General features: G+C 41.6%; 39 protein-coding genes, 4 tRNA genes and 2 pseudogenes. 26 read left to right on the top strand and 19 right to left on the bottom strand.

Going from position 1 to position 53,645, the window contains the following annotated elements; translation table 11 throughout:
* Window positions 1–145 precede the first annotated feature (145 nt).
* Window positions 146–631, top strand: coding sequence for a hypothetical protein (locus tag IEY40_RS19340; RefSeq protein ID WP_188959148.1), 486 nt, complete (start codon window positions 146–148; stop codon window positions 629–631).
* A gap of 511 nt (window positions 632–1,142) precedes the next feature.
* Window positions 1,143–1,625 (top strand): DUF7832 domain-containing protein, encoded by a 483-nt coding sequence (locus IEY40_RS19335; RefSeq protein WP_229777168.1) that lies wholly within the window; start codon window positions 1,143–1,145, stop codon window positions 1,623–1,625.
* 103 nt (window positions 1,626–1,728) lie between these two features.
* On the opposite strand, the pseudogene IEY40_RS19330 reads toward IEY40_RS19335, so the two are convergent.
* A pseudogene (locus IEY40_RS19330) lies at window positions 1,729–2,589 on the bottom strand (IS110-like element ISShfr7 family transposase); the annotation flags it as partial.
* Between the two features lie 309 nt (window positions 2,590–2,898).
* Window positions 2,899–3,081, bottom strand: a pseudogene (locus tag IEY40_RS19325) (IS110 family transposase); the annotation flags it as partial.
* Between the two features lie 171 nt (window positions 3,082–3,252).
* Here IEY40_RS19325 and IEY40_RS19320 point away from each other — a divergent pair.
* From IEY40_RS19320 to IEY40_RS19310, 3 genes are all read left to right on the top strand, one after another.
* Window positions 3,253–3,558, top strand: a complete 306-nt coding sequence (locus IEY40_RS19320) for a hypothetical protein (protein ID WP_188959146.1) — start codon at window positions 3,253–3,255, stop codon at window positions 3,556–3,558.
* Between the two features lie 350 nt (window positions 3,559–3,908).
* Window positions 3,909–4,151, top strand: a complete 243-nt coding sequence (locus IEY40_RS19315; RefSeq protein ID WP_188959144.1) for a hypothetical protein — start codon at window positions 3,909–3,911, stop codon at window positions 4,149–4,151.
* 957 nt (window positions 4,152–5,108) lie between these two features.
* Window positions 5,109–5,708 (top strand): pentapeptide repeat-containing protein, encoded by a 600-nt coding sequence (locus IEY40_RS19310; protein ID WP_188959142.1) that lies wholly within the window; start codon window positions 5,109–5,111, stop codon window positions 5,706–5,708.
* Window positions 5,709–6,276: 568 nt separating this feature from the next.
* Here the strand turns inward: IEY40_RS19310 and IEY40_RS19305 are convergent.
* Together IEY40_RS19305 and IEY40_RS19300 are read right to left on the bottom strand one after the other, a co-directional pair.
* Window positions 6,277–6,825, bottom strand: coding sequence for a YSC84-related protein (locus IEY40_RS19305; RefSeq protein ID WP_428848175.1), 549 nt, complete (start codon window positions 6,823–6,825; stop codon window positions 6,277–6,279).
* A 219-nt stretch (window positions 6,826–7,044) separates the two neighbouring features.
* Complete coding sequence (locus IEY40_RS19300; RefSeq protein ID WP_188959139.1) at window positions 7,045–7,437, bottom strand: nitrous oxide-stimulated promoter family protein; 393 nt, start codon at window positions 7,435–7,437, stop codon at window positions 7,045–7,047.
* Window positions 7,438–7,749: 312 nt separating this feature from the next.
* Between IEY40_RS19300 and IEY40_RS19295 the strand changes: the two genes are divergently transcribed.
* From IEY40_RS19295 to IEY40_RS19265, 7 genes are all read left to right on the top strand, one after another.
* Window positions 7,750–8,667, top strand: a complete 918-nt coding sequence (locus IEY40_RS19295) for a hypothetical protein (protein WP_188959137.1) — start codon at window positions 7,750–7,752, stop codon at window positions 8,665–8,667.
* Between the two features lie 144 nt (window positions 8,668–8,811).
* A complete protein-coding gene (locus IEY40_RS19290; RefSeq protein WP_188959135.1) occupies window positions 8,812–9,153 on the top strand; it encodes a hypothetical protein in 342 nt (113 codons plus the stop codon).
* The gene (locus IEY40_RS19285; protein WP_188959133.1) at window positions 9,143–10,603 is read left to right on the top strand and encodes a protein adenylyltransferase SelO; all 1,461 of its coding nucleotides are present in this window, start codon (window positions 9,143–9,145) and stop codon (window positions 10,601–10,603) included. The genes IEY40_RS19290 and IEY40_RS19285 overlap by 11 nt, the downstream gene beginning before the upstream one ends.
* 26 nt (window positions 10,604–10,629) lie before the next feature.
* On the top strand, window positions 10,630–10,950 hold the full coding sequence (locus IEY40_RS19280; protein ID WP_188959131.1) for a DUF3630 family protein: 321 nt from the start codon (window positions 10,630–10,632) through the stop codon (window positions 10,948–10,950).
* Complete coding sequence (locus tag IEY40_RS19275) at window positions 10,943–11,944, top strand: serine/threonine protein kinase (RefSeq protein ID WP_188959129.1); 1,002 nt, start codon at window positions 10,943–10,945, stop codon at window positions 11,942–11,944. The genes IEY40_RS19280 and IEY40_RS19275 overlap by 8 nt, the downstream gene beginning before the upstream one ends.
* A 141-nt stretch (window positions 11,945–12,085) precedes the next feature.
* Complete coding sequence (locus IEY40_RS19270; RefSeq protein ID WP_188959127.1) at window positions 12,086–12,703, top strand: thiol:disulfide interchange protein DsbA/DsbL; 618 nt, start codon at window positions 12,086–12,088, stop codon at window positions 12,701–12,703.
* A gap of 511 nt (window positions 12,704–13,214) precedes the next feature.
* Window positions 13,215–13,427: a DUF1107 family protein gene (locus tag IEY40_RS19265; protein ID WP_188959125.1), complete on the top strand. Its 213-nt coding sequence runs from the start codon at window positions 13,215–13,217 to the stop codon at window positions 13,425–13,427.
* Window positions 13,428–13,437: 10 nt separating this feature from the next.
* Here IEY40_RS19265 and IEY40_RS19260 read toward each other — a convergent pair whose 3' ends face one another.
* Window positions 13,438–13,659: a cell division protein ZapB gene (locus tag IEY40_RS19260; protein WP_188959122.1), complete on the bottom strand. Its 222-nt coding sequence runs from the start codon at window positions 13,657–13,659 to the stop codon at window positions 13,438–13,440.
* 172 nt (window positions 13,660–13,831) lie between these two features.
* Here IEY40_RS19260 and IEY40_RS19255 point away from each other — a divergent pair, with 172 nt between their 5' ends.
* Window positions 13,832–14,191, top strand: coding sequence for a RidA family protein (locus tag IEY40_RS19255; RefSeq protein WP_188959120.1), 360 nt, complete (start codon window positions 13,832–13,834; stop codon window positions 14,189–14,191).
* A 199-nt stretch (window positions 14,192–14,390) separates the two neighbouring features.
* Window positions 14,391–15,482 carry a branched-chain amino acid aminotransferase gene (locus tag IEY40_RS19250; RefSeq protein ID WP_188959118.1) on the top strand — a complete coding sequence of 364 codons (1,092 nt, stop codon included), beginning with the start codon at window positions 14,391–14,393 and terminating at the stop codon, window positions 15,480–15,482.
* 58 nt (window positions 15,483–15,540) lie between these two features.
* Here the strand turns inward: IEY40_RS19250 and IEY40_RS20280 are convergent, their stop codons facing one another.
* The 4 genes from IEY40_RS20280 to IEY40_RS19230 form a co-directional block, all read right to left on the bottom strand.
* Complete coding sequence (locus IEY40_RS20280; protein ID WP_188959152.1) at window positions 15,541–20,013, bottom strand: EAL domain-containing protein; 4,473 nt, start codon at window positions 20,011–20,013, stop codon at window positions 15,541–15,543.
* Window positions 20,014–20,253: 240 nt separating this feature from the next.
* Window positions 20,254–21,159 carry a 1-acylglycerol-3-phosphate O-acyltransferase, YihG family gene (gene yihG / locus IEY40_RS19240; RefSeq protein WP_188959116.1) on the bottom strand — a complete coding sequence of 302 codons (906 nt, stop codon included), beginning with the start codon at window positions 21,157–21,159 and terminating at the stop codon, window positions 20,254–20,256.
* A 6-nt stretch (window positions 21,160–21,165) separates the two neighbouring features.
* Window positions 21,166–22,062 carry a 1-acylglycerol-3-phosphate O-acyltransferase, YihG family gene (yihG, locus tag IEY40_RS19235; protein WP_188959114.1) on the bottom strand — a complete coding sequence of 299 codons (897 nt, stop codon included), beginning with the start codon at window positions 22,060–22,062 and terminating at the stop codon, window positions 21,166–21,168.
* An 80-nt stretch (window positions 22,063–22,142) separates the two neighbouring features.
* Window positions 22,143–23,666 (bottom strand): YifB family Mg chelatase-like AAA ATPase, encoded by a 1,524-nt coding sequence (locus IEY40_RS19230; RefSeq protein ID WP_188959112.1) that lies wholly within the window; start codon window positions 23,664–23,666, stop codon window positions 22,143–22,145.
* A gap of 467 nt (window positions 23,667–24,133) precedes the next feature.
* On the opposite strand from IEY40_RS19230, the gene paeA reads away from it, so the two are divergent.
* Window positions 24,134–25,441: a polyamine export protein PaeA gene (paeA, locus tag IEY40_RS19225; protein ID WP_188959110.1), complete on the top strand. Its 1,308-nt coding sequence runs from the start codon at window positions 24,134–24,136 to the stop codon at window positions 25,439–25,441.
* Between the two features lie 37 nt (window positions 25,442–25,478).
* Here the strand turns inward: paeA and ilvY are convergent, their stop codons facing one another.
* Window positions 25,479–26,351, bottom strand: coding sequence for an HTH-type transcriptional activator IlvY (gene ilvY, locus IEY40_RS19220; RefSeq protein WP_188959108.1), 873 nt, complete (start codon window positions 26,349–26,351; stop codon window positions 25,479–25,481).
* Between the two features lie 189 nt (window positions 26,352–26,540).
* Between ilvY and ilvC the strand changes: the two genes are divergently transcribed.
* The 6 genes from ilvC to IEY40_RS19190 all read left to right on the top strand — a co-directional run bounded on the left by ilvC (window position 26,541) and on the right by IEY40_RS19190 (window position 35,430).
* Window positions 26,541–28,022, top strand: a complete 1,482-nt coding sequence (gene ilvC / locus IEY40_RS19215) for a ketol-acid reductoisomerase (protein WP_188959106.1) — start codon at window positions 26,541–26,543, stop codon at window positions 28,020–28,022.
* 567 nt (window positions 28,023–28,589) lie between these two features.
* On the top strand, window positions 28,590–30,275 hold the full coding sequence (gene ilvG / locus IEY40_RS19210; protein ID WP_188959104.1) for an acetolactate synthase 2 catalytic subunit: 1,686 nt from the start codon (window positions 28,590–28,592) through the stop codon (window positions 30,273–30,275).
* Window positions 30,272–30,529, top strand: a complete 258-nt coding sequence (gene ilvM, locus IEY40_RS19205) for an acetolactate synthase 2 small subunit (RefSeq protein WP_188959102.1) — start codon at window positions 30,272–30,274, stop codon at window positions 30,527–30,529. The genes ilvG and ilvM overlap by 4 nt, the downstream gene beginning before the upstream one ends.
* An 80-nt stretch (window positions 30,530–30,609) precedes the next feature.
* Complete coding sequence (gene ilvD / locus IEY40_RS19200) at window positions 30,610–32,469, top strand: dihydroxy-acid dehydratase (RefSeq protein WP_188959100.1); 1,860 nt, start codon at window positions 30,610–30,612, stop codon at window positions 32,467–32,469.
* A 1-nt stretch (window position 32,470) separates the two neighbouring features.
* Window positions 32,471–34,036 (top strand): threonine ammonia-lyase, biosynthetic, encoded by a 1,566-nt coding sequence (ilvA, locus tag IEY40_RS19195; RefSeq protein WP_188959098.1) that lies wholly within the window; start codon window positions 32,471–32,473, stop codon window positions 34,034–34,036.
* A gap of 257 nt (window positions 34,037–34,293) precedes the next feature.
* Window positions 34,294–35,430, top strand: a complete 1,137-nt coding sequence (locus IEY40_RS19190; protein ID WP_188959096.1) for a pyridoxal-phosphate-dependent aminotransferase family protein — start codon at window positions 34,294–34,296, stop codon at window positions 35,428–35,430.
* Between the two features lie 87 nt (window positions 35,431–35,517).
* On the opposite strand, the gene ubiK is transcribed toward IEY40_RS19190, so the two are convergent.
* A complete protein-coding gene (ubiK, locus tag IEY40_RS19185) occupies window positions 35,518–35,766 on the bottom strand; it encodes a ubiquinone biosynthesis accessory factor UbiK (protein WP_188959150.1) in 249 nt (82 codons plus the stop codon).
* 140 nt (window positions 35,767–35,906) lie between these two features.
* On the opposite strand from ubiK, the gene rep reads away from it, so the two are divergent.
* Complete coding sequence (gene rep, locus IEY40_RS19180; RefSeq protein ID WP_188959094.1) at window positions 35,907–37,919, top strand: DNA helicase Rep; 2,013 nt, start codon at window positions 35,907–35,909, stop codon at window positions 37,917–37,919.
* A 61-nt stretch (window positions 37,920–37,980) separates the two neighbouring features.
* Here the strand turns inward: rep and IEY40_RS19175 are convergent, their stop codons facing one another.
* The gene (locus IEY40_RS19175) at window positions 37,981–40,605 is read right to left on the bottom strand and encodes a sensor domain-containing phosphodiesterase (protein WP_188959092.1); all 2,625 of its coding nucleotides are present in this window, start codon (window positions 40,603–40,605) and stop codon (window positions 37,981–37,983) included.
* 252 nt (window positions 40,606–40,857) lie between these two features.
* On the opposite strand from IEY40_RS19175, the gene IEY40_RS19170 reads away from it, so the two are divergent.
* From IEY40_RS19170 to IEY40_RS19155, 4 genes are all read left to right on the top strand, one after another.
* Window positions 40,858–40,934, top strand: a tRNA-Arg gene (locus IEY40_RS19170).
* Between the two features lie 50 nt (window positions 40,935–40,984).
* Window positions 40,985–41,060 (top strand) — tRNA-His (locus IEY40_RS19165).
* 26 nt (window positions 41,061–41,086) lie between these two features.
* Window positions 41,087–41,163, top strand: a tRNA-Pro gene (locus tag IEY40_RS19160).
* 59 nt (window positions 41,164–41,222) lie between these two features.
* A tRNA-Pro gene (locus IEY40_RS19155) sits at window positions 41,223–41,299 on the top strand.
* 263 nt (window positions 41,300–41,562) lie between these two features.
* On the opposite strand, the gene IEY40_RS19150 is transcribed toward IEY40_RS19155, so the two are convergent.
* From IEY40_RS19150 to IEY40_RS19120, 7 genes are all read right to left on the bottom strand, one after another.
* Window positions 41,563–43,485 (bottom strand): bifunctional diguanylate cyclase/phosphodiesterase, encoded by a 1,923-nt coding sequence (locus IEY40_RS19150; RefSeq protein WP_188959088.1) that lies wholly within the window; start codon window positions 43,483–43,485, stop codon window positions 41,563–41,565.
* Window positions 43,486–43,492: 7 nt separating this feature from the next.
* Window positions 43,493–44,143, bottom strand: coding sequence for a transglutaminase-like cysteine peptidase (locus IEY40_RS19145; protein ID WP_188959086.1), 651 nt, complete (start codon window positions 44,141–44,143; stop codon window positions 43,493–43,495).
* An 85-nt stretch (window positions 44,144–44,228) separates the two neighbouring features.
* Complete coding sequence (locus tag IEY40_RS19140) at window positions 44,229–44,834, bottom strand: OmpA family protein (protein WP_188959084.1); 606 nt, start codon at window positions 44,832–44,834, stop codon at window positions 44,229–44,231.
* On the bottom strand, window positions 44,834–46,243 hold the full coding sequence (locus IEY40_RS19135; RefSeq protein ID WP_188959082.1) for a TolC family outer membrane protein: 1,410 nt from the start codon (window positions 46,241–46,243) through the stop codon (window positions 44,834–44,836). The genes IEY40_RS19140 and IEY40_RS19135 overlap by 1 nt, the downstream gene beginning before the upstream one ends.
* A gap of 20 nt (window positions 46,244–46,263) precedes the next feature.
* Entirely contained in the window at window positions 46,264–47,646 is a 1,383-nt protein-coding gene (locus IEY40_RS19130) for an HlyD family type I secretion periplasmic adaptor subunit (protein ID WP_188959080.1), read from the bottom strand.
* Entirely contained in the window at window positions 47,643–49,820 is a 2,178-nt protein-coding gene (locus IEY40_RS19125) for a type I secretion system permease/ATPase (RefSeq protein WP_188959078.1), read from the bottom strand. Before IEY40_RS19125 ends, IEY40_RS19130 begins: the two co-directional genes overlap by 4 nt.
* Window positions 49,821–49,905: 85 nt before the next feature.
* A partial coding sequence (locus tag IEY40_RS19120; RefSeq protein WP_188959076.1) for a beta strand repeat-containing protein occupies window positions 49,906–53,645 on the bottom strand: 3,740 nt, incomplete at its 5' end.

Below are 53,645 nucleotides of genomic sequence, written 5' to 3'. Positions count from 1 at the left end.
AAGTGCAATTGTTGTCGTGTAGCGGCAACGTAATATAACAAGAACATTAAACGGAAAATTTACAGTTGGCTTTTTTCGTTCCTCAAAAATTTTAGCCAACTATAATTTTCCGCTTATGTAAGCGTTATATGGCTAGGGAAAGTTTGTGAAAACTGAGATTTTAGGGAATATTTTAGGACTTACTCTTGCTCACTCAGCATTTATTGGAAGTGGTCAAGACGGAGTAACATTAGCTCCATATGTTGTTTATCAGCAAGGTGAAAATAGGCAAGTCTTAAACTTCGAAGCAGATACTCAACAAGAAGCAATTGATAGCGCATATGCATCTATTAAAGAGTATCAACCTAGTGTTGATGCATGGGCAATTTCTCATGAAGGTCTTGTAACACTTGATAATGGTGAAAAACAGGATATCTATATTGTCAAAGCATGGATCAATGGTTTAGCTGAACCAATAATGATCTACCAAATGTTTAATCCTAAACCGTTTAAATTAATCGGTAATATAAAAGTTTTAAACTTTGAAGATACTGGCTTGGATACGGAGCAAGCTGAAATGCTTCATCAAGCACTCGATGCTGGGATTGAATCTCATAATAGTGCAAATAAAAAATGGGAAAGTTGGTTTTAATCGCCATATAACAAGGCATTGCAAAGGACTTTTAACAGTTGGCTCCTTCGCTTCGCTCGTATTATAAGCCAACAATTAAAAGCCTCTGAATGAGGCGTTAGCTGCTGGGAAGAGTATGCAGGAAATACCTTTAGGGACATTGAATTCTAAGCTCTACGAGAAAAACGGTGAGACTTACTACACAATCACGCCAATATTTGGTATGAGCACAAACTTCTATCTCAATGCACCATTATCGAAGATAGAGGTATTAAAGAATGAAGAAAATGAGCTTCTCATAAAGAAAGGCATATTAAAGTTGAGAATGTCTTTCAAGCCGTATACCCCAGGCTTATTCAAACTGAAGTTAAAGCCATATTACTTTGGTATACCTTTCGGAATCTACTGGTGCGAGATTTCAGCAACAAATAAAACTAAACTACAGGACGTGTTCGTTGTATACAGCTAACAAGGCCATGAAAAATCGGCCGCAAAAAACGCGGCCTACGACGCTCCTATCGTCGCGCGTTTTATGGCGGCGTTATGGGTCAGGGAGAGTTTGAGTTTGACGATAGATAGAATAGATTGGCACAGTGGCGCAGACGATTTTCCTAAGGAGCTAGCGCCTGAAGCCGGAGGCACTCATATCGGTATGTTTATCACGTGGGTTCTCAATAATAATCTTGAAGGCGAGCTGCACAAAACCGACTCAATTGAATCAGTTAGTAATGTTAAATCTCGTAAAATGACCGGAACTGAATTTCTAATCAAGGAATGTGATGAGAAATTCTGGGAAGATGATTTAAACCCAGAAGGGCTGGAGTTTGCGAAGTATTACTATGAATCAAATGTTTACTATGGAGATTATGAAAAGGCTCTAGTTACAACTGAACCTACGCTATATCACGTACAGGATATTTGGGAAAATTACGATAAGCTCTCAATTTACATTGATTTAGCTTTTAAAAAATGGCGAGAGAGTAAAAGTAAAAAATGGTGGCAGTTTTGGCTATAAATACCCATAACAAAGCCAGTCAATCTGACCTCCGTAAACTGTCTTCTTTTTTGCAAAAAAACGCAAAAAAGCAGCCAATTCACTCCGGCAGTTGCTGGCGNGAGAATGCCCATTTCAAATGAGCATTACCGATTTTATTGCCATTTGTGCCGTAGGTTTTACCGGCTGACTCCGCTTTGCATTTGACCAATCGAGAGTATGACGCAAACTTTTGTACTGATTCAAATCGACTGATATCACCGATTTCATAGAGGATTGTCAGCGATAAAATCTTACCAATGCCAGGTACTGTTTTAAGTAGTTCTAAATAGACGGGGTTATGGTTTTTGGCTTGTTTTTCGATGAACCATTCAACCTGTGCGAGTTCCTTTGCATAACAATCAAGTAGTGCCATGTCTAAATCAATGTTGCGCTGCACGATAGGGTCTTGATATTGCTCGCGAAGTTTTTGTCTTGCAGAGATGTTTTTAAGATTAAGTTCAGTTGCAGGTAAATTGTATTGGCTATTAGTGTTAACCACATGACCTTTAAGCATAGCGCCGTGACGGACAATCTTCATTCTACGACGTAGTAGGTCACGTGCTGCGCGCATTTCACTTGGATAATCATAAGCTATTGGAAAGTTACCACCACGCAGTAGTGTGGCAATTTTAAAGGAATCGACTTTATCATTTTTGGTTTTACCACCGTGAATCGCCTTCATATAAAGCGCATGACCTAAGATAAAATCAATCCCAAGTTCTGCACACCAGTCAGACACCCAATACCAGCAATGCATGCACTCAACCCCGACAATCACATTGCCGATATAGGGTTCTAGAATGAGTAATAAGTCATCTTTATCAGCACCAATCTTTTTATGGATGACAACTTCCCCTTTAGAATCAATGATACAAACGTAAAGTAAACGTGCATGTAAATCGATACCACAGTAGTATGGATGTGAGTTATTATAAAATCTCATTGAGCTTTCTCCTGTTGGTTTAGTCACCTTAAGCATACCGCTGATGCGGCTTGCTAGGGAGGGGGCTCAATGAGTATCAAGCGCATGTAGTCGGACTGGTTTTCCGCTGCGCTCCAAACCAGCCGCAAATGCGGGCGTTATACATCACGGACGGTATGAGAAAACTTGTAGATACTGCGTTTTATTTTGTATTTGGATTTACTGCTTTCAATTGGGCTGGTTGGCCGATTGAATTACGGTTTACTGAATCGCACCTCAATTACTACTTCATTACATTGCTTTGCATTCTTTTACCTATTTCACTATNCACTCAACCCCGACAATCACATTGCCGATATAGGGTTCTAGAATGAGTAATAAGTCATCTTTATCAGCACCAATCTTTTTATGGATGACAACTTCCCCTTTAGAATCAATGATACAAACGTAAAGTAAGCGTGCATGTAAATCGATACCACAGTAGTATGGATGTGAGTTATTATAAAATCTCATTGAGCTTTCTCCTGTTGGTTTAGTCACCTTAAGCATACCGCTGATGCGGCTTACTAGGGAGGGGGCTCAATGAGTATCAAGTTGCTTAAACGGACACAAACAGCTGGCTGTGCTCGTTCCTCGCCATTATAGCCAGCTATTTTTAGCCGCTTAGCAAAGCGTTAGGTGTCTATGAAAGTTGTCTACATTTACGGTTTTCAAGGGAAGTTTGTTGGAAACTCAGAATATGATTATGTTGAGCCTGAAATTGGTGATGTTCATAAATGTATGGTGTTTATAGCTCAAGATATTGATGAGTTAAATTTTGATCAGGCACTAATTGAAGTTAAAAAATATGGCTTCGATCAAGTGATAAATTTAACAGGTAATACCTTGAAGGTAGAGGTGCTCAATACCGACACGTATAAAGGTTTTACTGGTTTTTATACAGAAGCTCTTGAAGAAGGAAGTTCACTTGTTTATTACCCGAACACCTAACAAGCCGTTTAACGAAAACGCCAGCAAACAACGCTGGCACGGACTCGCAAACTGCGCTCGCCCGTTAACGGAGCGTTGAGGCTGTAGAATTTCTATTTTTATTGAAAAATAGCCATTTTTTAGGGTTCCAAATGCATTACCTCGTGTCTTAAAAGCGCTTAGGATTGATTTGAGGAGCTCTTTTTTTCATTGAATTAGACTGTTAGAGTTATTCTACAGTCTCGTTATGTTTTACAGGAGAGTCCGTGGCGAGCATTAAAGCAATAATTTATCCCGTCATAATAATTATATTGGCATTAATCATAAGATTTTTTTTATCTATCCCATTTATAGACGTAAATGGTGAGTTCATGTCAACTAACGAAATTATTTCTCATAGTGATGCAGGTACTAAAGCCGTAACAGAGTCTTTTTTGAGTAAATCCGAAAGCAGAGGAGATCTAGTACACATATTTAATGCTTATGAACAAACTAAGGCCGGAGATATAGAAGTATTCAAAGAGGCGTTTGATGTGGTTGCTAGCATTGCAGATTTGATAATAATAATTACATTGTTCTTTGTTTTACCTGTTTCACTTAAACGTAAAACATAACAAATAAGGATAGGCCGCGCGAAGCCGCGTCCTTATCCCAAGTGTTGAACAAGCCCGAATACGTGAGATGTGACTCTTTATTATGTAATTAACAGCTCGAGAAAACGCGCTGTTTGATGTGATTGTTAGCTAGCTACTTTTCAGTAGACAGCCAGTTCCCTTAGCCTCCTTGCTAATTAGTTAACTCGCTATATTTCAGTATCTTAAATTAACCCTCCATGGTATTCAGTTAAACCATTATCCTTATTATCATTTTCAACATGAATTTAGTGGGGTCAGAATTTAGTGGGGTCAGTGTAAACTTTATGTAATTGCACTAAACCCGAAGTTCTAACGCACTTTTGTCCAGAAATAATTTAGGCAGGCTCTAATGTAGTGGGCCAGTCTTCATTGACCACAGCGCTCTATATTGTAATAAAAGTACATGGAAAAGTTGTAGTTCTAGAGGCTTCCATAATTTGTCAGTTTATGGTTATATTTTATGTCAGGATATGGTTATAAATTTTAGCTAAGTAATTGAAAAGGCAGTTGCTTATGTCAGGTTATGCTTGCAGCGACAAGTAAACTGTCGCTGAACCCATATATTGCTTCCAGCGACATAAACTCCATTAGATACGTCTTCCCGGCAATGCTTATGGACTGCAGCCACTAACGCTTAAGATCGCAAGGTTCCACCCTGCTTGGGCCAAAAGGGGATCAACAGCAATCCTCTCTTGGATCACCAGTGCCGTTCCGGCAACAATTTCGCTTTTTAACCAAACAACAGCAACGAAAAAATTGCGACGGAAAATTATCGAGCTTTTAACCGCGTTTGTAGCCTGCTTCGGCCACCTTTTTACGAGTAAAGAATAAAAATACTAACGCTTCAGATGGGGTGTTCATTCCATCACATTGACTATCTTGTTTACTCGATCTACCTGATGTACTGTCTAGAAAAGTGTTGGTGGATTGGAAATCATGAAAGTGTTAGTTGATGGTGAGAGTTATCTAGATATTTTGTTTGAAAAACATGTTGGCTCGCATAAACACTTTAATCATATCGAATTTGAGGACTGTCAGTTTGTAGACTGTGATTTCTCCGAAACTCAGTTCAAAAATTGTAAATTCCTTAATTGTATATTTGAACGATGTAATTTCAGCTTGGTTGACCTTTCTAATTCAAAGCTATTTGAAGTTAGGTTTCAAGATAGCAAATTAATCGGTGTTGATTGGGCGAAAGCTGAATGGGCTATATACCACTTAGATTTTGAACTTAACTTTACGCGTTGTATTTTGAATGACTCATCATTTTTTGGGCTTAAATTGCACGAGTTAGTTTTGGATGAATGTAAGTTACATGATGTTGACTTTCGCGAGGGTGACTTTACACATTCATCAATGACTTATTGTAACTTTAGGCATAGTTTATTTATGAGAACAAATTTACAAGGGGTCGATTTCAGTGACTCAGAAGAATACGTTATTGACGTGTTTGAAAATAATGTGAAAAAGGCACGATTTTCAAGGAGCGAAGCACTGAGTCTATTGGAAAGTTTAGGTGTTGAACTCGTTGACTGAAAGTCTGACTGACGTTTAAGACGAGTTTCGAATGCTTAGTGGAATTAATATGTCCATCCAGTCCTACAAGGTTGAATAGTCAATACTTTACTAGGTGTACGCCTCTAGTATTAGAGGCGCTTCTTATTTTGAATCATGTTGTTTAAATCTTTATGAGATTTTACCTCCTGACACGCAAGAGGTTACATCGAAGAGAGATAATGACAGGTGTAGATGAGTCAGCGAGTGTCCAAAACAGGGATGTTTTGGTTAAGCCCACATGGATGTGCTTGCGGCGTCTCGCTTAATCATCTGCACGGAGCCTGCGGCAGGCAATAAGTATCAATGAATTTGGGGTTTTAAATAAGTAACCCAATACCAATCAGGTTAGAGTGATCTAGTATGTAAACTGTTTTTTTACAAACAAATTAGCAATATGAATCAACTCACCCAAAACAATTCAGGCTGCCAATGGCAGCCTGAATGATCTATACCCAAACAACCTGAAGATGCTCTGAAACACGTATCTTCAAGTTGATTGAGTATATAAGCTACGAGTAAAACTCGAACTCATTTAAACTCATTTGAGTTACTTAGCATCAAAGGTAAACGACTGGCCTGCTAGGGCTGCTTCAAACATCAATCCGCCTTTAGCTGCGGTGAAAATAGCCATGCCATTTATGTATTTTGCTGCAGCATTATGGTTACTACCTGCTTGGCCAGCGCCTGCAGAATTACCTGTGGTACCAACCTGAGCATTAGCGCCTAAGTTAATTGCCACAGCGGATGCTTGAGCGCTAAATTCAAAACTACCACTGGTAAATTCGTTATAAGCTTTCGCGTCTTTAAAAAAGATAATTTCGCTGTAGGCTTGGCCACCTAATTGAAAACCAATCGATAACTGCGTAAGCGTTGAGTCGCCCATGTGGCTGCCAGCTTGATAAACTCGGCCATTGCCATAAGCGGCACCAATACCTATGCCGCCTTTAGCAACGGTTGGGAAAATAGCATAACCATAAGCTGAATTAAAAAAGTGCTGTGTTTCAGTGGCCTTTTTAAAATTGGTAATAGCTTCGCCATAGGTATCATCATTTGCAAAAGTAGGTAATGAAAAAGCTAAGCTAAATAAAACTAGCATGCTTGAAAGAAAAAGATTTGTTGAACGTTGCATAAATCACCTCATTGACATCATTGTCTCTGTATATCCTTCTAGATTACCAATACCACTAGATAGGCGCGAGTTAATTAACATTTATACTTATGCGCAAGAAGGTTGAGATCTAACAATGTAATTAATATTAGGTGTTGTTGACGCTGTTGGGGGTAACCGTACTAACTAGTATTGAGTTGCCACGTCTTAACTCATTTGACGTTTGCGTTCATGACGATTCGATACACCTTCAGGTGGTAAGCCAGGGGCGGGTTTTCGCTCAGCAAGTAAATGCTTAATTGCCATAATCGGATGAGGCAGTAACATTCTCGGCCCTGCAAATAGCATAATCTCGCGTGCTTTTTGCTTCATGTGGGGCTTATAGCAATGTACCGGACATTTATTGCAGGTTGGCTTCTCTTGACCATACGGGCAGCGGTCTAAGCGGATGTTGGCATAACTTAAAAACTCACTACATTGCTCGCACACACTGTGCGATGGCTTCATCGGGTGATGAGCTTTGCAGTAAATATTGACCATGGCTTCAATGGTGCGAAATTCAAACAGTAGCTTTCCTGTGAGTAATTCAGTTTCGCTCATGGATAATACCTTAGTAATTTAGTCTGGTATTGTGAGTTTATGTGCCTAAATAGTCTCTGACAAATTCCTATTCGCTAATTATGAATTCAAACACAAAACAATGGCTGAGTGTGGCATTGATCGCAAAAATGGCTTAAATGAGCACTTATTTAGCCATAATGGGTAACTTGTTACTGTTTAAAGTCGATAAATACTTGATTTTATAGCGCAGATTGAAATAATAATAACTAGTGCTTAAAAAAACATCGCACTCTATTTAATACAATAGAAATCGCTTATGACTCATGAGTGTGAGTCACATGGAACCCATGCGTGTTTGCGCATAATCAGCAAGGTGGACGCCTAATGCTAATCAAGATCTTTTTAGTTGTCATATTGGTTGTAATTGCCATGTATCTATACAGGCGCACCCAGGTAGTGGCAAAGCAAGAATTAGACAAAAGTACCCGTACCAACAAAGCATCGGAAGCAAAAGCTACGGTCGTTTCGAAAGATGACACCGTGCAATCAGACGTTGTAGATACCCCCGTATCTGTAGCCGATTCACATGAAACTGAAACGACAATCAAGCCAGATAATGATGCCCTAACAGAATCCAAAATCCCTCTGACAGAAGTTGTTGAAGAGCCAGTACTAGATGCTGAGCCAAAAGATGTTGTGCCTGCTAAAGAGCTCGCAACTCAAGCAGAAGCAACGGCAACGGAAGAAGCAAGCACTGAAAAAACTGAGGAGGCTAAAACAACTCCGCCGATTAAAGATGAAGCTCCTGTAGTCGACTCTCAGGTTGAAGCCGACGAAAGCCAAGGGCATCAATTAAGCTTAGCAACAGTAAAAGGCGATTGGGCCAGCGACAGTTTTGTGCAGTTAGTGGATGCAGCAAACACTGCAAGCGATGCTCAAAGTCAACATGATGCGTTAGCGAGCGTGATAAACCATTGCTATAAAATGCGTAAGCAAAGTGATTATTGTCAATATGGCGCCGCTCTTAAGGTGGCTTACCTAGACTTATTCCGTGTTGTATATCAACAACACGTTGCGAATGATAATGCCCAAGACATTAAAGCGCCTGCGTTTATGCAATTATCGACTTTGTTGAATGATATTGGCGAGTTTGGGCAAGCGATTAGTGTATGCCAACAAGCGATTGAATATCACTTAACTGATGGTACTGTAACCGGATTTGAAGGCCGTATTAATCGAATTGAGAAAGCTCAAGCAAAGGTAGGCTAACTCAGTTAATACAGCGTGATAGTTATCGGGTATGATAGCGATAAAGGAAGCGGACTTCGGTCCGCTTTTTTGTATTTTGCATCCTTGAATGAATTTGAGTAATGGATGCTGGTGGTTGATTGATTAAAGATTTGGATAACATTGATGACTTCTACGATAAGCAAATTACTGCTGGCTGCAATTGGTTTAAGTGTGGCAATGGGATGCACGCGTACCCCTGAGTGGACGCTGTTTTACGTTGCTGATAATCCTGAGCATGCCGAAAAGGCGATAGCATCTGCCAACATGGTGCAAACCGATTTTATCTTAGGTTATTTCGATACGCTCGAACAATGCCAATCAAAAGGTACGGGCATGTTACGTTTGCAAGGTTCATCAATGCCGGCAGCGCAAGCTTTTGTGTGCGCTCAACAATGTCAGGTAGACGACAACGAGCAACTGAACTGCCAACGCCAAGTGTTGGGAGGCGCGTTGGATGCGCTTTAAGCAAGACTTTTTTGAGCAATTAGACGGCTTTTATTCGCAAGTCTATCCGCAGGGAATCAGCAATCCGCATTGGCTCGGCTGGAGCGATGATGCCGCTAAACTGATTGGTTTAGATAAGCCAAACGATGACTTGTTAATGCAGCTTTCGGCAAATGCAGCAGCGCCTGGTGCCAGTTATTACGCTCAAGTTTACAGTGGTCATCAGTTTGGCGGATATACTCCAAGGTTAGGTGATGGTCGCTCGATTATTTTAGGTGAAGCAGCTGGGCCTAATGGCGCGTGGGATGTCGCCTTAAAAGGTGGCGGACCAACGCCGTATTCTCGCCAAGGTGATGGCCGAGCGGTGATGCGTTCTGCGGTGCGTGAGTTTTTAGTGTCTGAGGCATTGGCGGCATTATCTGTCCCTACAAGCCGTGCTTTAGCGGTCATTGGATCTGATTTACCAGTATGGCGTGAAAGCCAAGAGACCGCTGCCATTACTGTGCGTTTGGCTAAAAGTCATATTCGCTTTGGCCATTTTGAATATTTTTGTTACAGCGAAAAAGGTGCGCCAGATAAGCTTACTCAATTGCTGAACTTTACCATTACCCAACATTTCCCTCATTTAACTGCTGACGCTGCAGGCTACAAACAATGGTTTGTTGAGGTCGTGCAAGCAACAGCGAAGATGATTGCCCATTGGCAAGCGATTGGTTTTGCCCACGGGGTCATGAATACCGACAATATGTCTATTTTAGGTGACACGTTCGACTTTGGCCCGTTTGCATTTTTAGACTCTTTTAAAGAAGACTTTATCTGTAATCATTCTGATCACGAAGGTCGTTATGCTTTTGGCCAGCAACCTGGCGTGGGATTATGGAATCTAAAGCGCTTAGCGCAAGCTCTTACTCCAATTATTCCGTCTGATGATTTGATCGCTGCGCTAAATACTTATCAGCCGTGTTTAGTAAGCCAATATGTCAGCTTGATGCGGGCAAAGTTAGGCTTGAGTGCCGACAACGATTTGGATAACTCAGCGCAAGAAAAGCAAGATTTGGCGCTAATTAGCCAATTTACCGTAATGCTTGAAAACAACCAACTCGACTACAGTAATAGCTTGCGTAAAATGGGCCTGATAGACATTAGCAGCCAGCATAACCCGCTGCGTGACGATATGTTGAATGTGAGTGAATTTGATAGCTGGTATCAAGTTTACCAAGCCCGAGTGGGGAGTGTGGCCGATGTTGCAGTATGGCAACGGCAGCGTAATCTGCACAATCCGAAATATATTCTACGTAATTACCTTGCCCAAGAAGCGATTATCGACATTGAAGAAAAAGGCGATAACAGCAAGCTGTTAAAACTGCAGCAGCTATTAACTCGCCCCTATGATGAACAACCCGAAATGGACGACTTTGCTAAACGACCACCAGACTGGGGTCAAGGCTTAATTATGTCTTGCAGCAGTTAATTGAATTATTTTACCTGAGTCTTTTTATGAAATTATTGTCTGCTAAATTTGATCCCGACGCGCTGAGTATTGTTATTCAAGCAGAGGTAGATTTTGAACAATTTGAGCGGTTTGCCGAACCTTTAGCGAGCGCGCTTGATTGCGATATTCGTGAACGCCAATGGGGGGCTGATAGGCATCAATGGCTGTTGAATTTTGAAGGTTGTCCTGTGTGGCTACACTACGAGTTTTATGGTGATATTTGCTGGTTATCGGTCGATAACGCTAATGATGTAGATGTATTAGGCTTTTTAGTCAGCTTGCTTACGCCGTATATTCGAACTACCCAAGAAGGTTTACATGGATAATAGCAGTGCAGAGTTTCACTTTCAGGCCTTAACGCCAGATCTTATTTTAGATGCAATTGAAAGTATTGGAATATTTCCTGAAACGGGTTTACTAGCGTTAAACAGCTATGAGAACCGGGTTTATCAGTTCCGCTGTGACCAAGGCTTACGCTATGTGGTTAAGTTTTATCGCCCACAACGTTGGAGTGAAGCTCAGATTCAAGAAGAGCATGATTATGCATTGGCCTTAGCGGCTGAAGATATTCCAATCGCTGTGCCCGTCATTATTGAAACTAAAACCTTATTTGAATTTAAAGGTTATCGCTTTGCATTATTTCCCTCTATTGGTGGGCGCGCATTTGAGGTTGATAATGATGAACAATTAGAGTCAGTAGGGCGTTTTATTGGCCGTATTCATCAATATGCCAGTAAGCAGCCTTTTGTGCATCGAGAGCCGTTAACCCCAGAAATTTTAGGTGATGACGCTTATCGTTATTTACAGGGCAGCGGTATTGTTTCTTCGGGAATGCATGACGCATTTTTTACTGTAGTAGAGCAAGTGCTGACAAAAGCAAAACAGATATGGCAGCAGCACAACTTTGAGACGATTCGCTTACACGGTGATTTACATCCTGGCAATATTTTATGGACACCAGACGGGCCAGGTTTTGTCGATTTAGACGATGCAAGGCAAGGGCCCGCGGTACAAGATATTTGGATGATGCTAACTGGCGATAGGGCGCAGCAATTAATGCAGCTCGACATCTTGATTGATGCTTACCAAGAATTTTGCGATTTTGACAGCAAACAATTGGCGTTAATTGAGCCGTTAAGGGCCTTTAGAATGATTCATTACAATGCATGGTTAACAAAACGTTGGCAAGATCCGGCATTCCCGATGAACTTTCCTTGGTTTGCTGATATCAAGTATTGGGAACAACAAACATTGGCATTTAAAGAGCAGCTAGCGGCATTAAACGAAGCGCCTTTAAGTCTCACCAGCTTTAATAGTTGATTAACATTGATTCATAATCACTATCAGGATGTATTTAGTTACAAATACAATCATGTAGCGATTGAGTTACTGCCTAACGCTGGACTATGATAGTACCAGCGATTTTTTATTAGTATATTTTGCCTATTGAAAGGAAGTGAAATGAAAAAAGCATTATTGATGGCCGCAGCACTACTACTCGCGCCAATGGCAGCGATGGCTGCAGATTATAAAGAAGGTGTTCATTACACTGTGATTAATGAAGGCCCGGAATCAGCTAAGCCAGAAATCACTGAGTTTTTCTCTTTCTATTGTCCACATTGTTTTAACTTTGCTAAAACGGTTGTGCCAAAGATTAAAGCTAACTTGCCTGAAGGCGTTGCGTTTAACCAGTCGCATGTAGATTTTATTGGTCGTGAAATGGGCGTAGAAATGTCACGCGCATTTGCGGTTGCGAAGCAATTAAATGTTGAAGAAAAAATTGAGCCAGCATTATTTAGTGCTATCCATGACAAGCGTCAACAGTTTACCCGTGCAGACGATATCAGAGCGTTATTTATTGCCAATGGCGTAGATGCTAAAGCCTTTGATGCTGCAGCAAGCTCATTTATGGTGAATGCTCAGATGTCAAAAATGAAGCGCGATACTGAAAATTCCAAAATTTCTGGTGTGCCAACGCTGGTTGTTAATGGTAAATACCGTGTAGAAACTAGCTCTATTAAGTCTTATGACGAGCTTATTGATATTGCATTTTATTTGTCAACAATGAATAAAAAGTAAGTTAAACCATTATGACTTTGGCTCTATGATTGAGCAGGAGTGCATTAGACGAAGAGGAGCTTAGGCTCCTTTTTTATTGTCTAAAGATTGGATGGCACCTAATAAGGGAGAGTATTGCAGGCAAAAAAAAACCGTATGTCTATAAAAGACAATACGGTGATGAGTCAAATGACTCTTTTTTACCCTGAGTAACGTCAAGGATATTAACATGGCGTCAAAATATTGGCAAGTGGCATTATATTGTCATAGTTATTTTGTGTGATTTGTCTGAAGATTTGAAAAAGCAACGTTAATGAAACTCTTATTAAATCGTGTTGTCCAACTTTCTGACTGATGTTAATGGTGCTGATAAATTCAGCACTTAAAGAAGTGTCGGTCAGTTTTAGCGCAATACAAATACAGCCGTAATGGTTTGTTGTATAGCGCTAATCTTACTGTATCGCAGGGCTGTTTCGCCCTAATTTAGGTTAATTACATCGTATTATGTGTATTTGCTCTAGGAGGAAACCATATGAGAACGTTCCCTGTTTATGCGCCCAAATTAATTGTTAAGCATGCTAGGATCTTTCTGAGTGGCGTGATTTGGGTAAAAGACTTAGGTTTACTCGAATTTGAAAAAGGACGTTTTTTACAAACAAAAAAAAGCCTGCCAAAAGTGAGGCAGGCGATCAGCGAATTAAATGCCCTGATTGAGGCGCAATCTACGCCGCAGCAATCAGTTTAAAAAGACTCGCTTACATTTCGCTATTCAATAAACCAACAAGGCCGTTGACCTTATCGCTCCAAGAGTTGAGGTCTTGCTGCAATTGTTGGTTTTTTTGTGTCAATTCTTCTTGCTGTAGCACTAGTGCTTCGTTCTTTTGCTTCTCTTCATCAAGCTCCATTTTTAGTAGCTCAATATTTTCAAGAGTTGCCTGGATTTTGGTTTCCAGTTGGGACAATAATTCAAGGCTCATGGGGAGTCCTATACGTTTCTGGATGGAATCCCGATTCTAGCAGTGACAAGGCCTATAGGAATAGCCTTTAAAACTAAGTGGCTAAAAAATATTCAATAAATCAGTCGATATTGTGCTTTATCTAAGATCGCGCTATTTTCATCGACTCACTTACATAATAAAAGCGCGTTTTATGACAATTACCAGACTTGATGTAGGCAACCGAATGAGCAGCATTGTGATTCATAACAATACGGTTTATTTGTGTGGCCAAGTAGCTAAAGACAAACATAGCGACATTACCACGCAAACCATCACCATGCTCGAAGAGGTAGATGGGTTATTAGTACAAGCTGGAAGTCGCCGTGACAATATTTTATCTGCCACTATTTACCTTAAAGATATGGGCGATTACGATGCGATGAACCTAGTTTGGGATAATTGGGTGCCCACAGGTCATGCGCCAGCGAGAGCTTGTGTACAAGCTGCTATTGCAGAGCCAGAATATTTAGTTGAAGTATCTATTGTTGCGGCTATTACGCCTGCAGGGTAATGGCAAAGTAAACAAGACTCGTCGACGTTTGAAGATAAAATAGAGTAATGCACTGACTGTTTGTCTGTTGCAATATGAATAAATATATTGATGCTTGTTACGTTCAATTGACGTATTTTGATTTAGGATCTCAGGCTGTGACTTGACATTAATCTCTAGCCTCCATAGTCTGCAAGCTCAGTTTTTAAGGTGGTATGCAATGGACATAAAATATAATTTAAAATCTGCGTCAGAGCGCCGTACAGAACCGTTTAAACCAGAAGGTGATGTTGGTTTTGGAAAGCTTCGAACTGACCATATGTTTCTAATGGATTATCGTGATGGTCAATGGTGCGATCCGCGCATTGTCCCTTATGGACCGTTTGAAATGGCACCTGGTGCAATGTCGTTGCATTATGGGCAATCTATTTTTGAAGGCGCGAAAGCCTTTATGCACGAAGACGGCGAGATTTATACTTTTCGTTTAAATAAAAATGCGGAGCGCATGAACCGTTCTGCCGATATTGTGTGTATTCCCAATATTGATGAAGCCATGCAGGTTAAGGCGATTAACGCACTTATTGATGCTGACCGTTTGTGGTTCCCGCAACAAGAAGGCGCATGTTTATATATTCGTCCATTTATTTTTGCAACTGAAGACCGCCTATCTGTTAGCCCAAGCCAGCAATATACTTTTTGTGTCATGCTGAGTCCATCGGGTGCTTATTATGCGTCTGGTGTTAATAATGGTATTCGTTTGTTAATCAGTACTAAGTATCACCGTGCGGTCTCTGGTGGAACAGGGGCATCTAAAGCATCGGGTAACTATGCGGCTTCTCTTCGTGCAGGTAAAGCCGCGGCAGAACATGGTGCATCGCAAGTATTGTATTTAGATTCAACCAACACGCAAATTGAAGAAGCGGGTGCAATGAATCACTTCCATATTTTAAAAGATGGTACTGTGATTATTCCAACATTCACTGACACCATTTTAAAATCAATTACCTCTCAGTCTATTATGGAACTAGGAGATATGCTGGGTTGTGAAGTCAGACAAGAAACGGTGATGTTAGATAAATTTATTGCTGATATTGAAGCGGGTGAAATTATTGAAGCGGGTGGTTTTGGTACTGCTGCTGTGGTATCTCCGGTAAGCTCATATATCTTCGAAGATGGTCGTATAGTGACTGTTGGCGACGGTAAGGTCGGTCCAAATATCAAACGTATTTATAAGCTGTTTACTGAGTTACAAAAAGGCCATGTTGCAGCACCACAAGGCTGGGTTAAACGTGTAGAGCGCGTCGCTCCTTAGTTAACCTAACTACGTAAGAGAAAATAAAAGCTCCCAGTGGAGCTTTTATTTTGTCTGCTTAAAGGCTTTTGTCTATGGTAAGTAGTGTTAAGCAATCGCTCGCAGTAAGCGGTTTACTGAGGAGGAACCCCTGCACTTGGTCACAGCCACCATTGCGTAAAAACTCAAGTTGCTCTTGGGTTTCAACTCCTTCTGCTACTACATTCAGTTCAAGACTGTGAGCCAGAGTAATAATTGCGCTGGTAATAGCGGCATCGTCTGGGTCTTCCGTGATGTCACGTACAAATTCACGATCAATTTTTAACGTGTCAATCGGAAAGCGTTTCAAATAACTTAAGCTTGAATAGCCAGTACCAAAGTCATCAATAGCAATGGTTAACCCTAATGCTTTGAGCTTCGATAATACCGCGACTGAATCTTGTGGGTTGCCCATGATCATCGACTCTGTCAGTTCAAGCTCTAATGCTTCAGCGGCTAATCCTGAGACCGCTAGGGCCACTTCTATCGTTGAGATAATATCGGCTTTTAACTGTCTTGCAGATAAGTTCACTGCCACCGAGATATGCTCAAACCCTTGCTGATGCCACAATGCCAGTTGACCGCAGGCTTGGTTAATGGCCCAGTTGCCGATGGGGTTGATTAAGCCTGTCTCTTCAGCTAAGGGAATAAATTCTACTGGTGAAATAGGGCCAAGTTCGGGGCTTTCCCAACGTAATAATGCTTCTAATCCAACAATTCGTTCTGTTTTAACGTCATATTTGGGCTGATAGACGAGGTAAAACTCGTTTTCTTGCAGGGCTTTTTTTAAGCCTGCTTCTAATTGAACGTGACGTGTCGCGTATTGATTGAGCTCTTTGGTATAAAACTGGAAATTATTGCGGCCCAATGACTTAGCATGATACATGGCGGTATCGGCATACTTAATTAATGATGTGGTGTCCTCTGCATCTTCAGGATACAAACTAATCCCAATAGAGGGTGAAATCGTCAGAACTTTATCATCCAATAAAAATGGTGTTTGGAATGCGTGCAGTACTTTTTCAGCAATAATAGTCGCAGCCTTGGTTTTGGCAACACCCTCTAAAATGATGGTAAATTCGTCGCCACCTAAACGGGCTACGGTATCTCCGTCGCGAACCGCATTTTGCAAGCGGTGAGCCACAGCTTTAAGTAATAAATCGCCCACATGATGACCCATTGAATCATTAATGTGTTTAAAGCGGTCAAGATCTAAAAATAGCAATGCGACAATGCTTTCAGCGCGGTGTGCCTTGGTGACAGCCTGGTTTAATCTGTCTTGAAATAACGTACGGTTAGGCAGGCTTGTTAATGGATCAAAATTCGCTAGTACGCGAAGATCCTCTTCTGCTTTTTTACGCGCTGTAATGTCGGTAAATACCGCCACAAAGTGGCTTGTTTCGCCTTTATTGTCGATAACTTGATTGATCTCTAGCCAGGCAAGAATGCCACGACGGTCTCGGGTTCTTATGTTAATTTCGCCCGCCCAGTGCTTGTGTCTTAATAACTGAGTTTCTACTGAGTTATAAAATTCACGTGATTGCTTACCCATGGTTAAAAACAAAAAGTGTTTACCGACAACATCACGATGTTTAAAGCCGGTAATACGACTAAACGCAGGATTGACCGAACGAACTTGATAGTCTAACTCGCCAACGACAACCGCTTCGTTCATACTAAATAACACTTGCGATGATAACTTCAGCTCGTTTTCGGTCAGCTTACGACTGGTGATGTCTTTGTGAGTACCTGCCATTCTGAGTGGTACATTGTTAGTATCACGTTCTACAATTTGCCCTCTGTCTAATAGCCAAGCCCATTTTCCTGGTTGAGTTTCCACTCTATATTCAGCTTCAAAAAACTCACTCTCGCCATTAAGGTGATCATTAAGTAGTTTTTGTACCCGAGGACGATCTTCTGGATGAATATTTTTAATTAATAACTGATCTTTTAATGAAAAGTTCATCGGTTCAACCATATTGGTTCGATAAACTTTATCGTCTTTTATATTCCAATCCCACATCCCGTCGCCAGAGGCCCAAAGGGCTAGTTTTAGGCGTTCTTCAGAGGCGCGAATGCTGCTATCAAATTCACGTTGTTTAGTTTGCTTTTTGCGTCTTGCTGCAATAATCCAAATGATTAACAGCAAGCCTATGGTTGCGTATGCTGCATAAGCCATATGAGTCATATAAATAGGCGGAACGACAGACACACGAACATTGAGGGTATATTTACTGTATTGGTTTGTCCCCAGCGCGTGACGGACTATCAGTGTATATTCACCTGGCGAGAGATTCGTATAGGAAATTTGATTACCTTGAGGCAGTTCTCGCCACTCAGTGTCGAAGCCATCAAGTTTATAACTGAAGCGACTGAGACCTGGGTAGCTGAAGTTTAATGAACCAATTTCAAAACTGATGAGTTGTTTTTCAAACGGCATAACAATATCAGGAGCATGGCTTAAATCGCGGATTGGATATTGAGTTTCACCGATCGTGTATTTGGTTAGTGCAAGCTTGTTTTCAGCTCTATAATTTGGGATTGTGCTTGGATAAAACTGGTTAAGACCATGAATGCCACCAAACCATAATGTGCCGTTAGTCTCTTTAAATTTAGCCGCGCCATTAAATTCATTGGCTTGTAAACCTTCAAATTTATTATATGAGATAAAGCTGTTATTACTTGGCGTAAAGCGTGAAATACCTGAGTTAGTGCTCAACCATAAATCGTGTTCGTCATCTTCTAAAATGGCATACACAGTATTGCTACTATTATCAGCATTAACGTCCATTCGTTCAAATTTAAAGCTACCGTATTCCATGGTCAATTTGTCTATGCCACCATGTGTCGCTATCCAAAAATCTCCGTTGTCGGCCAATAAAAAATCTCTAACACGGTTGTCGCTGAGACTATAAATATTCTCAGGATCGTGATTTAAAAATTCTAGTTTTTGCTCCTCAGGCGATAACCGAACAACGCCACCCATGGTGCCTAACCATAAGTACTCTTGGCTAAAATACAGCTTAATAATTTGATATTTAAACGGTGAAAAGTCTGCCTGAAAACCAAAGTTATAGGCCATCATCCGATTGGTATGTTCAGAAATAAAATACAACCCTAGCGAACTTGCTATCCATAAGCGGTCTTTGTCGTCAAAGGCTAAGCTACGAAACTTTGTGTCGGCACGAAACTGCTCATTTGCTGGTTGTATTTGTGAGAGAGTATTATTGCTGTCTAAGGTAAATAAGCCAATGTTGGTCGCAAACCATAAAACATCCTGCTTATCTTGAACTATGTCATGCACTATAAATGACAATTGTTCAGTAGGGATCGATAAAGCCTCAGCAAATAAATGATTAATATAATGATATTGGTTGTCTTGCGGTGCTAGATATTTTATCCCCGCGCCATCGGTGCCTATCCATAGACGTTGTTGTTTATCACGAAAAATACTGCGCACCATATTGGCCATGCCGGGTGAGTCGGTTTGATAATCGTAATAATGAGTAAAATATTGATGACTTAGGTTGAGTTTATCGATACCCGAGTAACCTGTGCCAATCCAAAGAGTCCCGCTCGCATCTAGCAATAATGTTTGTAACGTATTGGCGCTGATGGTGTTCAAGGCTTGCGGGTTATGTTTATATACCGTGCTATGCCACTGGCCATCTTTAAAGTCGAGTTGAAAAAGTCCGGTATTATTTCCAATCGCAAAAAGCAAGTTGGCATTAACAACAATAAAGTCAGTAATTTTACGGTTGTCACCGTAACTATTGTCTCGCGACCATATTAACTCTTTTTGATGAGTATCAAGATTATAACGCCATATTTGATTGTCGATAGCTAGCCAGACGGAGTAAATGGAACTTGAATGGATTTGGTTAACGACCATTGTTGCAGGAATATCGAGGCGAATAATGGTGTTACTGTCTACGGCAAACGTGCCATTGGCTTGGGTGCCTACGACGATGTATTTATCGTCAACGTTTGCAATACTGACTATATCTGGGGTGATATTGTTACCTAAACTGACCGGAATGATTTTTTCAGTTTTTAACGACAATAAAAATAATCCAGCGCGCGTACCTATCCATAATGTGTCGCCAATGACTGCTAACTTGGTTACTTGGAGCTCGTTTAACCCTTGCTCTTTTTTGAATTGACGAAACTCGCCAGTGTTTAGATTTAAGCGATTGAGCCCGTTATCAAATGTACCTACCCACAAATCACCGTCGGGAGATTGCAAAATATCGGTGATAAAATTGCCTGACATACTCTTTTTATTGTCAGTTTGCTTGAGATAAAGCTCAAAGTCTACGCCATTGTAGCTGTGTAAGCCGTCTTGCGTGCCAATCCACATCATGCCGGCACTGTCCATAAACAGGCGTGTTATTGAGTTTTGATTGAGTTTACCGTCAGTGTTGAAGTGTTCAAACTTAACTTCTGCGAGACCATCGTAGGCATTATCTTGTTGCGCTGAAACAGGCACTGACAATATCAATGTAAGTAACATTATCCAGTGTGTTAAATGCGTGAATGCACGAAAATTCAAATCTCACCTATATATTTATTTTAGCAATATGACGTAAAAATAACCTACATAGCTTAACAGGAAAATACTTATTAAGCCTCGAATTTTCAGTGACTAAGCTTTTACTTAAAAGGAGCATGCAATTAGATTAATGGATATTGATAAAAACTGACAGTTTTATGGCTCTTTGCCGTGTAAAAACACCTTAGACAGTGGCTAATATTATTTTTGTTGATGATGTTGGATCTCATCATCAATAAGCTGGTCCTTTTCGATCCACAACTGATTTAACCAACGTTGAAATACTACTCTAGTGTCAGCATTAGCAAAATAGTCAGTTGAATCAACATGAGGTACGGGTAACACTTCAACGCGCATAACCACTTTTTTAGTTCGTCCATGCATTACGTTGCTTAATACATTTTCTGATGTGTCAGGATAGACCAGAGTGATGTTGAGTAAATTAGTAAATTGCTCACCCATCGCTGACAATGTAAATGCTATACCACTAGCTTTAGGGCGTAATAAATGCTGATAGGGTGAATCTTGGCGTAAGCGTTTTTCTTCAGTAAAGCGGCTACCTTCAACATAATTAATAATTGAAGTGGGTGAATCTTTAAAGCGCTCACATGCCTTACGGGTTGTTTCAAGATCCTTGCCTCTTAGCTTTGGATTCTTTTTAAGTTTTGCCGGGCTGGTCCGGTCCATGAAAGGCATATCGAGTGCCCAGCAACCTAAGCCCATAATAGGCACATATAATAGTTCTTTTTTGAGAAAAAACTTTAACATTGGAATATGGTTACGCAGCACATAGGTTTGTGCTGCGATATCAAACCCACTGACATGATTACTGATAATTAAATACCAGCCGTTTGGATCGAGTTTTTCCAGGCCTGAAATATCCCACTCTATATTGGATATTAGGTACAAAATCCCGCCGTTACATGTCGCCCAAGCCCACATAAAACGGTTCATTATTTGAGTTAATACGCTGCGTATGGCTTTAAAAGGCAACAGCAACTTAATAATACCGCCGACAGTTAACAGTGACCCCCACAAGCTGGTGTTAATAATTAACAGCGTTAAACTGAGTATAAAGAGCACTGGACCAGGTAAAAACGTTAACATGTCTAGTTATGCCTTTTGCTTTGATTCATCAGCAAGTTTTTGCAGCTGCTTGTCTTTATTGACCCAAATTTGATTAAGTTGTTCTTGAAAATTAATTTTGAATTCACGATCTGTTAGGTAGTCGCCGCGCATACTTTGCGGAATATCACTAATACTAATATGCACGTGTACTTCATTGAGCGCACCACAAATATACTGCCAATAGCTAGGTACCTGGTCTGGATAATAAATGGTGACGTTGACTAATTTATTGATGTGTTCGCCCATTGCTGAGAGCGCAAATGCCATGCCGCCAGCTTTAGGTTTTAGAAGGTGCTTAAAGGTTGATTGCTGTTTGTCATGTTTTGCCTGAGTGAAGCGAGTACCTTCGACAAAGTTCATGATACTGACAGGCTTAGTCTTAAACTTTTCGCATGCTTTACGAGTAATTTCAATATCTTTACCTTTCAACTTTGGATTTTTACGCAGTTGGGCTGAGCTATAACGGCGCATAAATGGAAAGTCTAATGCCCACCAAGCCAAACCCAAAATAGGGACATAAATCAATTCTTGTTTAAGAAAAAATTTTAAAAAAGGAATTTTACGGTTAAATACGCGCTGTAAAATGAGAATGTCGACCCAAGATTGGTGGTTAGCAATAACCATGTACCATTCTTGTTCTGAAAACTGTTGATCACCAGTAACGTGAATGCGCATTGGGTGAAAAATCGCTTCAACTACATTATTAACGCTGATCCATGCCGTTGCACAGTTATCAAGAATGTAGCTACAACTTTTTTGAAAAATGCCAATCGGGATAAGCTTAAAGACACTAAATACCAAAATGGGAATAGTCCAAAAAATGGTATTCAGTAAGTAGCATATGAATGCGATGCAGCCTTTGATTTTTGAAAACAACGACATTTCTCTCTCCTATTAAACGGAGAGCTATGTTACTCGTACTCGCAAGATTGCTCAATAAATACAACTGTTAAAAATTGACTTTATTGCTGGTTCAACTTTGCTAATAAGCGGTCCATTGCTCGATAGCCAAGGGCTTGAGCTATGTGACTCCGCTCTATGGTGATCGATTGTTGTAAGTCGGCAATGGTGCGCGACACTCGTTGAATGCGGTGAAAACTGCGAACAGAGAGCCCTAAACTCACCACGCTTTGCTCTAAAAACTCTAAATCTTGTTGGCTAATTTGGCTGTCTTGTTTTAACTGTTTGGGGGTTAACTCGCTATTGAGCACTCCAGCTCGTGCTAGCTGCCTTTCGCGTGCTTGCTTAACGCGCTTTGCAATTTCAACGCTGGTTTCTCCCGGTTGATGCTTTTTAGTTAAGGTACCAGACGGCAGTTTTGGCACGTCGACGGTTAAATCAAATCGGTCTAAAAATGGCCCAGAAAGTCGTGATAAATAACGTTGAATTTGATCTGGGGTCGAACGGGAGCGTTCCGTATCACCACAAGGACTTGGGTTCATGGCGGCAATTAATTGAAAACGGCTTGAAAAAGTAAGCTTTGCGGCGGCTCGTGATATTTCAACTTGACCGGTTTCTAATGGCTCACGTAAACAATCGAGGACTTTTCGAGGAAATTCGGCTATTTCATCTAGAAACAATATACCTCTATGAGCCAATGATATTTCACCTGGTTTTGGGTGACTACCACCGCCAATTAACGCAATTGACGAACAAGTATGGTGTGGCGAACGAAAAGGGCGGTTAAGGAAGTTTTGTGGTTTGATGTGTAAGCCTGCCACTGAGTGAATGGCGGCAACTTCAATGGCTTCATCGTAACTAAGGGCTGGTAATAACGGGATTATTCTGTTGGCAAGCATGCTTTTCCCTGTACCTGGAGGTCCAAGAAACAACATGTTGTGTGAGCCCGCCGCGGCAATTTCTAGTCCCTGTTTGGCTTGATATTGGCCAATGACATCACTCATGCATAATGAATTATCGGTCGGTTGAAGTTCTTCAATCCATTCTGGTTGAGTATCGAGTAGGGGTAATTGAGCTTGGCCATGTAAAAATGCCGCTAGATTTTGTAAGTGGGCGACAAAATAACTTTGGTGATAACCCACAAGCTCTGCTTCGTGGCGGTTATCGATAGGCATAAAAAAATGGTGTTGGTCATTACGCGCGGCAATAATGGCAGGCAATAAGCCAGTGCAAGGACGGATTTGGCCTGACAATGCAAGCTCACCTACAAACTCACATTGTTGCAGTGCTTTGGCTGGTACTTGGTTTGAAGCTGCTAAAATCCCGATAGCAATAGGCAAATCGTAGCGTCCACCTTGTTTTGGTAAGTCTGCCGGCGCGAGGTTAACGGTAATGCGCCGTTGAGGAAATTCGAATCCGGCATTGATCAAGGCGCTTCTTACTCGCTCTTTGGCTTCTTTAACTGAGGCTTCGGGCAAGCCGACTAAATTGAATGCGGGCAAACCATTACTTAAATGAACTTCAACAGTCACTTTAGGTGCTTCAACACCACAACTTGCTCGGGTAAATACACAGGCTATCGCCATGAACAAATCCTTTTGTTTGAATAGTATACAAATGAAGGGATGAGTACAGTCTAGCAGCGCTGGCTGTTTTTGCTGATTTTATAGTGAGCAGGCCGGTAAAGTGAGACAAAATATAATCAATTATGTTAACTAAACCTTGGTTATCTTGTTGGCTTTTGAGTAGAATACGCGCGCTATTCAGCTCGGTCTCTAAACGGTCACGAATTGATGGTATAAAGCCTGCACAGTTGCTCACTTTTTCAATAAAATAGTGACGTTACCTTAGCCCGAATAGCAAATAATGATTGTCTTTATCTTGATAGACATCCTCGACGTAGCCCTCTTGGTATTAACGTCATGACATCATCCAAATATTGACCCAGACAGAATTTATATCCCTTTGTTATCAAACAAAGTTAACTGCTTTATTAGCGAAAATCGCTACCCCATGATGACTTAGTGCTCAGTGCCTAAGATAAAGAGAATGTATGACTATTACTGATAGTTTCTTAATTATATTGTGCCTAATCGGCATAAGTTGTTTTTTTTCGATGTCCGAAATAGCCTTGGCTGCATCACGTAAAATACGTTTGCAAACCATGGCCGATGAAGGAGATGTTCGCGCAAAAAAGGTGCTTAAGTTACAGGCTCATCCAGGAAGCTTTTTTACCGTGGTGCAAATTGGCTTAAACGCAGTTGCTATTATGGGCGGTATTGTCGGAGAATCTGCTTTTCGTCCGTACTTTGAGCAATTATTGATACCCATTTTAGGTAACGAATGGGGCTTACAATTGAGCTTTGCGTGTTCTTTCGTCACGGTGACATCATTATTTATTTTATTTGCTGATCTCATGCCAAAGCGCATAGCGATGGTGATCCCAGAGCAAGTGGCTGTGACGTTTGTAATGCCAATTGTGTTTTGCATTACCGTACTAAAACCTTTTGTATGGATTTTTAATGGTTTAGCAAATGCTATTTTTAAGCTGTTGCAAGTGCCCACCGCGCGTAATGACCAGATTACCCACGATGATATATACGCCATGATGAGCGCTGGCACTGAGGCCGGCATGATGGATAAAGGTGAGCAACAAATGATGGAAAATGTGTTTGAAATGCAGTCGGTTTCTGTGACCTCTGCAATGACAGCACGCGAAAGTCTTGTGTACTTCTTATTGCAAGACACAGAAGAAGACATTAAGCAAAAAATAGCTAAAAACCCACACAATAAGTTTTTAGTTTGTGATGGTCAGTTAGACATGATTAAAGGTTTTGTTGACGCAAAAGAGTTATTAATTCGAGTTATTAATGGCGAAAATATTACCCTTAAAGGCAGTACATTAGTACACAACTGTTTAATTATTCCTGATACGTTAACGTTGTCAGAATCGATGGAGTACTTTAAAAATAGCCGTGCGGATTTTGCCGTAGTCATGAACGAATACGCACTCGTTGTCGGGATTGTGACCACCAATGATTTACAAAGTGCTGTCATGGGAGCGTGGTCTTTACATGAAAGCGAAGAGCAAATTGTCGCTCGCGACGGTAACTCTTGGCTAGTGGATGGTGTAACACCGATTACAGATGTGATGCGCGCATTTAATATTGAAGTATTTCCGCAAAACCAAAACTACGAAACCATTGCTGGTTTTATGATGTATATGCTGCGTAAAATCCCTAAGCGCACAGATTTTGTTAATTATGCCGGCTATAAGTTTGAAGTCGTCGACATTGACTCGTACAAAGTCGACCAATTATTGGTTACCCGTTTAGAAAACGATTCGCCACCGGTACCATAAGCTTTGTTTACATTGATAGATTGATAGAGAAGTCATATCAAATGATCTCAAGAAACGCGCTAATGATTGGATCATTGGTGCGTTTTTCTTTACAACAACAGCCTAATTCAAAGGCGGGAATATCAACCGGCGATGTTAGAGTTTGAATTCGCTCGCGTACCGGGCTGTTGTATATTACCGCATCAGGGCTAATTCCCACGCCACAACCTAATGCAACCATAGACACAATGGCTTCTTGGCCCGACACCTGCGCATAGATATTGGGTTTAATACCCATTTGCTTAAACCATTGATCGATGCGTTTTCTGCCCGGTCCATGGTCTGGCACGATATAGGGCAGTTTTGCCCAGTCGATAACCCCTTGCGAAACCCATTGCTGTACTTGGCAGTGCATCGTTGGCGCAATGACCGAAATTGGCACTCTGTCGATGGGGGTAAAATGCAAGGTATTAGGAAACACTTCAGGCAGCGCGATGATTGCAATATCAGTTCGATTTTTTTGAATTTGAGTTACCGCATTCGCAGGATCACCAGTCGTGAGCTTAATATCCACATGAGGATGTTCACGTCTAAACCGGTCTAGTAACGCTGGTAGGTGACTATATGCTGCGGTCACCGAGCAATATAGGTTGAGATTGCCGCGTAAAAACTGCTGATTGGGATCTATACGACTTCGCAGTTGACTCCATTCTGCTAATGTTTGCTCAGCAAAGCGTTTAAATTCTAATCCAGCATGGGTAATGGTGACACTTCGATTATCACGTTCAAATAATTTACTGCCGACTTCATCTTCTAAGCGCTGTAATGCCCGGCTCAGGGTTGATGGGCTCACGTGTGATTGCTCCGCTGTTTTTGCAAAATGCAAGCTATCACACAGATGTAAGTATAAATTAAGAGATCGAATATCCATAAATAGAGCTTCCGTAAACAGAGATTATTTAACCCAAATAACGACGTTGCGATTTATGCAACATCATATGCCGAATATATCATTTTCAGCAATGAGATGGATAGGCTATAGTCAATTCAATCGCAAAGTTTGAGTATGTATCAAACGCAGTTTGCGTCCCAAATATCTATATTTTAAAGGTGGTATCAGATGGCTAACTATTTTAACTCTCTGAATTTACGTCAACAACTAGCTCAATTAGCACAATGCCGCTTTATGGACCGTACTGAATTCAGTGACGGTTGCCAATACATCAAAGATTGGAACATTGTTATTTTAGGTTGTGGCGCACAAGGTCTTAACCAAGGCTTGAACATGCGTGATTCGGGTCTAAACATTTCTTTTGCCCTTCGCCCTGAAGCCATTACTGAAAAGCGTGCCTCTTGGCAAAAAGCGACCGATAACGGTTTTAAAGTTGGTACATTTGAAGAGCTTGTTCCTGCAGCAGACTTAGTACTTAACTTAACGCCAGATAAGCAACACACCAACGTTGTTAATGCGGTTATGCCGTTAATGAAGCAAGGTTCTACACTAGCATATTCGCATGGTTTCAACATTGTTGAAGAAGGTATGCAAGTTCGTTCAGACATTACTGTGATTATGGTTGCACCAAAGTGCCCAGCCACAGAAGTTCGTGAAGAATACAAACGTGGTTTTGGCGTACCAACATTAATTGCGGTACATCCAGAAAACGATCCAAAAGGTGATGGTTTAGCAATTGCTAAAGCGTATGCAAGTGCGACTGGCGGCGACCGTGCTGGCGTATTAATGTCATCGTTTGTTGCTGAAGTTAAGTCAGATTTAATGGGTGAGCAAACCATTTTATGTGGCATGTTACAAACCGGTGCTATTTTAGGTTATGAGAAAATGGTTGCTGATGGCGTTGAGCCAGCTTATGCAGGCAAACTTATTCAACAAGGTTGGGAAACGGTTACCGAAGCTCTGAAGCACGGTGGTATTACCAACATGATGGATCGTTTATCTAACCCAGCTAAAATCAAAGCATTTGATATGGCTGAAGAGTTAAAAGAGATCCTTAAGCCACTATTTGAAAAGCACATGGACGACATCATCAGCGGTGAGTTTTCTCGCACTATGATGGAAGACTGGGCTAATGATGATGCTAACTTGTTACGTTGGAGAGCTGAAACCAACGAAACCGCATTCGAAAATGCACCTACAACGTCTGAGCACATCGATGAGCAAACGTATTTCGATAAAGGTATTTTCTTAGTGGCGATGATCAAAGCCGGTGTTGAATTAGCATTCGATACCATGGTTGCAGCAGGTATTGTTGAAGAGTCGGCTTATTACGAGTCACTTCATGAAACGCCATTGATTGCTAACACGATTGCTCGTAAGCGTTTATACGAAATGAACGTAGTTATTTCTGATACAGCGGAATATGGTTGTTACCTGTTTAACCATGCAGCGGTACCAATGTTACGTGATTACGTTAAATCGATGTCTTCTGAGTATTTAGGTGCAGGACTTGCTGAAACTTCAAACGGTGTTGATAACCAACGCTTAATTGAAGTAAATGAGCAAATTCGTCATACAGACGTTGAGTTTATCGGTGCAGAATTGCGCGGTTACATGACAGATATGAAACGTATTGTTGAAGCGGGCTAAGTACTTACGTACTTAATTGATGTTGTACCTGTTCAGTGTTTTTGGCTAAAAACATAGCTTAGTTGTCGGACAGGCATCAATCGAAACGACCCAATATTTTTTAAATGGGTCGCTGAAAAAACAAATTGTTAGATTGGGTTCTAGAATTATTTTTTATCGAACTCATGAGTTAAGTTTTTGTTGTTGTTTGCATTGTCTCGGCAGGGAAGCTGATTTTTTTTTACATAGACGATCTTTTAGTTGTGCTTGGTAAATCTTTTATGGTACTTGTTAGTTATACCGTAACGTTTATTGAACATAACCGAACGAAAAAATATTAGAAACTTAGGATACAGTCAAAAACATGCTAAATCATGCAGCCATTCTCATTCTCGCGATTATTACCGTAGTGATTATTAAGTCACAGCGGGGGTGGCGTTTGGCAACTAGACTGACCTAAGAGTCACAAAGATTGCAAAAACCCCCGCTCCGAAAGGACCGGGGGTTTTTTACTTTTAAGCTAAGTAAAAATATCCAAATATTACACAGTAGAGCAAGCAGAATCATTGACGAAGTAGAGATGAAAATATGGAAGCAGGACAGAAAATGCGCGGCGCGGATGCGGTTATCAAAGTAATAGCAGCACATGGTGTTACCACAGTGTTTGGTTATCCTGGTGGGGCCATTATGCCCATTTATGATGCCCTCTACGGTAGCCCTGTAGAGCACTTGCTTAGCCGTCATGAACAAGGTGCTGCTTTTGCCGCTGTAGGTTATGCCAGAGCAAGTGGCAAAACCGGGGTGTGTTTTGCCACCTCAGGTCCAGGTGCCACAAACTTAATCACTTCGTTAGCTGACGCCCTGCTTGATTCTGTTCCACTGGTTGCTATTACGGGCCAAGTATCGACCAGCGTAATTGGCACCGATGCTTTTCAAGAAATCGATGTTCTCGGTATGTCTTTATCGTGCACCAAGCACAGCTTTATGGTCACCGATATCAATGATTTAATTCCGACGTTATATCGTGCTTTTGAAATTGCCGCAGAAGGCCGACCTGGTCCTGTTTTAGTTGATATCCCTAAAGATATCCAAATTGCTGAGCTTGAATATAAAACCCCGCTGCAAAGTGTTGCCGATGAACTGACTCCAACATTAACTGCTCTAGACGCTGCAGCAGCATTACTGACCCAAGCCAGTAAACCAATCTTGTACGTGGGCGGCGGTGTTGGTATGGCTGGCGCGGTTGCTCATTTACGTGAGTTTATCGATGTGAGTGGTATTCCTTCTGTTGCGACTTTAAAAGGATTAGGCAGTGTTGCCCATGGAACCAAAGGTTATTTAGGCATGCTGGGTATGCATGGGGGAAAAGGCGCTAATTTAGCAGTACAAGAGTGTGATTTATTAATTGTAGTTGGCGCGCGTTTTGATGACCGTGTCACCGGACGTTTAGCCAGCTTTGCAAGTAACGCCAAGGTATTGCATCTAGATATCGATGCTGCTGAAATAGGTAAATTACGCCAGCCAGATGTGGCTATTGCAGCAGAGCTTCGTCACGTACTACCCGCGTTAACCGCTGCAGTAAAAGGCAAAATGGTCATTAGTCAGTGGCAAGTAGAGGTTGAAGAGCTGTCGCGTAAGCATCAATGGAATTATCAACATCCTGGCGATTTAATTTACGCACCAGCTATGTTGCGCCGCTTAGCTAATAAGCTACCGGAAGACAGTGTTGTTGCATGCGATGTGGGTCAGCATCAAATGTGGGTTGCTCAGCATATGTGGTTTCGTCGCCCTGAAGATCATTTGTCTAGTGCTGGCCTTGGCACTATGGGATTTGGTTTGCCCGCGGCCATTGGTGCTCAAGTGGCTCGCCCAGATGCCACTGTAGTCACAGTATCAGGCGATGGCTCGTTTATGATGAATGTCCAAGAATTGACTACCATCAAGCGTCGTAAGCTTCCGGTAAAAATCTTACTGATAGACAATCAAAAACTTGGCATGGTGAAGCAATGGCAACAGTTATTTTTTGAAGAACGCTACAGCGAGACTGATTTATCTGATAACCCAAACTTTGTGTTAATGGCGTCGGCTTTTGATATTCCTGGCCGCACGATTAATCACGCTGACCAAGTAGAGCAAGCGTTAGACGAAATGCTCAATAGTAGTGGACCTTACATGCTGCACGTCTCGATTGATGATGCCTTTAACGTTTGGCCATTAGTTCCACCCGGAGCCAGTAACAGTGACATGATGGATCAAATGGAGAAGCAAACATGATGCATAATCTTGAAATAACCGTTCAACAACGTCCAGAAGTGCTAGAGCGTGTGTTGCGTGTCACTCGTCATCGTGGATTTAAAGTAACCAAAATGAATGTCTACATCAATGAAGATGCGAGTATGGCCGTTGATTTATGGGTTGAAGCAGAACGTGCCATTGAACTACTTAGCACTCAACTTGATAAGCTAATTGATGTAACACATTGCAAGGTGATGCCTGCAGTGTCTCTTGGACAAGCGGCTAACAGTTAAGCTTTCGTTATACATTATTTTTAGAGCGTTATTTGTGATTTCATAGGTAACGCGCACCACATTACACAAGGATATTTGCAATGCCAAAATTACGTTCAGCAACCAGCACCGAAGGCCGCAACATGGCAGGCGCCCGCGCACTATGGCGTGCCACTGGCGTAAAAGAAACCGATTTTGGTAAGCCAATTATTGCGATTGCCAACTCATTTACCCAATTTGTACCAGGACATGTGCATTTAAAAGACATGGGGGCACTCGTTGCCAGCGCGATTGAAGAAGTCGGCGGTATTGCTAAAGAATTTAATACTATCGCCGTTGATGATGGTATTGCTATGGGACACGGCGGTATGCTTTATAGTTTGCCATCACGTGAGCTTATTGCCGACAGCGTTGAGTATATGGTGAATGCGCATTGTGCCGATGCGTTAGTGTGTATTTCAAACTGCGACAAAATCACCCCTGGCATGTTAATGGCGGCGCTTCGATTAAATATTCCGGTGGTATTTGTATCAGGTGGACCAATGGAGGCGGGCAAAACCAAGTTGTCGAATCAAATCATTAAGCTTGATTTAGTCGATGCTATGGTAGCCGGTGCTGACACCAATGTCAGCGATGAAGACAGTAAGCAAATTGAACGTAGCGCCTGTCCTACTTGTGGTTCGTGCTCTGGCATGTTTACCGCTAACTCGATGAACTGTTTAACTGAAGCGTTGGGATTGTCATTACCGGGTAACGGTTCAATGCTGGCTACACATGCGGATCGCCGTGAACTGTTTTTAGAGGCTGGCCGTCGAGTCATGAAGCTAGCAGAACGTTATTACAAGCACGACGATGAAACAGCACTGCCACGAAATATTGCTTCATTTAAATCATTTGAAAACGCAATGGTATTAGATGTTGCCATGGGTGGGTCGTCTAATACTGTGTTGCATTTACTGGCAGCAGCGCAAGAGGCGGAAATTGACTTTACGATGGCAGATATTGATCGCATATCGCGCTTAGTGCCTCATTTATGTAAGGTTGCGCCATCTACACCTAAATACCATATGGAAGATGTTCACCGTGCTGGTGGCGTAATGGGTATATTAGGTGAGTTAGATCGTGCGGGGTTAATCCATAACGACGTACCTCATGTTGCAGCAGACAATGGCGGCGATTTAACATCAGTGTTAGCTAAGTACGATATTAAACAAACGAACGATCCTAAGGTTCTCCGTTTCTTTAGCGCTGGCCCTGCCGGCATTCCTACCCAAAAAGCCTTTAGCCAAGATTGTCGTTGGGACAGCGTAGATGACGATCGTGAAAATGGTTGTATTCGCTCGCGTGAGTTTGCCTTTAGTCAAGAAGGCGGCTTAGCAGTATTGTCTGGTAACGTTGCTGTTGACGGCTGTATCGTGAAAACGGCAGGTGTTGATGAGTCTAATCTAGTTTTTGTGGGCAGCGCCCGAGTGTATGAAAGTCAAGATGATGCCGTTGCGGGTATTTTAGGTGGTGAAGTGGTCGCTGGTGACGTAGTTGTTATTCGCTATGAAGGCCCTAAAGGCGGCCCAGGCATGCAAGAAATGCTTTACCCAACCACATACCTTAAATCGCGTGGTTTAGGCACTCAATGCGCATTGATCACTGACGGTCGTTTCTCTGGTGGTACATCAGGTTTATCTATTGGCCATGTTTCACCTGAGGCAGCATCCGGTGGCACGATAGCCTTAATTGAAAACGGCGATCAAATTGCGATCGACATTCCTAAGCGTAGTATTCAATTAAATGTCGATGAAGACGAGTTAGCTCGCCGTCGTCACGCTATGGATGCAAAAGGTCCGCTGGGTTGGAAGCCACTATCACGTGAACGTTATGTGTCATTAGCCCTAAAAGCCTATGCGTTATTAGCAACCAGTGCAGATAAAGGTGCCGTTCGCGATCGCACCAAACTGGAGGGGTAATATGTTGGCTTTGGCGTCTCAAACTCAATTAGATCTAGCGCATTATTATTTACAGAAAATTTTGCTGTCGTCTGTATACGATGTCGCTAAAGTGACGCCGCTGTCGAGCATGAATAAGTTATCCGCTCGCTTTGGTTGTCAGGTGTATTTAAAACGTGAAGACATGCAGCCTGTGCATTCATTTAAACTGCGCGGTGCATACAATCGTATCGCGGCACTCACGCAGGAAGAATGCGATAAAGGTGTGGTGTGTGCCTCTGCGGGGAATCATGCTCAGGGTGTGGCAATGTCGGCGGCCAGTCGTGGCATTGATGCCGTGATTGTGATGCCTAGTACCACACCAGACATCAAAATTGATGCCGTACGTCGTTTGGGCGGCAATGTAGTATTACACGGCCAGGCATTCGATCAGGCTAATGATTATGCTAAAAACTTGTCGGCAACCGAAGGGCGTGTCTACATCGCGCCGTTTGACGACGAAGCGGTTATTGCAGGTCAAGGCACTATTGCACTTGAGATGGTGCAACAACAACGTGATATTGAAGTGGTATTTGTGCCAGTGGGTGGCGGCGGTTTAATCGCAGGTATTGCTGCCTATTACAAAGCGGTCATGCCACAGGTCAAAATTATTGGTGTAGAGCCTGAAGACGCTGCGTGCTTAAAAGCCGCCTTAGAAGCCGATGAGCCTGTAACCTTAGCTCAAGTCGGTTTATTTGCTGACGGTGTAGCAGTTAAACGTATTGGTACTGAGCCTTTTAGGCTTGCACGCGAATATGTCGACGAAGTAGTGACTGTGACTTCAGATGAAATTTGCGCCGCAGTGAAAGATATTTTTGAAGATACCCGTGCGATAGCTGAACCCGCTGGCGCATTGTCAATTGCAGGTCTTAAAAAGTATATGAGCTTGCATGGCAACAGTAGTGACGCACCTAAAAAGGCAGCAGCCATATTAAGTGGTGCCAATGTGAACTTCCATAGTTTACGTTATGTGTCAGAGCGCTGTGAGCTTGGTGAGCAAAAAGAAGCGGTATTAGCGGTTAAAGTACCTGAAAAACCAGGCAGCTTTTTACGCTTTTGTGAGCTACTTGAAAAACGCCCAATGACCGAATTTAACTACCGATTCAGTAGTCGCGATATGGCGGTGGTGTTCGCCGGTATTCGTTTAACAGATGGCCAAGCAGAGCTGGCTGAGATTATTGCTAGACTCGAATCAGAAGGCTTTGAAGTACAAGATTTATCTCAGGATGAAACGGCTAAATTACATGTTCGCTATATGGTAGGGGGTCACCCACTTGAGCCGTTAGAAGAACGTTTATTTAGTTTTGAGTTTCCTGAACATCCTGGAGCATTATTGAAGTTTTTAACTACGTTACAAAGCAAGTGGAACATCAGCTTGTTCCATTATCGTAACCATGGCGCAGCATTTGGTCGTGTGTTGGCTGGTTTTGAAGTGCCAGCAACGGACGATGCTGCTTTTGCACAGTTTTTAACAGACTTAGACTTTGTCTATCAAGAAGAAACTCACAGCCTGGCTTACCAGTTATTCTTAAATAGAGCTAAGAGTTAAATGTGTTACCAGTTAAATAACGCTAATCAGTTACTTAACACTAAATAATTATCACATTGAGGTGATTTAGAGCCTCAATGTGATATTGTCAGGGCGCCTAAAACGAAAATATATTCGTAGGTGATGACCCACACCGCCAAAGTGTGATGCCATTAATGCATTACATGTCTGTGACGGGTTGCTTATATGTAGGGTAAATTTTCCATATGCGTGTAGCTTTACACATGCGTATACGACCTCATTTTAAGGAGACATTGATGTTACCCGTACCAACTATTCCAGCCTTTATGCCACCGCGCCGTACCCTAATGGGCCCAGGCCCATCTGATGTGTATCCTGAAGTGCTAGCTGCACAGTCGAGACCAACGATTGGTCACTTAGATCCACTTTTTGTCGGCATGATGGATGAGTTAAAAAGCCTTATTCAGTATGCTTTTCAAACCAAAAACGAAATGACCTTAGCGGTGTCTGCACCTGGTAGTGCCGGTATGGAAACCTGCTTTGTTAACTTGGTTGAACCTGGTGAAAAGGTCATTGTTTGCCGCAATGGTGTGTTTGGCGAACGTATGCGCCAAAATGTTGAACGAGTAGGCGGTATTGCTGTTGTCGTCGACAATGAATGGGGCGAGCCAGTGTGCCCTGACAAAGTTGAAGCTGCACTTGTGGCAAATCCAGATGCCAAGTTTTTAGCCTTTGTTCATGCAGAAACTTCAACTGGTGCATTGTCTGATGCCAAAACATTGTGCACGTTAGCGCAACTGCACGACTGTATTAGCATTGTTGATGCGGTAACCTCTTTGGGTGGTATTGAATTACTGGTGGATGAATGGGGCATTGATGCCATTTATTCTGGCAGCCAAAAATGCTTGTCATGTGTGCCGGGTTTATCACCTGTATCATTTTCACCTAAAGCCGTTGCTAAACTTAAAGCACGAACTACACAGGTACAAAGCTGGTTTTTAGATCAAACACTCGTTATGGGTTATTGGGGCAATAATAGCGGTGCGAAACGCAGTTATCACCATACAGCACCAGTGAATGCACTTTATGCTTTGCATGAGTCACTGCGCTTACTTGCCAACGAAGGCTTAGAAAATGCCTGGGCAAGACACCGTAAAATGCACCTGTTATTACGTGATGGTTTAACCGATCTAGGGTTTAAATTTGTGGTAGACGAAGCATCAAGATTGCCACAATTAAACGCGGTGTATATTCCTGAAGGTGTTGACGATGCTGCAGTGCGTAAACACCTGCTAGAAGAATATAATCTTGAGATTGGTGCTGGATTAGGTGCATTAGCAGGTAAAGCGTGGCGTATTGGTTTAATGGGCTTTGGTGCTCGCCGTGAAAACGTTGCCTTGTGCTTGCGCGCATTACAAGAGTCGTTAAACTAATCTGTTGTGATAACATTACGTTACCGACATAAAAAATGACGCTAATTAGCGTCATTTTTTATTGAACAGTATCTTTATTTATCTGTATTAGTCGGCGAGCTTCTTTTCTAATTCATTGACCTGTGCTTGCAAAGCTTCGAGCTTTTCACGGGTTTTAAGCAACACATGCTGTTGCACTTCAAATTCTTCACGCGATACCACGTCCAGTTTCATCAGTTGGTTTTGTAGTACTTGCTTGCTACGTTCTTCAAACTCACCCGCAAATTGCTTTACGCCGTTTGGTAAATTATCGCTAAGTTGTTTTGCGAGCTCTTCAATTTTCTTTGGATTAATCATCATGATCCCCTACTGATATATTGATCTAATTGTAACCGAGGTGAGCGTTTTTCCAAAACCAAAGTGTGATTTTCGTTAACCGTCATCAGTTGATTCTGCTATGATCCGCCTTCGTTTACGTTTAGTAAGGTGTGTTATTAATGAAACTCAATCCAGGGCAAAATGAAGCCGTACATTATGTCTCGGGTCCGTGTTTAGTGCTTGCGGGCGCTGGCAGTGGCAAAACACGTGTGATCATTAATAAAATCGCTTATTTGGTCGAAAAGTGCGGTTACAAAGCGCGGAATATAGCCGCGGTCACATTTACTAACAAAGCCGCCCGAGAGATGAAAGAGCGTGTTGCTCAGTCAATGGGCCGCAAAGAGGCACGTGGGTTGTGGATTTCGACTTTCCATACCTTGGGGTTAGAGATTATCAAGCGTGAGCATAAAGTGCTCGGTTTAAAAGCCGGCTTTTCATTATTTGATGACCAAGACACCTTTGCCTTATTAAAAGAGTTGACTCAAGATGAGTTAGACGAAGACAAAGATTTAATTAAAGCCCTTGCTTCGGCCATATCAAACTGGAAAGGCGGTTTGATTATCCCTCAACAAGCTCGCAGCTTGGTAAAGGATGAGCAAGGACAATTGTTTGCCATGTTATACCAACGCTATGCGCAGCACATGAAAGCCTATAATGCGTTAGATTTTGACGATCTGATTTTAATTCCTACTTTATTGCTGAGGATGAACGAAGAAGTCCGTACTCGTTGGCAAACTCGGATTCAATACTTGCTGGTGGACGAATATCAAGACACTAACACCAGCCAGTATGAGTTAGTCAAATTGTTAGTGGGTGAGCGCGCCAGGTTTACCGTAGTTGGGGACGACGATCAGTCAATCTATTCGTGGCGCGGTGCCGAACCACAAAACTTAGTGCTATTAGGCACTGACTTTCCAAAATTAAAACTGATTAAGTTGGAACAGAATTATCGTTCTAGTCAGCGCATTTTACGTGCAGCCAATATTTTGATTGCCAATAACCCTCATGTGTACGACAAGGCACTTTTTAGTGAGCTCGCTTATGGTGAGCCTCTGAGGGTATTAATTGCCGCTAACGAGGAGCAAGAGGCTGAGCGTGTGGTGGCTGAAATTATTCGCCATAAGTTTGTTGGCCGTACTCAGTTTGGTGACTATGCCATTCTATATCGGGGTAATCATCAATCGCGCTTATTAGAACGTGCGCTTATGACCAACCGTATTCCTTATAAATTAAGTGGCGGCACATCCTTTTTTGCGCGTGCAGAAATCAAAGACATTATGGCGTACCTGCGTTTGGTAGTGAATCCTGACGACGATAACGCATTCTTACGCGTGGTTAATTTACCTAAGCGTGGCATTGGTCCTGCAACCCTGGAGCGATTGGGTAATTTTGCCAATCAAAAACACATATCATTGTTTGAGGCTATTTTTGACGTCGAGCTTAATCATCATTTAGCACCTGCTGCGGTTAATTCACTTTATCAATTTGGTAAGTTTATTGTGGATACCGGTGAGCTTGCCACTCGAGGTGAGCCTGTCGAAGCCATTAAACAGCTTATTCGTAAAATTAATTATGAAGATTATTTATACGAAACCAGTACCAGTGCTAAAGCGGCTGAGATGCGGATGAAGAATATTTCAGAGCTGTATCGTTGGGTGACTGAAATGCTTGAAGGCGATGAACTTGATGAAGCCATGACATTACCTGAAGTCGTGACTCGTTTAACTCTACGCGACATGATGGAACGTAACAGCGAAGACGAGGGTGGCGATCAAGTGCAGTTAATGACCTTGCACGCATCGAAGGGGCTTGAGTATCCGTTTGTGTTTATGGTGGGTGTTGAAGAGCGTATTTTACCGCATCAATCGAGTATTGATGAAGATAATGTCGATGAAGAAAGACGTTTAGCTTATGTTGGCATTACAAGGGCACAGCGTGAGTTGTGGTTTGTGATATGCCGAGAGCGCCGTCAATTTGGCGAAACCATGCGTTGTGAACCGAGTCGATTTTTACTTGAGTTACCCCAAGATGATTTAATTTGGGAGAACCGCAAACCAGTACAAACAGAACAACAACGGGTTGAAACTAGCAAGAGTCACATTGCTAACATACGCGATATGTTTAAAAAGTAATACAAAGCATTGGTGATTGGTGATTGGTGATTGGTGATTGGTGATTGGTGGATCTTAGCAATTAAGCGCAGGATTTATGGGGCTTTTTTTTTTCGTTAAATAACTTACTAATAGCGCGACCTTGACCGCGCATATAGCCGAGTTCTAAAAACTGACGGACTTGTTGCTGCGTATCCACTGTGGTTGCGTACATTTCAAACTCTAGCGTTTGTGCTGTGAGTTGATAGGCTTTAACTAATTGCAATTGTTTATCGTTTAATAAATGCTTACTGATGTCATTATCGAGTTTCAACGCTTTTATAGGCAAGAAACTCAGGCAACTTAGAGAGCTGTAACCTGTACCATAACCATCAATACCAATTTGAACGCCTAACTGAGAGATAAGGTCGAAACCATTAATATGATTTTCAGTATCTTGCACCAGAGCTTTTTCGTTGAAAAACAGCATGAGTTTGTTGAGTTCAATATTGCTACTTTTAATGGTATTTTTGAGGTTGCGTAAAACAAACTTGTTTTTAATGTGGTGGCTACTAATTGATAAGTGCAGAGTGACATTTGGGTGATACTGCTGTTTGAGCCAATGATATTGATTACTCAAATGGGTAAAGATATAACCGTCTAAGTTCAGTGTCAGTTGATATTGTGCCGCTAAGCGTGTCATTTTAGCGTGTTCAATGATGCCGTGTTCTGGATGCTGCCATTCAATATGTGGTTCAATGGCAATGATTTCACCAGTTGTAAAGTCGACGACTTCCACGTAGTTAATATAAAAATCTTGCTGCTCAAGTGCTTTTTTAAAATCAATTTCAAGTTCATGCTGTAGCTTTGACTGCGCACTAAGTTGATCATCAAAAATAACGTAACAACCTTTGCCATTGGCTTTTGCTTGGTACATTGCAGCATCAGCATCGCGGAGTATCGATTCGCTGGTGACAAGCTTATTACGGCCGCTAAATGCGATACCAATACTGGCACCAGAAATAAATTCTTGTTTGGCCAGAGTATAGGGCACTGCTAGAGCTTGCAGGATGCGATCACTTACTTCGACGACATCATCTGTAGAATGAATTGAATCCAATAAAATAACGAATTCATCACCGCCCATTCTGGCCAGAGTGTCATTGTCGCGCACACATGATTTTAAACGCTGTGCCGTTTCAATTAAGAAGCGGTCTCCCTCTAGATGGCCAAATGAGTCGTTGATCAGTTTAAAGCGGTCTAAATCGATAAATAACAATGCAAATTGGTCTAAACCATGGCGGCGTAAGTGTTTTAATGCTTGGGACAATCGTTCCATTAAATAGCTACGATTAGGTAAGCCTGTAAGCCCATCGTGCTGTGCATCGTGTACGAGCTGATCTTCAATTTTGCGACGTTGATGAATTTCTTGCTGCAAATTATTGTTGAGTTCTGCCAACGCGCGAGTTCGTTCGACCACTTTATCTTCTAATAACTCGTGGCTACTTTTTAAAGACTCAACGGCTTGTTTGCGTTCGATGGCGTTGGCAATATGTTGAGAAACAAAAGTCAGCAGTTCTAAATCCTTTGATTGATAGATGTGTTCATCGTCAAGACTGTAAATGGTTAATGCACCTGCTACCTCGCCATTGATAAGCAGTGGAATACCAATCCATTGGTGCATTCTCTGTGTTTTATTTAGCTCTGGCGATTTAGAATAGATTTCGCCCATAGTGACCATGTTTGCAATGTCTTTGGCTGATAATAATCGGGGTAACTTATGGCGTAATATGTATTCAGTTAATCCATCCTGCATGGGGCGTGATGCTGGGTATTGTGCGGTCATTTGCGAAACATAAAATGGAAATGACAGCATGTTGTTATCATCAATTAATGAGATAAAACAATTATGCGCTGGGATTAATTGGCTGATAATAGAATGTAGGCGAAGATAGAAGTCTTCTTGCGGCACATTAGATGCGGATAAATCAGCTATTTCGAATAAGGTTTTTTGTAGCTTTTCGGCTTTAACTCGTTCTTGAACTTCAATCGTGACTTTATCGTAAGCTTGACTGAGTTCTTTGGTTCGTTCAGTAATAGCTCGCTCTAGTTGTTCATGATGCTCTAGTCGTTCCATTACACCTGAGATATGGTGGCATATGAAACCCATTAATTCTAATTCTAATTCACCGTAAGTATTGGCTTCATTATAACTTTGAACAACTAGTACACCACTTACTACATCTTGATTTTTGATTGGTACGCCAAGCCATTGATGACTGGGCGATCCTAAACTTTTAATGTCGCCACTGGCAATTAATTCGATAAACTTATTGTCGTCGCAAAGTAACGGCTCACCATTTCGCAGTACATACCCCGTTAATCCGCTATTCAGCAAAGAGGATATTTCTTGATCTGGGTAAAGCTCAGTTGGATGTGAGTCTTGCTGATCAGCAAAAAAGGGTAAACTGGTTAATCCGGTTTTGAGATCTCTAGAGGCAATAAAAAAGTTTTCTGCTGGGATAAGTTGTTGAAGATGCAAATGGACACGTTGATAAAAATCATCCAGTGATGTCACCTGAGTTGCGATGTTAGAAATGCCTAACAGTGCATTTTGGATAATTTCAGACCGTTTATATTTTTTAGCCAAACGTTTTAAGCGAGCAACCCTTTTTTGTAGGTGCTCGACACGCGGAAGTGTTGTTGAGTGACTAATTTTGGTATCCATATCCAGAGCAGGTGTTATCCCATTAATAATGTGAACAAATATTTTTGAACAATCATTATAATTACCATAAATATAAATGTGATCCAAGCGAAATAAATGTAAGTATAAAGTTAATAATTATGAGTGATGAGCAAAAAAGCACAAATACTTAGCATAAATGACTCAAAACTTAATCAGTCAGTTAAAAAAAGTAAATCAGGGCTAGACGTGAGAGTGTTTTATCCCTACTATATGCGTCGCTAACCAAGGCGAGCGCCCATAGCTCAGCTGGATAGAGCGTACCCCTCCGGAGGGTAAGGCCGAAGGTTCGAATCCTTCTGGGCGCACCATTCGGCAAGTACGTTATGTCGTAATTGGTTAGTAGAATTGAAATTCAGTGGTGATTGTAGCTCAGTTGGTAGAGTCCCGGATTGTGATTCCGGTTGTCGTGGGTTCGAGCCCCATCAGTCACCCCATTCAATTTGTTGTTTTATGTATATTTCGGTGATTAGCGCAGCCCGGTAGCGCATCTCGTTTGGGACGAGAGGGTCAGAGGTTCGAATCCTCTATCACCGACCACATTAAAGTGAACAGGTTAATTTTATTAATTGGTTTGCTGCACAGTTTAAAGTAAATTTCGGTGATTAGCGCAGCCCGGTAGCGCATCTCGTTTGGGACGAGAGGGTCAGAGGTTCGAATCCTCTATCACCGACCAATTTAACAAAAAAGCCACTCTGATGAGTGGCTTTTTTGTTTTTCAGATTTTGTCTTTCAAACTTTTCTCAATGTTTTCTCTAATCCATCGCGACATACAGTAAGATTTAATGCTTCGCGCATAAAGGGAGGGTTACAGGAGTACTTGGCTTGTGTAGCTGCATTTTAAATATATAAATGCAATCAAACTCATATAAGAGCCAACGTCGGAGCAATAAAAAACCACTCCGAAGAGTGGTTTGTCTCTAAAACTGTTGGTATCTGTTAAAGCTTTACATTAACCGGTGGCGAGATAAAGCCTTGGTATGCATCGACCCTAAGCTCTGTAAAGCGGCTGAGCTGCTGTCTCTCTTGAATACCAGTTACAATCACTTGTATGTCTAAGCCTTTAGCTACATTCACTAATGCTCGGCATAGTTCACTGTTATGTTGATTATCTTCAATATAAGCAAATGATTGATCGAGTTTGACGTAATGTGGCCTTAAACTTTGTAAGTATGCCATTGAGCCAAATTGACGACCGAAGTGGTCGATACCAAATTGTGCACCACAATCACGAATGACTTTACATAGGTTTTCACACGCTTCTAAATCGCTGTATACGCTCGCTTCTGGGATCTCAAAACAAATTCGCTCAGAATATTTATTGGCTCGTAAAAACTGTTTAAGCCATGAATGGAACTCAAGATCGCTGATACTTTGATTAGTTAAATTAATCGCGACTCTTTCGTAGTTGCGTTCAAGCAATCTGTGTTGATTTACTGTCTCTATTAGACATCTATCGAGCATGGTACCCAGTGACAATAGCTCAACATAGGGCATAAATTGCCCAGCATGGAGAGTGGTATCTGCAATTTGTAATTGACAATATAGTTCGCGCTGGCAGATCTCATCTTTGGCGCTTAATTGAATTGGCTGCCAGCGGAACTCAAACTTTTTGTTTTGAATAGCATAACCTAAATTTGTACGCCACTCTTCACGGGTGAATAATTGTTGCTGTGTATTTTCAAACCAATGGAATACTTTGGCTTCTTTGATTGATTGTTGCAGTGCGTTATCTGCTTGAGCCATCATATCTGAAACTGTCATTTGGCCTAAACGTTCGGCAACACCAATATTGAATTGCTCATTAGGTTTACATCCAGCTTTAGATATTTCTTTGTTTATGGTGCGAATGAGGCTTTGCAGGTACTTAGTTAACTGGTCGTGTTCACAGTCCTCAACTAAAAATGCAAATTCATAGGCCGCAATTCGAGCTATGACTGAATGAGCAATTTCGTCTTGATGTTGTTGTAACTTTTCAGACAGGATACGTATGGTTTCGTCACGAACTTGAAAACCATATTTACTGTGCACGTCTTCTAACCAGTCCATTTTGACTAAGTAGAGTGCACCGGTACTTGGTTCGCTTAGCCAGCCGTTAATGCGACTAACCATGTATTGCCTATTAGGTAATCCAGATACCTGATCGACGAGATTTTTTTTACGTAACGCTGATACTTCTTCGTCTAGTGAATTAAAAACTTGTTTCAGCTGCGCAGACATACTATTGAATGCATTAACCAGTTCTTTGAGCTCTTTGGTTTTTGGGGCTGGCATATCTGGACCAAATTGGCGTTCGGCAATTTGCTTTGCATGTACAGAAAGCGTGTTTAATGGTTTTAAAATCCAGCTTAATCCAACTCGTGCAAATACAATGGCAATTAAAAATAAGATGGAAAATAAGATGACAATATCAGTAATAATGCGCCACAGCTCTTGGTAACCAAATCCTGGATGGGCGGTGATTTCTAAGGTGGCAAGTTGTAGCCAGCCAGATGTTATTGTTGTTTGTTTATTGATACTCTTAAACAGATTTAGATCGATAAACCATTGTGGGACATTACTCACTTTGACTGAATTATTCCAAACCTGTTGTTTGCCGTCGACTAACCATGTGAGTTTAATCTGTTGGTAATAACCACCTTCGAAAATAACATTTACTAAAGTCTCTGCCCCAGCGGTATCACCTGACTCCAATACCGGAGTGAGCATTAATCCTAATGAGTTACTGGCATTATTAAGATCAGATTCCATCTGCTTGGTTAAAAAACCTTGGGTTTCTGAGAATTGTACGTAGGCCACACTTGCAATAGTTAACAAGAAAAGTGCAAAAAGTAACGCATAGATCTGCCTGAACAAAGTCATGTTGTCACTACTCCATGTTGAGTTTTGGTCGGCGTAAGCGATCTACACCTAATCTAAGTTTAAGGTCAGTCCATTTTTCAAGGCGTGATGATGAGCCAGCTAACACTCCTCGACCTTTTTCTTTGTTTAACCATAATTGTTTACCATTAAAGCTGTATACAGGAAGAAGATCTCTTCTTTGTGTGGCAGGTTTAATGGCTTTGTCTAAATTATCTAATACCAGTGGTATTGAATTGGGTTGTTCGTAATAAGCTAATACCATGTGGTATTGGTTTAACGTTGTGGCTTTTACCATGGTGATCCGCAGTTTATCTTCCGAGACTCCAAGCTGGAGTAGGGTAAAGTACTTTGCGATAGAGAAATCTTCACAGTCGCCGCCGTTTACACCAATAAACTCCATAGGCGAAGCCCAATAGTTTGAGTCCCCCCACAGAGTTTGGTCATCGATAAACCTAAATAAATTGAAGAAGTGATTCACCTTATTTAATTTATCAATATCACTTAATTGCTGCGCATCATCGATAATTTTAAACCAAGCATTAACTCTTAATGCAGCTCTATCGCCGTAACGTTTTGTTAATGCAGATACTATCTGTTGCTGATTCAACTCTTGAGTTGGCGCGGCAAATAAGCATGAAACTAAAAGGGCCGATGTCACAATTACACTGTGGCAGACCCTTTTATAAAACGATGCTTTGACATATTTGTCTTTACGACTCAATGATCAATATCCTGATTAACGATTATTCATTCTCATCGTCAACAGTATAGATATTCCATCTCATCTTTGACATTGTATCTTCGCCAGATATTGTCGACATAACACGTCTATTACGCTCTTCCGCTTCAGGTGTACCACTGGTATCAATTGGTTTATCAAAACTATAACCAACAGCTGACATACGCTGAGGGCTAATACCAAAGGTATTTTCGAGCACATCGATAACTGATTTTGCACGCTTTTGAGACAAGGCTAAATTGAGTTCATAACTGCCTCTTAGGCTAGTATGACCTTCGATAATCACGTTTGTCGTAGGGTACTTTTTCATCAGCTTAGCAATTTTCTCTATTTGGTCATAATACTGTGGCTCAATGACCTCAGAGTTATTTGCAAATAAGATTTTTAGCTCTTGGCTGTCATTGATATCGTTAACTTGGCCACAACCATAGTTGTCAACTTCAGCGCCTAAAATGGTTCCTGCACAGTTTTCACGTGCAGTGATAACACCATCTTTGTCTTGATCAGTTAGATCAAATTTTTGCTCTGTTGGTTTATTGAGCTCGACAATATCATTCATTGCACAGCCAGTAGCGGTCAACATAGCGAGTAGAATCATTAAATATTTCATTATTGAACCCCTCCCTCATAAGAGCGTTCACCACGCCACTCTTCAGGGCGTGTGACTCTCAGTGAGTCAAGCAAACTGCCTGTAGCATTTAAGACTCTGTAGCGAGCTGCAATTTCGTCATATTCAGTTTGTAGATAGTCTTTACGCGCTTCAAATAACTCGTTTTCAGTGTCGAGTAAATCGAGTAGGGTGCGCTGACCTAAATTAAACTGCTGCACGTATGCGACTTGAGTTTGCTTGGCCGCGACAACGTGTTCACGAATATATTGCTTTTGTGGTGCAAGCATTTCGTAAGCATTCCACGCTAAAGAAATACCTTCCACAACTTGGCGGTATGCACGTTGCTGAATTTCTTTGGCTTCATTAATTTTGTACGCGGTCTCTCTGTCGCGTGCTAAATCTTTTCCGCCTGAAAATAAGTTATATTTAACGCGAACCATAGCGACTAAATCATTGCTATGGCCATTTACATTTTGACTACTCAATGCGCTATAACCGTCTTCACCATCAACGTCATTATTCCAGTTACCGTTAAGTTCTAAACTTAATTGCGGGAAATAATTTGCCTTAGCAGAACTACGCTCATATTTTGCCGCGTTGATATCACCTTCAGCAGACTTAAGGATCGGATGGTTACTTTTAGCTTGCATCACACCTTTATTTAAGCTTTCTGGGATCATATCTGCATCTGGTACAGGCAAAATAAGATCTTCCGGTTCTGATTCAACAATCCGAACAAATGCAGCTTTAGCATCTTCTAAATTGTTTTTTGCAGAAACCACATTCGCATTCGCACGTGCTAAACGACCTGTAATTTGGGATAAGTCTGCAATTGAGCCTAATCCTGAGTCGGTACGTTCTTTAATTTGATCATAAATGGCTTTATGGCTTTCTAGGTTTTTTTCTGACAGCGTTAACACTTGCTGGCTACGGATGTAGTCTAAATATACTTTAGCTACATCTAATGCCATGTCTTCTGCTGCAGCAAATAATGCCCATTGATCGGCTGTAGCTTCATACGAATAACGATCAACCTCGCTACTGGTATAAAAACCATCAAATAGCATTTGTTTAATGCTAAAGCCTGCTTCACCACGCTCAAGGTCAATAACGCCATCGCTATCAACGTCACCTTGATCTGCTTTACGACGGGTTGAAGGACTATCAGTTTGCTCCCAGCCGTAACCAGCTGTTATGTCAACTGTAGGCAAGTAACCTGAAGTTGCTTGATTAACCTGTTCCTCACGTGCTTTAAATTGGTTAAAAGCAATACGTAAATCTGGGTTAGTATCTAGTGTATGTGCTACAGCCTGTTCAAGTGATTGACTTGAGGCTGTTGGTGCAATCAGCACTGACAAAGCAAGTGCAACAGCACTGATCTTTGTGTGCAGATTATTAGTCGTGCTCATCTAAAACCCTCCTGGTTCTCTTAGCGCTCTCTAAGGGCGGTATCTTTCGCTCTTAAAATTGGATTCAAAATGTACTCAAGTATTGATTTTTTCCCAGTAATAACGTCCACCGAAGTGAGCATTCCTGGGATTATTGGCATCTCTGTGCCATCGTCTTTTAGTAAACTCGATTGTTCAGTTCTTACTTTTATAATGTAAAAACTATTACCTTCTTCATCTTGTGATGTATCGGCACTAATATGTTCTACTGTACCTTTAAGGCCGCCATACCGAGTAAAGTCATATGCTGTGACTTTAACTATAGCGGGTAACCCTGGATGTAAAAAAGCAATATCTTTTGGTGTAATTTTAGTTTCTATCAGTAGTTTATCTTCTGATGGCACAATCTCAATGATTTGTTCACCCGGCTGCACAACCCCACCTAAAGTATTAAAGTAGATTTTCTTTATTGTGCCAATGACTGGTGAAGATATTACCGCTCTACTGACTTTATCAAAAGCGCCAATTTGTGCTTGGTTCATACGTGATAATTTTGTTTGTAATTCGTTTAATTGTGCGCGTAAGTCGGTCGTATAAACAAATACAGCATCACGCCGTTTTAGAATTGCTTCATCCATTGCAGCTTTTACTTTAGGCCTTAAGAGGCGTAACGACTGAAGTTCACCCTGGATGTCATTGACTATTCGCTCAAGCTTTAATAATTCGACTTCTGGCACAATCCCTTTTCGAGCAAGTGGTTTAGTTAATTCAAGCTCACGGCTAACGAGTTGATAACTTTTCGTTAGAGTGCTGATTTTTGATGCTAAATCTTCAATTTCTTGCTGACGTTGCTGGATTTGGCGCACTAATATTTCAAGTTGATTATTTAAGTTATCTAAACGTAATGAGTATTCTTGCTGCTGGCGTTTTACTAACTCTGGCTCAGCTTCTATTGTCTCTCCAGGGAAAGCCAATGTCTGCTTGGTGATTTTAACTTGTTGACGCCAGTCAGCAGACATATCTGAAATCAAAATGCTGTCTAACTCAGCGCGCATACGGATTATGTTTGTTTGCAATCCATAGACTTCTTGTTCTTGCTGGCCGAAATCAGACCTAAAACGCGTATCATCGATACGAGCTAATGGTTGACCTTTAGTAACCATTACCCCTTCTTGAACATAGATTTCTTGAAGTATTCCGCCATCTAAGCTCTGAATTACCTGCAGTTGCGATGACGGAATGACTTTGCCTTGGCCTGTTGTAACTTGGTCTAATTCAGAAAAATATGCCCAAATAACAAAGCAGACCATCATTGCGGCTAATGACCAAATAATGAGTCGATGTCCTGTTGGGGCATCGGTCATGATGGCGCCGTATACATCGTCAACCATCTCTAAATCTTCTGCCGTTAGATGTTTGCTCATGCGTTTTGCTCTCCAGCCATTGCGCCAGAGTTAAGCATGGCAAGCACTTCATCTTTAGGGCCGTCAGCCATAACATGGCCTTTGTCTAATACTATAATACGATCAACTAAGTTGAGCAGGTGCATTTTGTGAGTAATTAATAGCAAGGTCCTGTCACGGCTAACAAGTTGCATCGATCTAATAAATTGTTTCTCTGCGCGAGCATCTAAACTGGCAGTGGGTTCATCCATTAGCAATATCGATGGGTCATTCAGTGTTGCTCGAGCTAAGGCTACGGTTTGGCGTTGGCCTCGGCTTAATGCTAGACCACCTTCACCGACTTGCTGATCAAGTCCTTCAGACTCTAAATTGGTGAACATGCTTACACCAGAAAGCTGAATGGCTCTCATTAATTGATGTTCAGTGACTTGGCGCGATCCAAATAAAATATTATCTCGAATAGTACCGTGGAACAGGGTGACATCTTGTGGCAAATAACCAAAGTTACGTCTTAAATCGCTTGGGTGTATTTGTCCTGAGTCTAAACCATCATAACGAAGACTACCTTGAGTTGGTTTATACAAGCCAAGTAGCAGCTTTGCTAGAGTACTTTTACCGGAACCATTACGTCCAATAATAGCAATTCGCTCACCAGGTTTGATACGCAGTGATAATGGATGCAAACTCGGTTTTTCTGTCCCAGGAAAACTAAAACTGATGTTATCGGCTTCGATTTTCCCCATAAAACGTTCTTTGCTGACGAGGTGGCCTTTGTCTTCAAACTCATCCTCTTCTTCCATGATTGCATCAAGTTGACGTAACGAGCTAATCGTATGGTTACCACGAGAGATAAGGCCTGCTAATTGGGCCATTGGAGCTATTGCCCGGCTTGATAACATGACAGCAGCAATAATACCGCCCATGGATATTTCATTATCAGCTAAACGATATACACCCAAAATAACAACTAGCACCACCGTAACTTGCACCATAAAATTGGCAATATGTGCTACATGGTTAGAGAGTTTTTTGCTTTTTAACTGCCAGTTAGCTGTATGGCCAATCATTTGCTGCCAGCTTTTTTGGACTAATCCCTCTGCGCCATTTGCCTTAATAGATTCAAGTGCGCTTAAACTTTCAATCAAATGGCCGTGTTTTAAACTGGAAAAACGATTACTCTCTTCAATGGCTTGCTTTAATTTAGGCTGCAGATAGAGTGTCACGGCGATAATAACGATACTACTAAAAACAGGAATGAGTGCTAAATCGCCTGCCACAATATAAATAATAATGACAAATAGAAAAGCAAAAGGTAAATCGACTAATGCAGTTATGGTTGCAGAGGTCAAAAACTCCCTAATGCTGTCAAACTCACCGAGCTGCCTTGCCATTCCGCCTACACTTGGGGAGCGTTTTGACAGTGGAATACCGATGGCTTTAGCAAATAATTTTGATGAAACAATAATGTCGACTTTTTTACCTGCGATATCGATTAAGTAACTCCGCAGTTGTCGCATGATAAAGTCAAATAGATAAGCAATCCCTGCACCAATAGCTAATACCCAAAGCGATTCAAACGCTAAATTGGGCACCACTTTGTCGTAGACGTTCATAATGAACAGTGGTGAAACTAATGCGAATAGGTTAACTAATACTGATGCAATAAGCGCATCTCTATAAATGGGGGCAGAATCTTTGATACTTTGCATTAACCAGTGAGTACTGTTGTCATGCAAATGAACATCAAAGCTTTTATCGCCATGATAATCTTGTTTGACCAGAAATAAGTAACCCACATATAAGGATTCTAGTTCCTCAAGTGTTAGATTGTCTTCACCGCCAGTTTCCGGTAACTGGATAACAACTTTGTCATTTTTTAAATCGATCTCACGTAATACACATGCTTTTTTATCTTTAAATAATAAAATGCATGGCAATAGTATATCTGATATTTGATTTAGGTCTTTACGTGACAATTTGGCCGACAAGCCAGCTCTAGCAGCCGCTTGTGGCACTAATTCAGGAGAAATAACTGAGCCTGACAGTGGTAAACCCGCTGCCAAAGAGTCAATAGAGCATGGACTGCCAAAGTGTTCTGTCAGCAATACTAAGCAATCGAGTAGCGGATCAACCGTTACTCGTTGAGAAGCAGAAATAGTCCACTGCTCGCTAGTTTTAGACGCAGTTATAGGCACCTAATAAGAGTCCTTAATTTATTATTGTTAGAAATAACAAGTGATGCGTCACATATTACTATGTGACGCATCCAATGTGTTGTTATTAAGGAATAATATTTCCACTGTACTGATCATATAGGTCAGGTTGTGTTGTTCCTGGTGACGGTGCAGGATTCTCTGTTGGAGTGTCAACAATAAGTGCACCGTCATTTAATAACCCGTTGATTATAACACCATCGGTTGTAGCACCATATTGTTGTGATAGATCAACACCATCTAAAACGATAACTTGGTCAACGGTACCATCTTTATCTGCATCGATTGATATAGTTGTATTACCATCACTGAATGAGAAGTCTAGATAGTCATCTAGACTTCCATTCTGCTCATCTTGCAATAAATCACTGATATGAAGTGTATCGTTGTTCACTTCAAAATCTTTAATGGTATCAGTCCCAGTGTCGCCCTTAGACCACACAAAGGTGTCACTGCCTAATCCACCGATTAGCGTGTCGTTGCCTAAACCGCCGATAAGAACGTCATTACCTTCGCCACCATAAATAGTATCATTACCGCCTTGACCGAATAAGATGTCGTCTCCGATACCGCCATCTAAAATGTCATTGCCGTCATTGGTATTATTGATATTAAATTCATTAACATGAGTACGAATATATTCATGTACAGCTTGAACATCAATATCAGCAGCATTTTGGCCAGTCTTATCTGCTATGTAGGTTTGTAATGCAACGTATCCTTGTTCAGATGAACCACTAAATTTAACAAGGTCGCCAAATATAATGTCATCGCCTTGGTTACCAATCGTATTATCATCACCTTGAGATTGTAATGTCTCAGAGCCGGTGATAACACTTGATAGGTCTGATACATCGATAGATGCTCGCACATAACCATCAGTGTCGTATAGTTTTAGGTTGGCTTCATTGACCGTAGTGCTACCGTTAGCGCTTGCTAAGCTGATTGCTTCAACTTCAGACACAGCAGCAAGTAAATTAAATGCATGTAGCGCCTGTGCTGTTGTGTTTGTTCCACTGTCTGTAAAGCTTTTAACACTATTGTCAGTGTTAAAGCTTAATTGGCCAATTTTAGCGCCTGTGTATGGTGAATACACAGCACCGCTAGCATTGACAACGACTTGACCATCTATGCTGATGATTTTACCTTTAGAATAGTTATTAGAGGTCAACAAACTACTTAAGGTTTGATAGCTACTTGTCGAAACGTCATAACTCATTAATACTGTTGAAGTATTAGTATCAACTGTTTGCGCATTTGGTGAACCATCAGTAATGAAGTAAGAAATATTATTTCCAACATTATTTAGCACTGTGCTGCTAGTAAACCAATTTATTGCAGACTCAAAGCCAGCTTCATAGTTAGTCGACCCAGTCGCACTCATTTTAGCTAATTCAGTCAGTAGTTTTTGCACTGCATCCGGTTCGTCCATGTTTACCGATACAGTGTAATTTGAACCAGATGCAAAATTAGTCAGCAACACATTTACGGTACCGCTGTGCGAGCCCGTCGCGCTATTAGCCAGTGAATCAAAAACGGCTTCTAGTTGCGTCTTCGCTTCAGCGATAACGCCAGACATACTGCCCGATGTATCAAAGATAAATGCGATATTATAGTTTTCGCCAGCAACAATCTGTAAGCCTTGCTGATCGCTGATAATAATATCGTTATTTACGGTTCCTTTAATTACATCGTTGCCTGGATTACCAGTGTACTTATCGTAAACCGTGCCCGAATCAGATTCGCCAACAATGTTAATTGTTACAGTCGCGGTATCGGTGGCTCCGTATTGATCAGTTACTGTGTAAGTAAAGGTATCTGTAGCGAGTTGACCTGCTGTTAAGGCTTCAAATGAATCATTAGTGTCATAAGAATAAGTACCATCACTGTGGATAGTTAATAATGCACCACTAGGTAATATAACGACTTGGCCATCAGTAACAGCCGCGCCATTTACATTGGTTAACGCGAATGTATTACCTTGAGCGTCAGAGTCATTGTTTAGTAGACCATTGCTAGTATTTGAGATGGTTAACACGCCATCTTCAGAGACTAAATAGGTTCCCATAATAGCAGGGCCCGCCGCAGTAATACTCGTCAAGAAGTAATCTGAAGAATCACTTAATGCTGGGCCACCATTTGTTTCACTAATGGTTTTAGTCGCCTCAAAAACTAACTGGTCAAAGACGATATTACCGGTATCGATAGTGAATGTTCCTGTGTCACCAGAAAGTGTTTTAAATGTTTCGCTCGCAACCAATTGGCCATTATAGTAAGCCTTCCAAGTCCCTTGTTCACCGTCGTTTTCATTGGTAAACATATTCGAAACACTAAAGGTTGCTTGATTCACTAACCCATTAAAATCAATGACGATCGATTCTGATGTACCAGAAGCTGAATCGTATTCTATTTGGCCAACAATTTGGTCCGCTACACGAGGAGAGCCTGACACGCCAAGCTTCCCTGTACCGCTTTCAATATTTACCACACCCATAGAGCCATCAGCATTACGAGCTGATATGGTCATTTTGTTTTCACCGTTTGACTGTGGAATAACCCAACTAGTGCTTGAGCCTGTTGTGACTGTATATGCAGAGCCAGGTAAATCATCATTGGCATCTACATCGTTTATTATTGCGGTGTCAGTAACAGTTATAGATTCATTACCTGCAGCGTCAGTTTGAGATATCTCAACAGTAATTTGCTCTCCTGCAGGAGGTACATCAGCAGTCCATGAAATCTCACCATTGTTATAACTGAAAGCAACAGTCGGAACAGAGCCATCCAAATTAACTAATTGACCATTTTCTAATTTCAGGTCAAATGAAACTTCAACGCCATTAACAATGGTAGAAATTGAAACAAAGCCTCCGGCAGTAAGATCTGCATGATCTGCCTCCGCTTTAATTTGGATTCCACTGCCATTGGCTAATATTTCATTATTATTTAACCAGCCATCTCCAGGCGTACCATCATCAACTATGATAATTGATAATGCTGTTGGAGCCGTTTTATCGACTCCTTCTTTATCAGTTGCAATAACTGATAGATTACCCACAGCGTCAGTGACTTGTGCAGTGACATTCACTTCAGTTGCCCCAGCCGTCACAGGGACTTCAACTGCGTAGCCATTGTTCAGCATCGCTTGAGTCACTGTTACGGTGGCTAATACGTTTCCGCTGCCGTCAGTTACCACTAGCGTGTCACCGATTTGAGTGCCCACCGCTAACGTTACCGTTGCAGTGACAGTGCCGTCGCTGCCAATTTCGCTGGCGTTATAAATACCATCGCTGCCCATGCCGCTGAACTCTACAGTCGGTGCAGGTGCAGCCACATTGTCAACTGGCTGGTTGTCTGTGGCGGTTGCAGATGGGTTACCGGCGATATCAATCACTTGCGCGGTCACATTCACTTCAGTTGCGCCTGGTGCAACAGGCACTTCAACTGCGTAGCCATTGTTCAGCATCGCTTGAGTCACTGTTACGGTGGCTAATACGTTTCCGCTGCCGTCAGTTACCACTAGCGTGTCACCGATTTGAGTGCCCACCGCTAACGTTACCGTTGCAGTAACAGTGCCGTCGCTGCCAATTTCGCTGGCGTTATAAATACCATCGCTGCCCATGCCGCTGAACTCTACAGTCGGTGCAGGTGCAGCCACATTGTCAACTGGCTGGTTGTCTGTGGCGGTTGCAGATGGGTTACCCGCGATATCAATGACGTGTGCAGTCACATTCACTTCAGTTGCGCCTGGTGCAACAGGCACTTCAACTGCGTAGCCATTGTTCAGCATCGCTTGAGTCACTGTTA

Origin of the sequence: Shewanella ulleungensis (assembly GCF_014648315.1) — a bacterium.
Classification (GTDB): domain Bacteria; phylum Pseudomonadota; class Gammaproteobacteria; order Enterobacterales; family Shewanellaceae; genus Shewanella; species Shewanella ulleungensis.
This window is presented reverse-complemented; position numbering and strand designations above follow the sequence as displayed.

What these genes read in the sequence shown, in the direction of transcription:
- IEY40_RS19335 (WP_229777168.1), top strand. Translation starts at nt 1,143, where the DNA reads ATGGCGGCGTTATGGGTCAGGGAGAGTTTGAGTTTGACGATAGATAGA.
- IEY40_RS19320 (WP_188959146.1), top strand. Translation starts at nt 3,253, where the DNA reads ATGAAAGTTGTCTACATTTACGGTTTTCAAGGGAAGTTTGTTGGAAAC.
- IEY40_RS19315 (WP_188959144.1), top strand. Translation starts at nt 3,909, where the DNA reads ATGTCAACTAACGAAATTATTTCTCATAGTGATGCAGGTACTAAAGCC.
- IEY40_RS19310 (WP_188959142.1), top strand. Translation starts at nt 5,109, where the DNA reads ATGAAAGTGTTAGTTGATGGTGAGAGTTATCTAGATATTTTGTTTGAA.
- IEY40_RS19305 (WP_428848175.1), bottom strand. Translation starts at nt 6,825, where the DNA reads ATGCTAGTTTTATTTAGCTTAGCTTTTTCATTACCTACTTTTGCAAAT.
- IEY40_RS19300 (WP_188959139.1), bottom strand. Translation starts at nt 7,437, where the DNA reads ATGAGCGAAACTGAATTACTCACAGGAAAGCTACTGTTTGAATTTCGC.
- IEY40_RS19290 (WP_188959135.1), top strand. Translation starts at nt 8,812, where the DNA reads ATGACTTCTACGATAAGCAAATTACTGCTGGCTGCAATTGGTTTAAGT.
- IEY40_RS19285 (WP_188959133.1), top strand. Translation starts at nt 9,143, where the DNA reads ATGCGCTTTAAGCAAGACTTTTTTGAGCAATTAGACGGCTTTTATTCG.
- IEY40_RS19280 (WP_188959131.1), top strand. Translation starts at nt 10,630, where the DNA reads ATGAAATTATTGTCTGCTAAATTTGATCCCGACGCGCTGAGTATTGTT.
- IEY40_RS19275 (WP_188959129.1), top strand. Translation starts at nt 10,943, where the DNA reads ATGGATAATAGCAGTGCAGAGTTTCACTTTCAGGCCTTAACGCCAGAT.
- IEY40_RS19270 (WP_188959127.1), top strand. Translation starts at nt 12,086, where the DNA reads ATGAAAAAAGCATTATTGATGGCCGCAGCACTACTACTCGCGCCAATG.
- IEY40_RS19265 (WP_188959125.1), top strand. Translation starts at nt 13,215, where the DNA reads ATGAGAACGTTCCCTGTTTATGCGCCCAAATTAATTGTTAAGCATGCT.
- IEY40_RS19260 (WP_188959122.1), bottom strand. Translation starts at nt 13,659, where the DNA reads ATGAGCCTTGAATTATTGTCCCAACTGGAAACCAAAATCCAGGCAACT.
- IEY40_RS19255 (WP_188959120.1), top strand. Translation starts at nt 13,832, where the DNA reads ATGACAATTACCAGACTTGATGTAGGCAACCGAATGAGCAGCATTGTG.
- IEY40_RS19250 (WP_188959118.1), top strand. Translation starts at nt 14,391, where the DNA reads ATGGACATAAAATATAATTTAAAATCTGCGTCAGAGCGCCGTACAGAA.
- IEY40_RS20280 (WP_188959152.1), bottom strand. Translation starts at nt 20,013, where the DNA reads ATGTTACTTACATTGATATTGTCAGTGCCTGTTTCAGCGCAACAAGAT.
- yihG (WP_188959116.1), bottom strand. Translation starts at nt 21,159, where the DNA reads ATGTTAACGTTTTTACCTGGTCCAGTGCTCTTTATACTCAGTTTAACG.
- yihG (WP_188959114.1), bottom strand. Translation starts at nt 22,062, where the DNA reads ATGTCGTTGTTTTCAAAAATCAAAGGCTGCATCGCATTCATATGCTAC.
- IEY40_RS19230 (WP_188959112.1), bottom strand. Translation starts at nt 23,666, where the DNA reads ATGGCGATAGCCTGTGTATTTACCCGAGCAAGTTGTGGTGTTGAAGCA.
- paeA (WP_188959110.1), top strand. Translation starts at nt 24,134, where the DNA reads ATGACTATTACTGATAGTTTCTTAATTATATTGTGCCTAATCGGCATA.
- ilvY (WP_188959108.1), bottom strand. Translation starts at nt 26,351, where the DNA reads ATGGATATTCGATCTCTTAATTTATACTTACATCTGTGTGATAGCTTG.
- ilvC (WP_188959106.1), top strand. Translation starts at nt 26,541, where the DNA reads ATGGCTAACTATTTTAACTCTCTGAATTTACGTCAACAACTAGCTCAA.
- ilvG (WP_188959104.1), top strand. Translation starts at nt 28,590, where the DNA reads ATGGAAGCAGGACAGAAAATGCGCGGCGCGGATGCGGTTATCAAAGTA.
- ilvM (WP_188959102.1), top strand. Translation starts at nt 30,272, where the DNA reads ATGATGCATAATCTTGAAATAACCGTTCAACAACGTCCAGAAGTGCTA.
- ilvD (WP_188959100.1), top strand. Translation starts at nt 30,610, where the DNA reads ATGCCAAAATTACGTTCAGCAACCAGCACCGAAGGCCGCAACATGGCA.
- ilvA (WP_188959098.1), top strand. Translation starts at nt 32,471, where the DNA reads ATGTTGGCTTTGGCGTCTCAAACTCAATTAGATCTAGCGCATTATTAT.
- IEY40_RS19190 (WP_188959096.1), top strand. Translation starts at nt 34,294, where the DNA reads ATGTTACCCGTACCAACTATTCCAGCCTTTATGCCACCGCGCCGTACC.
- ubiK (WP_188959150.1), bottom strand. Translation starts at nt 35,766, where the DNA reads ATGATTAATCCAAAGAAAATTGAAGAGCTCGCAAAACAACTTAGCGAT.
- rep (WP_188959094.1), top strand. Translation starts at nt 35,907, where the DNA reads ATGAAACTCAATCCAGGGCAAAATGAAGCCGTACATTATGTCTCGGGT.
- IEY40_RS19175 (WP_188959092.1), bottom strand. Translation starts at nt 40,605, where the DNA reads ATGGATACCAAAATTAGTCACTCAACAACACTTCCGCGTGTCGAGCAC.
- IEY40_RS19150 (WP_188959088.1), bottom strand. Translation starts at nt 43,485, where the DNA reads ATGACTTTGTTCAGGCAGATCTATGCGTTACTTTTTGCACTTTTCTTG.
- IEY40_RS19140 (WP_188959084.1), bottom strand. Translation starts at nt 44,834, where the DNA reads ATGAAATATTTAATGATTCTACTCGCTATGTTGACCGCTACTGGCTGT.
- IEY40_RS19135 (WP_188959082.1), bottom strand. Translation starts at nt 46,243, where the DNA reads ATGAGCACGACTAATAATCTGCACACAAAGATCAGTGCTGTTGCACTT.
- IEY40_RS19130 (WP_188959080.1), bottom strand. Translation starts at nt 47,646, where the DNA reads ATGAGCAAACATCTAACGGCAGAAGATTTAGAGATGGTTGACGATGTA.